This window comes from Dietzia sp. IN118 (assembly GCF_032905965.1).
GTDB lineage: Bacteria > Actinomycetota > Actinomycetes > Mycobacteriales > Mycobacteriaceae > Dietzia > Dietzia kunjamensis.
The window spans coordinates 309,303-366,679 of the sequence record NZ_JAUMSR010000001.1 but is presented as its reverse complement, the minus strand read 5'-3'; the positions used below and the strand labels follow the sequence as shown (position 1 = coordinate 366,679).

Here is a 57,377-nt window from a genome sequence, read left to right as displayed (position 1 = left end):
GTAGTCGCTCATGGGTGTCGATTATGCTCCCCCGACGGCAGATCGACTGGGTCGAGGTACCCCGCTCGCCTTTCTGTGCGACGATCGCGGACATGACGCCTGTCACAGATTCCCCGTTCCGGGTGGCCGTAGTGGGGTCCGGCCCGGCGGGGGTGTACGCCAGCGAGGCCCTGCTGGACTGGAGTGACAACCGGGATCCCTCCGGACGCGGGATCGTGGTGGACCTCATCGACCGGCTCCCGGTCCCCTACGGTCTGCTGCGGCACGGCGTGGCCCCCGATCACCCCCGGATCAAGGGCATCGCCCGCACGCTGGAGGGGATCGCCGCCGATCCGCGCATCCGGTTCCTCGGCAACGTCGAGTTCGGCAACGACCTCACCGCAGACGACGTGCACCGCTTCTACCACGCGGTCGTCTTCTCCACCGGCGCGCTCGCGGACCGTCGGCTCGGCATCCCGGGCGAGGACCTCGAGGGCTCGTACGGGGCCGCCGAGTTCGTGACCTGGTACGACGGCCACCCGGATGCGCACCCCGAGTGGGCGCTGACCGCGGAGCGCGCGGCCGTGGTGGGCGTGGGCAACGTCGCCCTGGACGTGGCGCGCATGTTGGTGCGCAGCCCCGAGCAGCTCGAGCCCACCGACATCCCCGAGCACGTCCGCACCGGGTTCGGCACCAACACGACCCGGGTGGTGTCGGTGATCGGCCGCCGCGGCCCCGTGCACGCCAAGTTCACTCCCCTGGAGCTGCGGGAGATGGCCAAGGTGGAGGGCGTCACGATCGTGGTGGACCCGGCCGACCTGGAGTACGACGACGACGAGGCTCGCACCCTCCGCGACAGCGATCGCCGGGTCGGGCAGGTGTGCACGCAACTCGAGAAATGGGCCGGGGCACAGCGTGAGGCCGGTCTGGGGACGGCGGATGAGGCCGAGGCCGCCGCCCTCGCGGCCGGCGAACGGGTGGTGCGGTTCCGCTTCCACCGGTCCCCGGTCGAGATCCTGGGTTCCGACGGCCGGGTGTCCGGGCTGCGCCTGGAGGTGACCGAGCCGGCCGGTGCCGGCGGGCGGGTCCGCAGCAGCGGCCGGACGGAGGACCTGCAGGTCGAGGCGGTCTATCGCGCGGTCGGCTACCGCTCGTCCGCCCTGGAGGGAGTGCCCTTCGACCACGACTCGGCGACCATCCCCAACGACTCCGGCCGGATCCTCGACTCGCCGGGCGGGGAGCACCTGCCGGGTCTGTTCACCGCGGGCTGGGTCAAGCGCGGGCCCTCCGGGGTGATCGGCACCAACCGTTCCTGCGCGGTGGAGACCGTGGGGCAGCTGGCCACCGAGCTCGAGTCCGGCGCCCTGCCCGAGCCCGCCGAGCCGGACCCGCAGGCCGTGCGCGACCTGCTCACCGACCGCGGCGTGGACCTCGTCGACGGCGACGCCTGGCTGGAGATCGACGCCCACGAGCGTGGGCTCGGCGAGGCGGCGGGCCGCGAACGCACCAAGCTGCCGGGCCGCGCGGAGATGCTGGAGGTCGCTCGCGCCTCCCGTTCCACCAGCCGCTGACCCTTCCCTCCCCTGTCGGATCCGCTCCACCGCGAGCCTCTGAGAAATCCGCTACTCGGATTCCCGATCCGCTACCCGAATCCGGGTAGCGGATCCGGAGACGGGGTAGCGGATTGTGCCGGGGTGGTTTTTCCGGCCGGGGCGGTCGATGCGGGGCGCTGTCGGTGTCGGGGATGCGGGGCGCTGCCGGTGTCCTGAATGTGGGGCGCTATCGCTATCGGGGTCAGTCCGTCTCCGCGACGAGCCGGCCGATCTCGTCCAGTGACACCGTGCCCGGGTCGAAGTAGCGGGAGTGCGCGCTGCGCACAGAGTCGGCGCCCGAGCCAGGCTCGGTGACGTCCACCGCGAGCCCGCCGAACTCCCCGGTGCCCGGCCGTCCGCCGAGCACGCCGGTGACCGACCACCACGGCACCGGATCCCAGCGCGAGGCGACTCCCACCACCTCGTCCTGTCCCGCCCCACGCGCGACGCCGGCTTCGTCGACCCGTTGCACGGCGATCGAGTCGACACCCGCGCCGGGACTGCCGACGTGGATCATCCGGTCGGCTGCCAGCCCCAGCGGGTCCGCGGCGGCCACCCCCAGGACCACGGACCCGTAGCTGTACCCCACCGCGGCGTGGGGGGCATCGTCGCCGTCCCTCCGCTCGACCGCGTCCAGGCCCGCCGCGAACGTCCGCAGGTCTGCGGCATGCGCTCGCGCGGGTGCCGTCGAGGAGCCGGCGGCCGTGACGTCGGCGGGCGCGTCGTAGCCCTGCCACGACACCGCGACGCAGGACTCGACAGCCGCACCGGGTGCGGAGTCGGCTGCACCGGGATTCGAGCCGGCCCCGTCGAGGCCCGAGGCGGCCGCCTCGCACACCGCCTCCGCCCGGCCGGCGGTACGAGCGAGCGTCTCCAGCGACGACCCCGTTCCCGGGATGAGCGTGACCACCCGGTCGGCGGTGTCGGGATCGGCGCTCGCGACCACCGCGCGACCGTCCGGGTGCAGGTCGAGCAGATGCCGTCGCGGGTCCGCCTCGAGATGCGCGGCCAACGCCGACAGGGCCGGCGCGACACCGTCGAGCCCGTCTCCGCCGGCGCCGGTATCGGCCGCGTCGAGCAGTCGGCGCAATCGGGTCCGGTTGATCGCATCCCGCGTGGCCGATGACAAGCCGTCCACCGAGCCCAGCTCAGGGTGGTCTCGGGCCAGCCTGGCCCGATCGGCGGGTCCCAGCCCGTGCCACAGTTCGGCGACAGCGCGGGGATCGTCGTCGGTCGATCCTGACAGGTCGATGCATGGCCGCGTCGCCGGGTCCGTGTACCCGGCGAGATGGTCGGCGGCTTCCCACAGGCGCATCGCCAGACCGCGATCCGCCTCCTCCACAGCCACAGCGTCCCCGGTGCCGGGCGCGGTGAGTTCGTCGTCGCTCCAGTTGATCACCGCCCGCGCCAGCCGTGCCCCCTCGGCCCGCAGGACGTCGGCCACGTAGAGGCAGTTGCCGGAGAGCATCCTGGCCTCGGCGGCCGCATCCGCAGCGCGGCTGCGCGCCCGGGCCCCCGCCTGACCGGACCAGCCACCCTCGTCGACGCCAGCACCGACCACCGCGCCGCCGTCCGCCACACCTCCGACCACCGCGCCGCCCAGCCGGCGGGCGACCGTTTCGAGGTCCTCGGCCGACTCGGCGATCCGCCGGCCCACCGCCGCCGCCCGCGATTCGGCGTGGTCGATCGCCACCACCAGCGCCTCAGCCCGCTGCCCCGGCGACACCGCGGGCCACCTCCTCATCCGCCTCCACGAGGAGTCCGGCCGCCCGTGCCATCGCCTGCGCGATCCGCTGGCTGTCCGCCTCGTGGTCTCGGGAGCGCCGGGCGAGCAGGGCCGCGCACTCGGCCAGCGCGGGACCGGTGAGCAGCGCCCCCGCGCCTCCCGCCGCCATGCCGGCAGCCGCCGCCGAGGCCTCCGCCAGCGCCGAGACCAGGCCCGCAGCACTGTCGACCGGGACCGCGCCCGCCTCGCGGACACGGGCCGCTTCGGCAGTCACCGCCACCTGTTCGAACGCCAGCAGCATCTCACCGAAAGCCCCCTGCCCCGCCATGACCCACGCTCCCCTCCGGCCCGGATGTGGCGGGCCGCTCGGGAATCACGCTAGGGGCGGCACGCGTCGGGACGGAGTTCACGACGAGGGCCTGTGGATGGGGTCGACGACCATTCACAGGAAGGTCAGTCGAGGTCGGACTGTTCCTCGTAGCGACTGCCGTACATCCTCGCGAGGACGACTCCGGTGCCGACGAACGCCACGATCAGCGGGCCGGCCAGCCACAGACCCGGCAACCGGCCGTCGTCGGTCTGCGCGGCCCCGGTGATCCCCGCCTGGACGCCGATGAGGGTCACCAGCATCACGGCCGTGATCAGCCACAGGTCCTCACGCATGAGCCGCTCGAACCGGCGCAGCCGTGGGCCCGTCGCGGTCCACCACTGCTTGTTGGGGACGTTGATCGACGACGGCCACCGCAGGACCATCAACGACATCAGCGGGAGTGGCAGCGCGAACAGCAGCGGCCCGAGCACAGAGAACGCGAGCGCGCCGCTCTTGCTCGACCAGCCGTCCGGTTCACCGCCCGAGCCGAAGTGCGTGGGCACCCGCTCCGGCAGGACTGTCGCCTGCCAGGCCAGCACGCCCAGCCAGACGGCCACCAGTCCGGTGATCAGCACCGTGATCCACCGCGCGGTGGGCTCGCGGGGCAGTTCGCGCGCGTCGTCCGCCGGGGACCTCGTCGTCGTCATCTGTCGGACCCCCGCGATCTGTCGGACCCCCGCGCCATACTCGCGGCCATGACGACCCTCCGCACCTACCTCACCACCGTCACACGCGAGGCGGCCTCACGCGCGCGCTCGCGGGCGATCTCGACATCCTCGGCGGTCGCGACGGCCACGCCCATCCGGCGGAACTCACTGGCGGACGGCTTGCCGAACAGGCGGACATCGGCCTCCGGCACGGCGAGCGCGCGGGCGACACCGGCGAAGCCGACGCCCTCGACGGTCCCGTCGCCCTCGGTGCCGTCCGCCGCGATCCCCGTGCCGCCGTAGATCACCGCGGACGCGCCCGGACTGGCCATGGTGGTGACCACCGGCAGACCGAGGACGGCGCGCGCGTGCATCTCGAACTCACTGAGCACCTGGCTGCGCAACGTCACGAGGCCGGTGTCGTGGGGACGGGGGCTGACCTCGGAGAAGTACACGTCGACGCCCTTGACGAACAGCTCCACGCCGAACACTCCGACCCCGCCGAGCGCGCCCGTCACCCGCGCCGCCACCGACCGCGCCGAGTCGTAGGCGTCGCGGGTCATGGCCTGCGGCTGCCACGACTCGACGTAGTCGCCGCGCTCCTGGCGGTGGCCGATCGGCTCGCAGAAGTCGGTGCGGATCTGCCCCGTCTCCGGGTCGACGCTGCGGACGGTGAGCAGGGTGATCTCGTACTCGAAGTCGACGAACGACTCCACGATCACGCGCGCCCCAGCGACGCGGGCACCGGACTGCGCGTAGTCCCACGCCGTTTCCACGTCCTCGGGACCGTGGAGGGACGACTGTCCCTTGCCTGACGACGACATGGTGGGCTTGACCAGGCACGGGAACCCGATCCGGGAGCACGCCTCCCGCAGCTCCTCCAGCGAGGAGGCGAACGCGAAGCGGCTCGTGGGCAGGCCCAGCTCCTCGGCGGCGAGGCGGCGGATGCCCTCGCGGTCCATCGTCAGCTGCACGGCGCGGGCGGTGGGCGCGACGCGGGCGAGGCCGTCCTGTTCGATCCGCGCGAGCGCGGCGGTGGCGATGGCCTCGATCTCCGGCAGGATCACCTCGGGCCTCTCCAGCTCGACGACCCGGCACACCTCGTCGGCGTCGGTCATGTCGATGGTGTGACTGCGGTGCGCGACCTGGTGGGCGGGAGCGCCAGCGTACCGGTCCACCGCGATGACCTCGACGCCCAGACGCTGCAGCGCGATCGTCACCTCCTTGCCCAGCTCGCCCGAGCCGAGCAACATCACGCGGGTCGCGGTCGGCGCACCCGGCGTGCCGAAGCGGTCCACGACGGGCGGGGCGAGGGGATCGTGAGCGGCGGTCATATCGTCCACGCTAGTAGACCTGCGACGACGGCCGAAGTGCGGCTGAACAGACTATCGGGCCCGGCACCGTGAGGTGCCGGGCCCGACCGGTCGAACATTGTGGTGCGTTGCGATCACTCCGCCGGTTCAAGCGGGGGGAGGTCGTCGGTGTCGTCTCCACCGCTGCCGGCCTCGCTGAACCCGGAACTCATGAACGAGCTGCCCTCGCCCTCTCCGTCCTCCGAGCTGGCCGCAGCGAGCGAACCGAGGACGTTAGCGCCCATCTCGACGCTGCCGCCGCTGATGCTGCCGGCCCCGATTGAACCGCCGGGAAGCGTGTCGTTGAGCTGGTCAGCAACGACCTGCGGATCGACGCCGAAGTACGTGTCGAGACCGGGATCCTCTTCACCCTCCTCGACTACTGTTTCGCAGAGGATCACAGCAGCGGCAGGCGAGTCCGGAGCGGTTGCCTCCCACTGGACGGTTGCTCCCGGCGCCACCGGAAGTCCGTTGTACACACCGAAGAACATGACCCCGAATTGCCACTCACCCAGCATCTGGAGAATGCCGCCGTTACTGTTCACCGGTTCGAGGTAGCCGGGCAGTTCACTGTCACGGGTAGCCGGCACCTCGACGGCATCCTCGCCTTCGCCCTCGGTAGCCACAGTCAGCAGAGAGACCCCACCAACCGCGTCGATGTCGTTGAGCACCTCACCTGCCGCACCCAGATCACTGGTATCGATGCTGTTGGGATCGATCCCCGCCTCCGCGATGGTGCTGTACGGCAAAGTGAAACCGAGGCAATCCTGCAATTCCCCGGTCTCGTTCGTGTACGTGACCGTAGGACCACCCTCCGCGTTCCCGGACACTGTCACCGGTCCATTCAGGGCGGCGGCAGCGAGTTCAAGGCTGGCGGCTGTGTCGCCGAGATCGATCGAACTGCTGGATAGCGAGCCCGTCGACTCGTCATCCTGGGCGGAGGCGATGCCGGCACCCGCGAAGGTGGTTCCGGCAGCGAGGGCGACGGCCGATGCTCCGGCCAGGAATCGGTTACGAACGAACATGAATGCTCCTTGCAGTGAGGGAAAGTCACCGCATCGAGGACCGCGGTGACACTCGCAGACGCTCCGATGAACGCCTTGCCTGAGCGTGTCATAAATCACACCGACAACGGTCGTAAGCAGCGCAAACTTTAGGGTTCTATAACTAGATGTCAACTTTCTTATCATCACTGGCCACAGGCGCAACAGCATTGCCGGCCACCTGATTCAAGCCCACTCGGCCGTAGGCGATAATGTGTGTCCAAAGCCACACGAAAGGGCACTTCTGTGACCAGTTCCTCCACCGGCCCCCTGGCCGGCATCCGCGTCGTCGAACTCAACGGCATCGGCCCCGGGCCTCACGCCTGCATGATGCTGGCGGACCTCGGCGCCGACGTCGTGACCGTCATGCGCCCCGGGGAGCTCGATACCCAGGTCGGCGGTTGGGCGCACATCACCCGCCGCGGCCGGACCGTTGTCGAGGCCAACCTCAAGAGCGACGAGGGCCTGTCGCAGGTGCGAGGCCTCGTCGCCAAGGCGGACGTGCTGGTCGAGGGCTACCGGCCCGGGGTCACTGAGCGCATGGGCCTGGGCCCCGAGGAGTGCCTCGAGCTCAACCCGCGCCTGGTCTACGCCCGGATGACCGGCTGGGGTCAGCACGGCCCGCTCGCACACACCGCCGGCCACGACCTCAACTACATCTCCCTGACCGGCCATCTCAACGCCACCGCCCGCAAGGGCGAGCGCCCCGTGCCGCCGCTCAACCTCGTCGGTGACTTCGGCGGCGGTTCGATGTTCCTCATCCAGGGCATCCTCGCAGCGATCGTCGAGCGCGCCACCTCGGGCAAGGGCCAGGTCATCGACGCCGCCATGACCGACGGCGCCTCGGTGCTGGGCCAGTTCCAGTGGGCGATGCGCGCCCGCGGCCAGTGGTCCGACGTCGCCGGGACCAACATGCTCGACACCGGGTACCCGTTCTACGACGTCTACACCTGCTCCGACGGCAAGTACATGGCCGTCGGGTGCCTCGAGCCGCAGTTCTACGCCGAGTTCGCCCGACTGTTGGGCATCGACGGCGAGGGGATGCCCGGCCAGTTCGACATGGACCGCTGGGAGGAGTTGCGCGAGATCATCGCCGGGAAGTTCGCCGAGAAGACCCGTGACGAGTGGGCCGAGCTGTTCTACGGCACCGACGCCTGCACCACGCCGGTGCTGACCTACACCGAGGCGCTGGACCACCCCCACAACGTCGCGAGGGAGACCTTCGTCGAGGTTGCCGGTGACCCCGGGCCCGCTCCGGCACCCCGCTTCTCCCGCACCCCGGCCCCCGCCGTTCCGGCGGAGCCGCCGCGCGAGGCCACCGCTATCGATCAGGTGTGGGCCTGACCTGTGGTCGATTCGATAACACTGTCGGACCCGGGCGCCGCAGGGGATGCTTCCCGCGGCCCCGGGGGCGCCCGCGTCGCCGGCACGGTCCTGGCAGTCAATCCGGCCTCCGCCGAACCACCTTTCCGCCAGCTCAAGAGCCAGATTGTCGAGGCCGTCAATAACGGTCAACTTACCACGGGCACCCGGTTGCCTCCGGTCCGCACCCTTGCCGCCGAGGTCGGTGTCGCGACCGCCACGGCCGCCAAGGTCTATCGCGAATTGGAGGAGGCCGGGGTCCTCGAGGGCCGGGGCCGCTCGGGGACCTTCGTCGCCGCTGCCGACCTGCCCGCCGCCGTGCTGGCCCGAGCCGCCGAGGAGTTCGCGAAGCGCGCGGTCGGCGCGGGCTTCGACGTCGATGAGGCCGTGGCTGCCGTCCGCAACGTCTTCAACCGACTGCGTTGAAGCCCCTCCGACCAACAGCGGACTAATTGCGCTTGAGGCTGCGGCTGAAGCTCAGCCACTGTGAACGTCGCTGACGCGCTGCAATTACGGGTTGCGATACAACGTGACCTTCAGCCGGACCGTGACGAGCGTTCATCTTGCCTACATAAACGGTGGAGTCGGCCGCTGAGTAGGTCACTCCGTACCAGGTGAGTGGGTGAGACATCAGCCACGATGGTGAAGGCATGATCACCGACCACAGGGGCTGCGGACCGCGGGTCCCTCGCCGAGAAGGTGGGGGCCCGCGGCCGTCAGCTATGTCAGCTGAGTCAGTTGTTCGCGCCGATGGAGCCGAACACGTCGATCGCCTCGAGCAACTCAGCGATCATCTCGGACACATCCATCCCGGTGCCCGGGGTGTCGCTGTCGTCGTCACCGTCGTCGTCACCAGCAGATTCGAACGTGGCGGTCTCGATCTCGAAGTGGTCGCCGGCGATTCCCACCAGGACGTTGCCATCAAGTTCGACGTCCAGACAGAAGCTCACCGCGTGGGGCTCGGTTTCGGTCGTACCGGGGCCCGTCACCGGCAGCGTGCTGACCGGCCCATTGGTGCCGGCCAGAGAGACGAACCACCCCGAGTCCCCTCCTTCCGCTGTCGACGGGAGCCAGGTCACGTCAGTGGCGACCAGCCCCTCCTTATCGATTCTGCTCAGCTGCCCATCCACGTAGTCCTGGGACCCCAGGAATACCGTGCAGTAGAGGTCCACTCCCGAGCGGTTGTCGTAGGAATAATGGAAGCCCCCCTCGGGTAGCGGGGACGGAAGAATCGTCAGTGTGCTCGGGCTGTCGACTATCGGGGCTGGGAGAAGGTCCGTCGGGTCGTCGTCGCCGTCGTCGAGGCCGGTCTGGCTGATTTCCACCTCGGTATAGGTGTTCTCGCCTGCGTACAGCGAGCAGAACGATACGCCCACGGGGTCGAAGGAATCGTCCGTGAGGATGCCCGCGGGTTCAACGTTCTCCGGATTCGCCGAGAGCGCCATCGAGGCACCATTGTCGATCCCTCCACCGTAGGTGCCGACGGTTCCGGCCCGGGTTGCATCCTCGAGCGCCGCCCGGAGATCTCCGTTGAGCACGCTGGACGAAGCCGGATCACTTTCAACGGCAGAGAATATCTCGCCGATCAGCGTGGGCTCCCCGACCAGCGCCACGCAGTGGAGACCACGACCCGACTCATTCTTGTACTGGACCGTCGTCTCGGTGCCGCGCCCGGTCACAGTGAGGACGCTAGGGCTGTCAAGGACGGCGACGCCTCCGGATCCCGGTGGGTAGGGGGCGGACAGCTCCACTTCTTGGTAATCGGCGCTCGAACACTGAGTGACGGCCACAGGCCATTCACCCGAGAAGTCATACTCGCTCGAGAAGTCTGCCACGACCGGGCCGGCCCCCTCGGCCGACACCGCGAATAGAGTGCCGACCACTAGCTTATCGTCCTGCGCTTCATCGAGCATCTCGACGAGATAGTCGGGAAACGGAGCACCCACCTCACCGAATGCAAAGTGATCGAAGAGGCCTGCCGCCACCTCCTCTGTCGTAAAGAAGGCCAGGCAGTTCAAATCCTGTCCCGACTGGTTGTCGTACGACAAGAGCAGCTCACCGGCACCGTCGATCTCGACCTCGAGCACACTCGGACCGTCAACGACCCGCTCGACCGGAGCTGCCGATGCCGAACCGGCAACACCGACCAGGGTCGTACCCCCGAGTACCGCTGAGGCCGCTAGAACTCCGAGCCGTGTGGATAATCGCATGGTCCCTCCGAGTTTCTTGGCCCACAGGGCCTGCCAGTGGAAGTCCTCCGACCCCCGGACCAACCATGTCAACGGAGAAGCGAACGGCGCTGTCCCCCGAACGCACGATGTACATAACGAACTGGCATCTTTTCGCATCAGCTGCCACTTCAGTCTGCTTCGCCCCACCTGCGGCGGTGGTTCGATGTTCCCCATCCAGAACATTCTCGCCGCGATCATCGAGCGCTCCGCGTCCGGCAAGGAACAGGTCATCGACGCCGCCACGACCGACGACGCCTCGATGCTGGGACGGCTCCGGTGGACCATGCGCGCCCGCGGCGCTGCGTTGACCCGGGCCGCAGAGGAGTTCGCCGAGTGGTCGTCGGGCGCCGGCTTCGGGCTCGAGGAGGCCGTGGACGCGGTGCGCAACGCGTTCAAGATCCTGGGCTGATGGCCCGGCCACCAGCGAACGCACGCGCAACGCCCCGCCATCGTTCGCGGTGGCGGGGCGTTGTGCTCAGGTGCTCCGGTTATCAGCTACCGAGCGAACCCATGTCGAGCGATCCGAAGAGGCCGCCGGACTCGTAGGCGAAGGCGATCTCGTCACCACAGTCTGCGGCCGCTCCCGCTCGGAAGTCCTCTGCGGGGCCATAGCTGCCGATACCGGACCACGTCACGGTTTCACCAGCGGGAACAGTGGCAAAAGCAAGGGCATTCTGCCCCAACACGTTAGCGGCCTCCCGCTCTGTCGCGACTGCAGCGTTCGCTTCGTCGAAGGAGGTCTCATCATCGATCCCGTTCTCGATGGCGGAGATCACCTCGGCATTCGAAACACCGATGGTGCAGGTCAGCGCACCGTCCGTGTTGTTGGTGATCTCACCGGCGACGCCCTCCATGTCACCCGCGACAGTCAGCGTGACCGCGTCGGGCTCGGACGACCCCAGCGAACCCAGCGACTGGGCCTGGGCGACCCCCGCGCCGCCAAGAACTGCAGCGGCACCGAGCGCTGCGGTGGAAATGGATGCACCAAGCTTGGTGGAAAGACGCATGGTTGAATCCCCCTTGCGTTGTGAAACCGCGGCCGAATCTCGGCCGCGCCCCCCGCTTGTAACCGCATTAACACCTGCTGTGAACCAGCTTGACACCTTAGACTTATGATTCCTATTTTATGTCGGGCGGCGGCGCCGGAGGAGTTTCGTGTCCCGCCAACGCTCCCACCGTCGCCCATTCACTCTCGGGCGCGTAACCGAGCCCCGGCGGGTCGCGCGCCGGGGCTCGGTTCGTCGAGGGTCGAGACTCGCTCCCAGCTCGCCCGGCTCAGCTCGCCGACCCGAGGGCCCGTTCGATCGACCCGAAAAGCCCCTCAGACGGTAGTTCGCCCGCGTCAGCGTCCTCTACCGCATGTTCGATCTCGACGTAGGTGGTCTCGGCAACCATCCCGGAGCCATCGACGCCGTCGAAACACACCACCACCCCCCCGGCGCGCCCGCCCTCCGGAAGTGACTCGCCCAACGTTGCGCTCCAGTTCACGGCCTCCCCGTCATCGACGAAGTTGAGGATCGGCGAGTCAACCGGGAGGGCGAGTTCACCCTCGACGCTGCCCTCCATACCGCTCAGCATCGAATCGATGTACTCGTCGAGCATCTCGTCGGATGGCACCTCATCACCCTCCGCGACCTGGTCGAGGACGTACGATCTCACCAACTCCCTGATGGTCAGCCCGTCGTCTCCGGAGACGAACGCCACGTGCCCGTTCTCCACGGCGAGGTCCAGGTCGTCCTGGAGGTCGGGATCCAGCGCTGTCGGATCACCCCACTCCTCGCCGTCCGGATCGGAACTGAAGTCGGCGCTCCGATACGACTCGTAGACCGCCAGCGAGAGTTCTTCGGGCAGCACCAGCCCGAAGCACACGAGATCGGTGCCCGAACGATTGGTGTAGTCCACCCGGTAGTCTCCGTCACCGAGCGGGACGAGCGACCCCTCGCTCTCCGAGTCGAAGACTGGCTCGGCGCTGCTGGCGATACTGCCGGTTTGGGCAGAAGCCACTCCGGCCGCACCGAGTACCAGAGCCGAGGCGGAGGCTACTGCGGCGAACATTCTGACGTGATGAGGAATTGTCATCGAGGGGCTCCTGTAGGTGGATAGTCGGCCCTGTGGCCGACTTCTCGGAGTCCATCTCGATTCGCCGCGCGGCGCCATCCGATGTTCATACGACATGTGTCGTACGTTCACACCAAACCGATTCGCGCCTGCCTCACACGCCTCAGCCGCCCCATGGGATCACCCCAGAATGTCGCGCCGCACCACGTTCTGGTCGCGGCCGGGGCCCACGCCGATGTACGACATGTGGCAGCCGGCGAGTTCCTCGAGGCGCAGCACGTAGTCACGGGCCTCGACGGGCAGGTCGCTGAACTCGCGCGCCCCGGTGATGTCCTCGTCCCAGCCGGGCATGGTCTCGTAGATCGGCGTGGCGTGGTGAAAGTCGGTCTGCGTCATGGGCATCTCGTCGTGCCGGACGCCGTCCACGTCGTAGGCCACGCAGATGGGGATCTCGCCGATGCCGGTGAGCACGTCGAGCTTGGTGAGGAAGTAGTCGGTGAACCCGTTGACGCGCGCGGCGTAGCGGGCGATCACGGCGTCGTACCAGCCGCAGCGGCGGGTGCGGCCGGTGTTGACGCCCACCTCACCACCGGTGACCTGCAGGTACTCGCCCCACTTGTCGAACAGTTCGGTGGGGAACGGCCCGGCGCCCACGCGGGTGGTGTACGCCTTGACGATGCCCAGCGAGTGCGTGATCCGGGTGGGGCCGACACCTGCGCCCACGCAGGCACCGCCGGCGGTGGGGTTGGACGAGGTGACGAACGGGTAGGTGCCGTGGTCCACGTCGAGCATGGTGGCCTGCCCGCCCTCCATGAGGACGGACTCGCCGCGGTCCAGCGCCTGGTTGAGCATCAGGGTGGCGTCGCAGACCATGGGCCGCAGCCGGTCGGCGTAGCCGAGGAAGTACTCGACCATCTCGTCGACCTCGACCGCTCGACGGTTGTAGATCTTCACCAGGATCTGGTTCTTGAGGTGCAGTGAACCCTCGATCTTCTGGCGCAGGATCGACTCGTCGAAGATGTCCTGCACTCGGATGCCCACCCGCGAGACCTTGTCCGCGTAGGTCGGACCGATTCCGCGGCCGGTGGTGCCGATGGCCTTCTTGCCCAGGAACCGCTCGGTGACCTTGTCCAGCGCCTGATGGTACGGCGCGACGAGGTGGGCGTCGGCCGAGATGCGCAGCCGGGAGGTGTCGGCGCCGCGGGCCTCGAGGCCGTCGATCTCCTCGAACAGCGCCTCGAGGTTGACCACCACGCCGTTGCCGATCACCGGAGTGGCCGTGGGCGACAGGATGCCGGCGGGAAGGAGCTTGAGCTCGTACTTCTCGCCGCCCACCACTACGGTGTGGCCCGCGTTGTTCCCGCCGTTGGGCTTGACCACGTACTCGACGCGGCCGCCCAGGATGTCGGTGGCCTTACCCTTGCCCTCGTCGCCCCACTGGGCGCCGATCAGAACGATCGCTGGCATGGTTCGCTTTCACCTCGAAATGAGTCGTCTACACGGTGAGGGACGGGCACATTGTCGTGATTCCGCGCACACCAGCGCTCCAGAGTAGTCGCATCCGCGCTCTCACCCTAGTCGCCGACCCCCCGCAGCCTGCGCAGTCGCACGGGTGTTCCGGGCAGGAGCTGCGAGATCCTGTCCGCCGAGCGGGCGGTGAGCACCCCGATCACCGGGTAGCCGCCGGTGATGGGGTGGTCGGGCCCGAACACGACGGGTGAGCCGTCGGCGGGGATCTGCACCGCGCCGCGCACCATGCCCTCGCTGGGGATCTCGCGCGTGTCGAGGCGCGGGACGGGCCGGGCGGGGTCGATACGGACGCCCACCCTGTCCGCGTGCCCGCTGACGTGCCCGGTCGCGGCGAGGACGTCCCACGCAGCGGGCGGGAACAGGTCGTCGCGCGGCCCGGGGATGACGTCCAGCTCCACGGATTCCCTGGAGCCGGTGACCGCGCCCCCGCCGACCACACCCCGGCCGGCGGAGACCTGCCAGCCGTCGGCCCACGGACCCACCACGGCGTCGCCGACGTCCAGCACGTCGCCGGCCACGACGGGCGGTGGGCCCAGCCCCGCCAGGGTGTCGCGCGATCGACTGCCCAGCACCGCCGGGACGTCGATCCCCCCGCGGACGCCCACGTAGCTGCGCACCCCGGCGACGGGCCGGCCGATCTCCAGCGACGACCCGGCGTCCAGTCGGAGGACCTCCCCGGTGGCGGCGGTGCGTCGGGAACCGTCGGGGGTGACGACGACGACGAGGGCCTCCGCTCCCGTGACCGCCACGATCGCGGGCTCATCCGTCATGACCGTCAGCCCGCCGAGCAACACCTCGAGCACGGCGGCCGCCGGGTCGGTGCCGACGGCCCGCAGGGCGGTGGCCGCGGCGGCGCGGTCGGCGGCCCCGGAGGCGGTCACCCCGATCGAGGCGTGGCCGGGGCGGCCGAGGTCCTGCACGAGCGCGGACGGTCCGGCCCGCAGCACGAGCAGGCTCATCGGGTTGCGTCCGGGCTCATCGGGCGCTATCCGGGGTCGGGGCGCCGTCGCCCGCGCGCCCGCCCACCTCGCGGAACCGGACGGTCATCCCGGGGGCGAGCAGGGCCGGGTCGGGCCGGTCGAGGTCCCACAGTCGGGCGTCGGTGGTGCCGAGCAGCTGCCACCCGCCGGGCGAGGCCCCGGGGTAGACGGCGCAGAAGCGGTCCGCCAGGCCGACCGCTCCGGCCGGGACCCGCGCGCGCGGCGAGCCCAGCCGCGGCACCGCAGGCAAAGCGGGTTTCGCCGACGGCCCTCCGGCCGCCTCGCTCGCACCCGCCCCGCCCGCATCCGGTTCCCGCGCGTTCGGCCCGCCCGCACCCAACTCCCGCGCGTCGACGAGGTAGAAGAACCCCGGCGCGAACCCACCGAACGCGGCCCGCCACGTGATCGAGGAGTGCGTGCGGACCAGCGCTTCGGTGGACATCCCGGCGAGGTCGGCGACCGCGGCCAGGTCGGGCCCGTCGTAGCGGACGTCGATCGTCACCCCTGCCACCCCGCGTTCCGCACCTGCTCCCGAGCCCGCTTCCGGGCCCGCATCAGCGCCTGCATCCGATCCCGCATCCGAGCCCCCATCCCCGCCTGCACTCGCGCCCGCATCCCCGAAATCCGCTACTCCCTCTTCGGATCCGCCTTTCGGATCAGAAGCGCCGATCCGGAATCCGGATAGCCGATTTGAGGCGGGCAGATTGCCGGAGGATGGCGGAGCGACGGGCTGATCAGCGTGTTCCGCGAGCAGGGCCTCCAGTCGCCGCCGCAGCTCGGGCAACGCAGCGGCCTCGCGCACGGTCACCAGCACCGTGCGGGCCGCCGTCACCACGTCGAGAGGCTCCGGCCGCATCTGCCCGATCCTCCCGGCCAGCCGGACCGCCTCGGCCAGATCGGCACAGTCGAGCAACAGTGCGGTCTCCCCGCAGCGGCGGATCCTCGTCGTCGTCATCCCGGGCCGGACTCCCCCGCCGGCCCGTCCCCCACCGCATCACGCCCGGACCCGCCCGCCACGGGGCCGCGCGGCGGGACGTGAGACGCGGCGAACGGCGCCACCTCCACGTCGGCCTCCTCGAGCGAGGCGCGCACGCGTCGCGCCAGGTCGACGGCACCGGGAGTGTCCCCGTGCACACACACCGAGGCGGCGGCCACCACGACCTGCGACCCGCCGGTGGCGGTGATCGACCGCCCGGTCGCCATGGCCACGACGCGCTCGGCGACCTCGTCGACATCGGTGATCACCGCGCCCGGCTCGCCGCGGGGCACGAGCGTGCCGTCGGGGAGGTACCCGCGGTCGGCGAACGCCTCCGTCACCGTGGGAACGCCGACGGCCTCGGCGTGGGACAGCACCACCGCACCCGGCAGGCCGAGGATCGGCACCGGCTCCTCATTGGCGAGGTCGGCGTACCGCACCACGGCGTCCACGACACCCGCGGCCTGCTCCGGATCGCGGACGATACGGTTGTAAAGCGCGCCGTGTGGCTTGAGGTACCGCACCCGCGTCCCGTGCCGTCGCGCGGCCATGTCGAGCTCGACGAGCTGGAACTCCACGAGCCGGGCGACCTCCTCGCGGTCGAGGTCGTGTTCGACGCGCCCGAAGTTGGCGCCGTCCCGGTACGAGGGGTGGGCCCCCAGGGCGACCCCTCGCTCGGCGGCGGCGACGGCCGTGGCGATCATGGTGGGCCGGTTGCCGGCGTGGAAGCCGCACGCGACGTTGGCGGATGTCACCACGTCCAACAGTGCGGCGTCGTCGGGATCCGGCCCGGCGCCGGGTGCGAGCGACGCGGGCCACCGCGGCGTCCCCCGGCGGGCCTCGCCGAGGTCGCAGTTCAGATCGATCCTGCGCGCCTGTCCAACCACGCTTCCATCCTGCCCCAGGTTCGCTCCCGCCATCAGCTGCGGTCATGATGGAGGTCATGATCGTCATCCGCTGCGGCTCGGCCCCGGTCCCGACGGTTCTCGGTGAGCGCCCCCGCATCCAGGTCAGCGAGGTGCCGACCAAGGACGAGGTCAACCGCGCGTTGGCCGAGGTGGGCCCGGGGCGTCGGCTCGTCCTCTGCGGCACCGACGCCGCGTTGGCCGCGGTGCTCACCCGCCTGCTGCGGACCGAGAACCTCGACGCGGAGATCGCCTACGTCGCCGACGAGCCCACCCCCGCCACCCGCGCGTACGGGCTACCGACAGGATCGGAGGCGGCCAAGCTCGGCATCCGCGGCACGTCGCGTGAGGTGCCGCTCGTCCGCGACGAGACCGGGACCGCCCTCGTCGGCGAGGCCCTCGTACGCGGCCCCGAGGGCGACCGACTCGTGGGTGAGGCCTACGCCGACGACACCGTGGTCTTCTCCGGCGAGACGGACACCCTCACCGTCCGGCCCACACCCGAGCTGCCCGGTGTCCGGGCCACCGCCGCGCGGCCCCGCAGGTTGCGTCGCCGTCAGTGGGTGGCGGCCCGGGCGGTGCAACTGGGCACCGAGGCCGGCCTGCTCACCCGGGACGGACTCACCGGTCGGCGGGCCATCAAGAGGACGACTTTCTATCGTCATACCGAGCCATGGAGGCTCGTGTCGCCCTGAGCGGCGGCATCACCGACGCCGGTCGGTCCGGCGCGTCCGGCCACTCCTCCGTCAGTTCCGGTTCGACGGCGGGATTGCGGACGGTCGGCGGCAGCGTGGCGAGGGCCGAGATCTTGCTCAGCCCCGCGACCTGCATCATGTCCACCAGGATCGAGCGCAGCTGGGCCAGCATGACGGTCTCGGTCAGGCCCGACCCCGTGATCAGCTCCCGCTTGGCGCGCGACGCGACCGCCCGCAGCTCGCGGTGGACCTCGGCGTCCGTGGGCGCGTCGGAGTCCGCGGCCACCCGCCGGGTGAGCACCTCCAGAGCCCCGGCCAGCGCCGCGATCAACGAACTCAGCGCGGGCGGTACGTCCACCTGATCGTCCGCCGCCACGATCGCCCGGCGCGCGAGGACACGGATGTTGCGGATGCCGTTGTCCAACGGGTTGAGCATCGCCGTGAGGACGATCTCCTCCGGACGCCGGCGCCGGTAGAACGGGGAGATCCGCACCAGTTCCCGCGCCCCCGCGAGCTGCTCGGAAATCGCATCGACGGCCGGCTGCGTGTCACGGGCCTCCTGCAGGGCGGAGCGGATGAGCTCCGAGTCGCGCCGTTCCAACCCGTCCGCGACCTCGGCGAGCACCGACGACGCCACGCCCAGCAGCGATGCCGCCTCCCGGCGGGCACGGCGCAGGGGATGGACGGGCATGAGCGCCATCGCGGCCAGCGCCACCACCCCGCCCACCGCCGCGTCGAGCATCCGCTCGTAGCCGCCCGCGCTGCCCGGCGGCAGGATCGTCGCCACGAGGATCGCCGAGGAGGCCGCCTGGGTGCCGGTGATCGCCCCGCGGTCGACGAACACCGCCGCAGACATCGCCAGGATCACCACCAGCGCGATCTGCCACGCCCCGGAGCCGATCTCCCGGATCAGCAGGTCACCGAACCCGACGCCGACGATGACGCCGAGCACCAACTCGACACCCCTCCGGACGCGACGCCCCATACCGGTGCCCAGGGCGATGGCGGCCGCGATGGGCGCGAAGAAGGGCGCCGAGTGGTGCAGCACGTCGTGCGCGAGGAACCAGGCCAGTCCCGCGGCGAGACCACACTGCAGGATCGGCAGGAACGCGTAACCGAGTCGCCGGGCGCGCGCCCTCAGCGGGCCCGGCAGCGCGGCGTAGACGCCCAGCGCGCGGGCGTCCAGTCGGTCACGCCAGGCCGAGAGACGCGGCGGCGTGCGGGTCTGACTCATTGACCAGGTCCAGACAACGGATGTACTCGTCCTCCTCACCGATCGACTGCGCGGCGCGGGCCAGCGCGGCGACGCAACGGAGGAAGCCGCGGTTGGGTTCGTGGTCGTACGGCACCGGCCCGAAGCCCTTCCAGCCGTGGCGCCGCAGCTGGTCCAGTCCGCGGTGATACCCGGTGCGGGCGAAGGCGTAGGCGCTGATCACCTCGCCGGAGTCGAGTGCGCGCTCGGCGAGTTCGGCCCACGCGATCGAGGCGGTGGGGTGGGAGGCCGCCACGGTGCGGGGATCCTCCCCCGCGGCGACGGCGGCCTCCGCCTCCGGGTCACCGGTGAGACGGGTGGGCGGGGGGCCGAGGAGATCTCCGAACTGGGTCATGCCCCCATTGTCCACTAATCCGCCGCATCGCCTCTCCCGCCCCCATTTGCTAAGGTCGGGGGCATGCGGCGCCCCGGACGGGGCGCCGTGCGCTCGTCGCGGGCAGTGGTTTCACGCTCCTTCGGAGCGATCGTGGTCCCGGTGTCGAGGCCCCGTTACGCGGACTCATCCGGTCCCCGCGTCGGACGAGCTTCCACCGGCACCAGTCGGAGCGAACGAACAGGCCGAACGTGGGCCGGAAGGAAAAGCGTGTCTAGACAGCGTATTGCGATCATCGGAGCCGGGCCGAGCGGAATGGCCGCCCTGAGGGCGTTCGAATCGGCCCAGCGATCCGGGGCCAAGATCCCCGAGATCGTGGCCTACGAGAAGCAGGACGACTGGGGCGGCCAGTGGAACTACAACTGGCGGTCGGGCACCGACAAGTACGGCGAGCCGGTCCACTCCTCCATGTACCGCAACCTGTGGTCGAACGGCCCCAAGGAGGCGCTCGAGTTCGCCGAGTACACGTTTGACGAGCACTTCGGCAGGCCCATCTCGTCGTATCCGCCGCGTGAGGTCCTGTGGGACTACATCGACGGCCGGGTCCAGGGGTCCGACGTCAAGGACAAGGTGCAGTTCTCCACGGCCGTCCGTTGGGTGGACTACGACCGCGATCTGGACACCTTCACCGTCACCGTGGAGAACCTCAGGTCCGGCAAGACGACCTCGTCGGAGTTCGACCGCATCATCGTGTCCACCGGCCACTTCTCCTACCCGAACCTGCCGGACTTCAAGGGCATCGGGACGTTCCCCGGGTCGATCCGCCACGCCCACGACTTCCGCGGAGCGGAGAAGCTTGCGGACAAGCGCGTGCTGCTGATCGGCGCCTCCTACTCCGCCGAGGACATCGGCGTGCAGGCCTTCAAGATGGGCGCCCGGTCGGTGACGATCTCCTATCGCACCGCCCCCATGGGCTACGACTGGCCGGACGGGATGGAGGAACTGCCGCTGGTCCAGCGGTTCGACGGCGAGACCGTCCACTTCACCGGCGGCCAGACCCGCGAGTTCGACGCCGTGATCCTGTGCACCGGCTACCTCCACAAGTACCCGTTCCTGCCGGCGGACCTGGCCCTGCAGTCGCCCAACAACATCTACCCCGCGGGGCTGTACCGCGGCGTCGTGTGGCAGAAGAACCCCAAGGTCTACTACCTGGGCGCCCAGGACCAGTGGTTCACCTTCAACATGTTCGACGCCCAGGCCTGGTACGTCCGCGACCTCATCCTGGGCCGGGCCAAGTTGCCGTCCGCCGAGGATCGGGTCGCCCACATGCGGGCCTGGCGGAACCGCTTCCAGGAGTTGGACGGGGACGCCGACGACGTGCGCTTCCAGGCCGATTACGTCCGCGACCTCATCGAGGCCACGGACTACCCGATGTTCGACCTCGACGAGGTGGTCGAGATCTTCCTCGCCTGGAAGAAGGACAAGAAAAAGAACATCCTGACCTACCGGGACAAGCCGTACCGCTCCGTCCTCACCGGCACCATGGCGACCGTCCATCACACCCCGTGGCTCCAGGAGCTGGACGACTCGCGCGAGCGGTACCTCTCGACGCCGGAGAAGACCGAGATCGAGGAGCTCGTGGTGGGCGCCGACACCACCCCGGGACAGGACGCGCAGGTCGCCGGCGAGTGAACCGTCGGTGACGTCTGGGGCGAATCCGCTCCCGGACGTCACCCGAGGGGACAGACTTGAACGCGTGACCGCGTCTCCCGCCCCCTCGCCCGAAGCTCCCGGGTCAGCCCGCATCGCCGGAACCGCCCGCATCGCCGATTCCCACCCCACCGGTGGCATCGGCAGGCGCTCCCTCCTCCGGGCCGGAGCGCTGGCCGGTGCCGCCGTCGGGACCGGTGCCCTGGCCGGACGCACCGCGGCCGCCGGGGCCGCGGCTGCCGGAGGCACGGGAGGTGGCGGGGCCCCGGCCGGAGCCGTCTTCCGGCACGGCGTCGCCTCGGGCGACCCCATGGCGGACCGCGTCATCCTGTGGACGCGCGTGACGCCCACCCCGCAGGCGAGCCCCGGTTCCGGGATCGGTGACCCCGTCGTCGTCGCCTGGGAGGTCGCCACCGACCCGGGGTTCACCTCCCTCGTCCGCACGGGGTCCGTCGTCACCGACTCCGGCCGCGACCACACGGTCAAGCTCGACTGCACCGGACTGGCGCCGGACCGCTGGTACCACTACCGCTTCCGCGCGCTCGGTCAGGTCTCACGGACCGGGCGCACCCGCACCTCGCCCGCCGACGGCGCCATGCCCGCCACCGGCCGCTGGCGCGTCGGCGTGGTGTCGTGTTCCAACTGGGAGGCCGGCTTCTTCTCCGGTTACCGCCACCTCGAGGCGCGCGGGGACCTGGACGCGATCATCGAACTCGGTGACTACATCTACGAGTACGGCCGCGGCGAGTACACCGCCGCCATCGGGGCGATACGCCCGCACGAACCACCGCACGAGATCGTCACCCTGGCCGACTATCGGATCCGGCTTGCGCAGTACCACACCGACCCCGACCTGCAGTCCCTGCACGCGCACGTCCCCTGGATCTGCACGTGGGACGACCACGAGCTGGCCAACGACTCGTGGGAGCACGGTGCCGAGAACCACCAGCCGCACGAGGGCCCGTTCTCCGACCGCAAGGCCGCGTCCTCGCAGGCGTACTTCGAGTGGATGCCGGTCCGGCCGGAGTCGCTGCGCGACGGCGGGCACCTCTACCGGCGCCTGCGCTGGGGGTCGTTGGTCGAGATCAGCATGCTGGACCTGCGCTCGTACCGTTCCGAGAGCCCCGATCGGTTCAACGGCCTGGCGATCGACCAGACCAACACGATGACCGGCGCCGAGCAGTTCGACTGGCTGGCCCGCGGGCTGCGGTCGTCGACCGCCCGCTGGAACGTCATCGGCAACTCGGTCATGGTCTCGCCCGTGCTCATCCCGCCGTTGGACGCACGCACGACCGGCGCGCTCACCGAACTCCTGGGGGTACCGCGGGAGGGCATCACCTACAACTCGGACCAGTGGGACGGGTACGCCGGTGAGCGCCGCCGCCTGTTCGAGGCCATCCGCGCCACCGGCAACCGCAACCACGTCTTCCTCACCGGCGACATCCACACGTCCTGGGCCAACGAGGTGCCGTTCGACCCGGCGGACTACCCCGGGGCCGGCACCGGGGCGGTCGAGTTCGTCACCCCGTCCATCACGAGCAACAACATCAACGACATGGTGGGCGGACTACCCGAGGGCAACCCGCTCTCGCAGGCCGCCCAGGGCGCGCTGACCGCCGCGAACCGGCACGTCCGCTGGGCCGATCTCGATCGCCACGGCTTCACGGTGGTCGAGTTCACCAGCGACTACGCCCACGCCGACTACTGGGCGCTCGTGGCCCGCGAGGACCCGAACAGTGGCGCCTACCCGATGGCGAGCTGGCGGACCCGGCACGGCACCGACCGCCTGGAGCCCGCGGGCCCGCTCCCCTGACCCGGCAGGTCGGGTGGGCCCGGGGGCCAGTGGGGCGAGCCGGGGGCCGGTGGGGCGAGACAGGGGCCGGCCCCGGCGCCCGTCAGTACGCGGGGTCGAGCGATCCCGCGTCCGTGCCGAGCGATCCCGCGTCCGTGCCGAGCGATCCCGCCGCGGACGCCGCGGACCCCGCGGCGCTCCCCCACGGTGACGCCGGGTCGCCGAGGCTCGCGGTCGCGCCGCCCGTGGCGCGGGAGTCGGGGAACTCCTCGAGCGGGACGAAGTAGACGTTCCGGCTCTGACTGGGGACCACCAGGGTGCCGTCGACGATGATCGGCCCGGCCGGGGCCAACGGCCCCTCCAGCTCGAGTACGCCGGTGATCGCGCCGGTGCGGACGTCGAGGCGGTACACGTTCCCGGCGGTGGTCGAGAAGTAGGCACCACCCGCGTGGATCACCGGGGCCCCCTTGATCGCGCCGACAGGGTTACGCCACAGTCGCTCGCCGGAGTGCAGGTCATACGCGTAGGCGGCGCCCGTGGTGGGACTGCCCACGAAGACGGTGCCGTCGTGGATGGTCGGCGCACCGGACCGGTTGTTGGTCGGGGCGGGCCCGTCACCGATCACGTCCCGCCACACCACCTCGCCGGACTGCTGGTCCATCGCGATGATCGTGTGCTCCTCGCGCGCGCCGGCGATCCCGGGCAGCAGGGCGCGGTTGGCCGTGGTGACGACGATCCCCTCGTCGACGGCCGGCGGGACGTCGTCGAGGCCGTGGGTGAACTCGGGGAACTCCCGCTGCCAGGCGAACTCGCCGGCCGCGGTGTCGTAGGCGAAGAACGTGTACGGCCGGGGCGCGCCGCCGCCGAAGTACAGCACTCCGCCCTGTTCCGACGGCGAGGACATGCTCACCACGTGGCCGGTCTCCACCACCTCGAGCGCCTCACCGGTCGCCGGGTCGAGTTTGTACAGGCGACGGTCCCCGGTGACCGCCCAGACCGCTCCGCCCGTCACGGCGGGTGTCGGCATGACCTCGCCGGCGGTGTCGTGGCGCCACAGGATCTCACCGGTGTCCGGGTCCAGACCCAGGACGCCGGACTCCCCGGTGCCGCGGTAGCCACCCGGCCCGTCCTGGAAGAAGCGGTTGCCGAATCCCACGAACAGCCGCCCGTCGGAATGGATCATCTCCGAATGCACCCAGTTCGGCGCCTGCGCCTGCCACAACAATTCGCCCGTCGCCAGGTCGAACGCCTGCAGCTCCCCGGAGCCGTGACTGCCGACGAACACCTTGCCGTCGGCCACCACCGGGGTCGCCCGCACCTCGTTCGCGGTGGGGATGGTGCCGGAGAAGATCTGGGCCCCGCCGGTGACGACGTGGGTGTTGTTGGTGGGGGTCGCGCGGTACTGGCTCCAGTCGCCGGGGTCAGCGTGGGCCGGGCCGATGCCGGACAGCAGGAGCGCCGAGACGGCCATGCCGCCGGTGAGGACACGGACAGAGCTGAGACGGAGCCTGGGCATACCTGAAGGCTAACTGGCTATCTCATGTGTAATGCCCGTGGCCTGGCGGGAGCGGAGTCCGCGCCGGTGCGGTCGGCGCCCCTGCACCCCCGGAATCACAGGTCGGTCCGCTACGGTGGCGGGTCGACGCGGCCCGTCCGGGGCCGGCGACGCGCACCGGGAGTAGTAGATGACGACGACGAGCCAGCAGCCGGCCGCCGGGGAGCCGAACCCCGCGGGACAGCCGGGCGGGGGCCCGGAGGGTGGGGCACGTCCGGGCAGCGGCCGGCAAGGCGGTCGCGGCGGGCGGGGCGGCGTGGCCGTCACGGCGGCCGTCGTCGTGGCGCTCCTCGTGATCGCCGCGCTCGTCTGGCTCTTCCTCGCGGGCCCGCTGTCGTCGTCCGCGCGGGCCGAGCGGGACGTCGAGCAGACGCTGGAGAGCATGAGTTCGGCGGAGTCGTTCGCCGAGTTCAACGGGCACATGTGCGCGGAGAACCGCGTCCCGCAGGAGCTCGTCGACACCATCACCGCGTCGAGCAAGGCGACGGGCTCGGACCTCGACTCGATGTTCCGCGAATCGATCGCGGGTTCGTTCCCCCAGGATCTCGAGGTGCTCGGGGTCGAGATCAGTGACAACGGCGCCGAGGCGACCGCGACCGTGGAGTCGGCGTCCGACGGGACGGGCCCGGAGCAGATTCACATGCGCGACGAGGATGGCGCCTGGAAGATGTGCCAGCCCGGAGTCGGAATGGGCGCGGTCCCGCAGGACCAGCAGCCGGGCTGACCCGACCCGTCGAGGGCGACCCGACCCGCCAACGGTCAGGCGGGCCGGGTCTGCCGCTGGCAGTCAGGCTGGCCGGGAACCGTCTCGGCCGGTGCGGTAGTCCCGCTCGATGCCGGGCGGATTGGTGAGGTGGCCGTCGTCGGCGATGAGACGGTCGACGTGTTGTCGCCATCGGTGGTCGAGAATCCGGTCGCGCGCCTGGGCCAGCGGCCCGTGTGGTGTGGTGCGGTGTTCGTGACCGGTCTCGGTGATGATGGTCAGCTCACCGAGCGGTCCGGGTCGGTAGGCGCAGTGCCCGAAGGTCTTCTCCCGATGGTGCTTGCGACACAGGCACACGAGGTTCCACTCGGCGGTGGGTCCGCCCAGTTCAGGTCGCTGATGATCGAAGGCGATGACATGGTCGATCTCACAGTCGTGGGCGTCGACCGTGCACCCCGGGTGGCGGCACGTGCCGTCGCGGAGCCGGATTCGCTCGGCCAGCGCCGGGGTGATGAAGTACTTGAGCACCGCGTCCGGTGTGTCCTGGACACCCGGCTGCGGGTCGAGCATCTCGAACCTGACCCTGGAGTCGCCGCCGGACAGGAGCTCCTCACACAGCCAGTCGAAGCTCGAATAGGCGCCGTTCACGAACTGCACGCGGTTGGGCGACCCCTGGGCGACGCTGTCGATGATCGAGATCCGGATGGGCTGCTCGGTGCCCCACGACGCTCCCAGCGGGGGCCTGTCGGCGGCGTCGGCGCGGGTGCCGGTAGTGGCATTGCACGCGCCCGCCGACTCTTCCGCGTCGTACAGGCTCGTGCCGATGTCGTTGGTCGTGGGGTCCCCGAGTGCGCACAGGGCGTCGGCGCGCAGTTGGTCGCGCGTGCGGGGGTGGCCCGACTCCGAGGCGGCGCGGGCGGCGGAGTCGATCCGGCGGCGGAGCTTCTCTGCATCCCCACTGGGCAGTGAGGCCCACATGCTGGTCATGCCGTCGCGGGCCGGGCGGAAGCGCACCGTTCGCTGCTCGACGGCGGCGTCCACGGCGTCGCCGGCGGCCTGCGGGTCATGACGCTCCCGGGACGCGTCGACCGCGGTGTCCAGTGCGGAGCGACTGGGCCGGTGGCCCCCGTCGAGGTCTCGGCTCAGGGCGCCGACGACGTCCGATTCCACCGCACCGATGATCGTGTCGGGCACCTCTGCCAGACGGCAGGCGGCGTCGATCGCCAACTGTTCGGGGAACAGTCCGCGTTCGATGGCCTTGCGGAGACGCGGCAGACGCGTGTGGACCTGCACGCCGGCCGTGACCAGGCGTGAGGCATGCCACCCGGTCAGCGACATGGCCGCGGCCAGGTGGTCGCGCGCACGGTCAGTGGGTTCGAGTCGGGAGTAGGCGGGACGCGAGTCCCCGAAGGGCGGCGCATCCGCCGGCCCCGGGGAGCCCCTGTCGACACTCCCCATCGCCTGGACCAACAGGTGGGCCGCCTGCAGCCGGGTCGCCGCCGCCAGGTTCTGCGCCAGCGTCGCCGAGCGCGCCACCTCGCTCAGGGCCTCGGTGCCCAGGGTGTCGAGGGACTCCGGCACCGCGCGGAGCGCCCCGGCGAAAGCCGACCTCGTCGTCGTCCCCGTTTCCTCGCTCACCACCGCACCCCCTTCAGCGTCGCACCCGACTCGAACATACAAGCGATCTTACCGGCACCCTCCGCGTAGCACAAGGGTTCGATTCGGCGGCGAGAGGTCCACACACGACAGCGGCGCCCCTCCGGGTGGAGGAGCGCCGCTGATGGGGCGGTGTCAGGCCGCGATGAGATACGACCGGTCAGGCAGGCCGATCAGGCCGTGATCGATCAAGCAGCGTTCACTCAAGCCGCGTTCACTCAAGCAGCGGCACCCTTGGACTTGCCGGCCGACTTCAGGTCGTTGCACGCCTCGACGACGCGCTCGGACATGGCCTGCTCGGCCTTCTTCAGGTAGGAACGCGGGTCGTAGACCTTCTTGTTGCCGACCTCGCCGTCGACCTTGAGGACGCCGTCGTAGTTGCCGAACATGTGCGCGGCGATCGGCCGGGTGAACGCGTACTGGGTGTCGGTGTCGACGTTCATCTTGATGACGCCGTAGGACAGCGCCTCCTCGATCTCGCTCTTGGCCGAACCCGAGCCGCCGTGGAAGACGAAGTCGAACGGCAGGTCACCGGCGTTGAGGCCCAGCTTCTCGACCGCGACGTCCTGGCCCATCTTCAGCACCTCGGGCTTGAGCTTGACGTTGCCCGGCTTGTACACGCCGTGGACGTTGCCGAAGGTCGCGGCCAGCAGGTAGCGCTGCCCGGTGTTGCCGGCGCCGAGGGCGTCGATGGTGGCCTCGAAGTCCTCACGGGAGGTGTAGAGCTTCTCGTTGATCTCGTTCTCGACGCCGTCCTCCTCGCCGCCGACGACGCCGATCTCGATCTCGAGGATCTGCTTGGCGTTTGCCGTCTTCTCGAGCAGCTCCTTGGCGATCTCCAGGTTACGGTCGAGCGGGGTGGCCGAACCGTCCCACATGTGGGACTGGAAGAGCGGGTTCTCGCCGCGGTCGACGCGCTCCTGCGAGATCTCGATGAGCGGCCGCACGAAGCCGTCGAGCTTGTCCTCGGGGCAGTGGTCGGTGTGCAGCGCGACGAGGACGTCGTACTTCGCCGCCACCACGTGCGCGAACTCGGCGAGCGCGACCGCGCCGGTGACCATGTCCTTGACGTTAAGGCCGGAGCCGAACTCGGAACCGCCGGTGGAGAACTGGATGATGCCATCGGACCCGGCATCGGCGAAGCCCTTGATGGCCGCGTTGATGGTCTCCGAGGACGTGCAGTTGATCGCCGGGTAGGCGAAGCCCTCGTTACGGGCCCGGTCGAGCATGTCCTTGTACTGTTCGGGAGTTGCGATGGGCATGTGGTCTCCTCCAGGGTTCTCGGCTGTGCGACGCGCGCATCTCGGGGCGCCGCACCCCTGTGGAGGTGGGCGCACACCCTCCAGCCTAGGCGAGCGTGACGACGCGCACCCGCGAGCCGTGCGGTACCGGTCAGCCGGGGAGCAGTTCGGCGAGCGCAGCGTCGGCCCGGGCGAGGTCGTCGCGGTCAAAAATGGAGGTGGACGCCATGATCTCGTCGGCCCCGGTCCGCTCGACGAGCACGGCGAGTTCGCGTGCGACCTTCTCCGCGTCCCCCTGGACGGCCCCCGCCATCCAGTCCTCGACCCGTCGCAGCTGCTGCGGACGGAACCTGCGGTCCAGGATCTCCGTCGGCGACCGCAGCGGGCCGAACACCCCGGTCTCCCGGGATTCCGCCATCGCCCACGCCTCCGGGAGGAGTAGCTGTCGCGCGGTCCCGACCGAGTCGGCGACCATCACCTCCAGGCTCACCACCACATAGGGCTCCGGCGTGGCCTCGCTCGGCCGGAACATCTCGCGGTAGCGATCCAGGGGCGACGGGTCGGCGAGCAGCCTCGGTCCCCCGACCACGACGGGCAGTCCGGCCCGTGCAGCGACCTCCAGGCCCCGACCGGTCGCGAGCACGAACAACGGGGGCGGGGCCTCGACGACCGGCAGCGCGGTGACGGGCCCCCGACCGTGGAGGAAGTCCTGCACCGCGGTGATATCGCGGGCGAACGCGTCGGTGTCGTACTCGGCGACGCCGAGCGCCGCACGGACCGGTGCGGTGAACCCGAGCGAACGTCCCACCCCGAGGTCGATACGGCCCGGGTGCATCGCCTCGAGCATGGCGAACTGCTCGGCGACGATCAGCGGTCGATGGTTGGGCAGCATCACGCCCCCGGATCCGAGGCGGATACGGTCGGTGCGCGCGGCGGTGGCCGCGATCAACAGCGGCGGGCTCCCGCTCGCGATCCCGGGCACCGCGTGGTGCTCGGCCGTCCAGTAGCGGTGGAAGCCCAGGGCGTCGGCCCGCTCCGCGCGGGCCAGGGTGCCCTCGATCGCGGCGGCGTGAGACTCGCCGACGCGGGTCCGGGACCTGTCCAGGAGACTGAGGCGGAGGGTGTCCGGCAGGTCGGTGGGGGCCACGACCACACCGTAGCGCCCGGAGTGACGTCGATCGCGGACACGGCCGGGCCCGGGGTCCGCGGGAGTATGATCCTCCGGTGAACACGCACCTCGTGGCCGAACAGGCACAGCAGGTCCTCGCCCTGGGCCCGGGCTTCATGGATCCCGAATTCTGGCTGTCCGGCGACGGACCGTTCGGCAACGCCATCCTCCCCGCGCTGCTCGCCGTGGTCTTCATCGAGTCCGGGCTATTGTTCCCGTTCCTCCCCGGCGACTCACTGTTGTTCACGGCCGGCCTGCTCACGCAGCAGGACAGCCCGTTCGCGCCACTGTGGGTGGTGCTGGTGACCGCGCCGATCGCGGCGTTCCTCGGGGACCAGGTGGGGTACTTCATCGGCAACCGCTGGGGACATCACCTGCGGGAGCGGCCGGACGGGCGGTTCTTCAAGCAGGCCTACATCCACGAGGCCCACGAGTTCTTCGACAAGTGGGGCCCGGCGACGATCATCCTCTGCCGCTTCGTCCCGATCGTCCGGACGTACGCGCCGCTGGTCGCCGGCATGGCGGGGATGCGCTACCGGGTCTTCGTCTCGTTCAACGTGATCGGGGCCCTGCTGTGGGCTGCGGGCGTGACCGCGCTGGGCGCGTGGCTCGGCCAGTTCACCTTCATCAAGGAGCACATCGACCTGATCCTCATCGGCATCGTGCTGGTCTCGGTGCTGCCGATGGCGATCACCGCGGGCCCCAAGGTCGTCGACCGGATCCGCAACGGGCCCGCGGCACCGGCCATGTAGCGCGCCCTCCTGCCGCCGACGCCTAGTCCGGTCCGCGCTCCCCCGGCCCGCGCCAGCGCAGCGCGACGACCGCGGCACCGATCACCACGAGCACCCCGATCCCCTGCAGACCCGGGGAGTCGTCGGCCTCACCGAGGACGACCGCCGTCGCCCCCAGCGCGATTATGGCCAGCACTGCGGCCAGGACCAGCAGGAAGTGCACCCGGCGCTTCATTCCTCGACCCATTCGAGCAGGTCGCCGGGCTGGCATTCGAGCACCCGGCACATCGCCTCGAGCGTGCTGAACCGCACGGCCTTGGCCCGACCGTTCTTCAGCACCGAGACATTGGCGGGCGTCAATCCCACCCGCTCCGCGAACTCTCCGACGCTCATCTTGCGCTTGGCGAGTTCGACGTCGATCCGCACGATGATCGGCATCAGACCACCGTGTCCATCTCAGAGCGCAGGGAGGTCGCCTGCCGGAGGAGCGCGCGCATGACGACCATGAGCAGCGCGGCGACCGTGATGATGACGACGACGAGGAAGAGCAGTAGCGGCAGGCCGGGATCAGTCGCGTTGATGCCGACCAGCACGAGCACCACCACGAGCATCGCCCAGGCGGCGACGATCGCCCCCAGGATCACATCGACCCAGACCAGGGACCCGTCCGTGAAGATGCGGTCGGCCCTGACCATCGAGAGCAGCTTCCAGGTGGCCACCACCACGACCTGGATGCACACCACCCAGTAGATCGATACGGCCGTCAGCAGCCACCGCAGGTGCGCGTCGCCCGGTGACGTCTCGGCCATGTGCGCGAACTGCCCGGGCAGGGACATGGTCTGCAGCAGGACCAGTATCGCGAACAGCACCACCAGGCACACCCGCAACGGCAGGACCGCTCGTTTCTCGATATTCATACACCGACTATGGACCTATACCTATCGAAAATCAATAGGTGCGGGAAACGGCGGGCGGGCGTCGCGGTGGGCGGGCGAGATGGCGATCAGGCCGGGGCGGCGTGTTCGCGGATCCAGGCGTGCATGGCGATCCCGGCGGCCACGCCGGCGTTGATCGAGCGGGTCGAGCCGAACTGTGCGATCGAGACGGTCTTCGCGGCCCGCAGGCGCGCGTCCTCGCTCACCCCGGGCCCCTCCTGTCCGAAGAGCAGGACGCAGTCGCGCGGCAGGCTCGCGGTCTCGAGAGGCTCGGCACCGGGGAGGTTGTCGACGGCGACGACCGGCAGCCCCTCGGAGCGGGCCCACTCCATGAGGGCGCCGACGTCGGCGTGGTGGCGCAGGTGCTGGTAGCGGTCGGTGACCATGGCCCCGCGTCGGTTCCAGCGGCGGCGGCCCACGATGTGCACCTCGGCGGCCAGGAAGGCGTTGGCGGTGCGCACGACGGTGCCGATGTTGGCGTCGTGGCCGAAGTTCTCGATGGCCACGTGGAAGGGGTGCCGACGGGTGTCGAGGTCGGCGACGATCGCCTCGCGGCGCCAGTAGCGGTAGCGGTCGACAACGTTGCGACGGTCGCCTGCGTCCAGGAGGTCGGAATCCCACCGGTCGCCGGCCGGACGCGGCTCCCCGGGATGCTCGGTCTCCCACGGGCCGACGCCGACCGCGCCCTCGCCCCACTCGGTCGGGCCCGCCGCCGTCACGAGGTCAGGCGCTGATTGGACAGCTTGACGAGTCGGCTGGGGGCGACCTGCGAGGCCAGGTACATGGCGGTGGCCTGCTTCCCGACCGGCCGGTGGACCTCGCGGCCCAGCGCCCGGCGGATCCTGCCGAACACCCCGGAGGGCTCACGCGCCGTCTGCTCGGCCAGGTCGAGGATCTCGCCGGCGACGTCGCCCTCCGTGAGGCGCACGCCCATCGTGCGCATCCCGGTCGTGTTCACGCCCTCGAGCATTCCGGTGCCCACGTACAGCGGCCACACCGAGCACACCCGGATGCCGTGGCGGGCCCACTCCAGGTCCAGTGCCTCGGTGATCCCGCGGACCGCGAACTTGGTCGCCGAGTACGTCGCCATCTCGGCCTGGCCGTAGATCGCCGACGCCGAGCAGAGGTTCACCACGGTCGGGGTGGCGGACTTCTCCAGGAACGGGAACGCGGCGCGACAGCCGTAGAGCACCCCCTTGACGTTGACGTCCACCAGCGCGGCGTCCTGCTCGAAACTCGCGTCCATGAACGGAGTGCCGTAGAGCAGGCCGGCGTTGTTGACCAGCACGTCCAGCGCGCCACCGCTACGGGCGGCGAGCTCGGTGAGAGCGGCCTCCCACGCGGCGGGATCAGTGACGTCGAGCGAACCGGTGACGATCCGCTCGTCTCCCTCGGCCCACGCACAGGGCTGGAGGTCGTACGCGCCCACGAGGTAGCCGGCGTCGGCGAACCGGCGCGCGGTGGCCTCGCCGATCCCGCGGCCAGCGCCGGTGACCAGGACCGTACGGACCGTGCCGGTGGACGGCGTGCCGGGACCCTGTGCGCCCGCGGCGGTCACGACGCGCTCCCGGCGGTACGCGCCGCGGCGGCGGTACCGGTGAGCAGCAGGAGCGCCGCGGTGGCATAGGTGTCGATCACTCCGACGTCCAGCGCCCGGGCGAGTGCGGTCCCGCCCGCGGTCGTACGCCGGGCCAGGATTAACGCGTCGCTGAGCAGGAAGACCGGCCCGGCGACCGCCAGGACCGAGGCCGCCGGTCCGTGCGACCGGTCGACGGACGTGGCCAACGCGGACAGCGTGGCGAGCAGCCCGCCGTACGCGGCGAGCGGGGCGTTGGCGCGATCCTCTGTGAGCAGCACGGCGCCCGCGACGCCGGCGACGACACCGTGCACGGCGGACTGCACCGGCTTGAACCGCAGCCCCGACCGGAGCATGAGTCCGCCCAGGGCCAGGTGCCCCGCCCCGAACGCCGCCGCACCCGCGACGAGCCTCGACTTGGACCGGCTCGCGTGGCCGCCACCGAGCATGAGGATCACGTCGCCGGCGGTGTACGCCGCTCCGGTGGCCGACAGCAGCGCGGTGTCGACCGCGGAGAGCCGACCGTCGCGCAGCGCGATCGCCAGCGCCGCCGGCACGATCACCGGCTTGCACAGCTTCTCCAGCGCGCCGACCCCGGTGGCCTTGGCGATCTCCGTCCCCACCGCGGCCGCGAGGAACGCGGGCCCCTCCGGGCGGGACGTGTCGCCGAGTGCGCCCACCCGCTCCGTCAGCGCCTGCACCAGGCGATCGCGGAATGCCCTCGTCGTCGTCGTTGTCGTCGTCGTATCCATGCCGGTCACTCCAGTCCCAGGTCGGTCAGACCCAGCAACGCGCGGTACTCCACGCCCTCGGCCCGGATCACGTCGTCGGCACCGGTCGCGCGGTCCACCACGGTGGCCACGCCCACGACCTCGGCGCCCGCCTCGCGCAGGGCGGCCACGGCCGTGAGCGGCGAGTTCCCGGTGGTGGTGGTGTCCTCGACGACCAGGACACGGCGACCGACGATGTCGGGGCCCTCGATGCGGCGCTGCATCCCGTGCTTCTTGGCCTCCTTGCGCACCACGAACGCGTCGATCGGCCGGCCCGGCGCGTGCATGATCGCCGTGGCCACCGGATCGGCGCCCAGCGTCAACCCGCCGACGGCGTCGAAGTCCCAGTCCGCGGTGAGTTCGCGCAGCAGCCGTCCGATCAAGGGCGAGGCCTCGTGGTGCAGCGTGGCGCGGCGCAGGTCGACGTAGTAGTCGGCCTCGCGCCCCGAGGAGAGGGTGACGCGACCGTGGACGACGGCCAGCTCGGCGACCAGCTCGGACAGTCGCGTGCGGGCCTGGGCGTCGACGGTGACGGGATCGGTCATGGGACTCCTCGCGGGGACACGGTGTTCATCGACACGGTTGTGTGGGGACACGGTGGGCGGAACGGCTGCCCCCGACTCTAGTCCGCCCCCGGAACGCCCCGACCCGCTGCGGCGTCGGGTCAGTCCCTGATGTCGGGCGGGAGCCGAAGCTTCGCGGTCTGCTCCACGTCCGGGTCGATGCCGGGACGCTCGCGGCCTGAGGCATCGTCCGCCTGCTCGCCGGCCTCGTGGCTGGGTCGCCCGTCCGCCTGCTCGCCGGCCTCGTGGCTGGGTCGCCCGTCGGCCTGCTCATCAGACTCCGCGTTCGGCTCCGCGTCCGGCTCCGCGTCCGGCTCCGCGTCCGGCTCCGCGTCCGGCTCCGCGCGCCGATGATGACGTCGCCCGCTCGACGGCGTCGCCCCCACCTTGGCCGCGAGGTCCGCGACCGTCAGCCGGCCCGACTCGCCCTCCTGGCTCTCCTCGGCGGCGTCGGCCCCGTGCCGGCCACCCGACGTGCGGTCGAGGTCGGAGCCACCGTCGATGCGGGCGGCGTCGAACCGCTCGACCTCGTCGCGGATCTCGTCCTCGTCGTCCTCCGAGCCGAGCGGCTTGATGCCGGCGGCGCCGGTCGCCGCGCCCGCGGCGAGCGGAGGGACCGACGCGTCCTCGGGGTAGGCCTGCCCGACACCGCGAGTCGGACGCGACAGCGGGGGCCTCGGCGCCAGGTGGTCGGCCGCCACGTCGCCGCGGGCCGGGACCGGCCCCGACGGCTCCATGATCTCGGCGAACGGGTCGGGTTCTTCGGCGGCGGGTTCCGCAGTCTGTGCTGGCCCGGCGGCGACAGCGGTGACGGGTTCATCTGCGGCCTGGTCGCCCGCAGCGCCGTGCTCGGTGTCGTCCGCGGTGTCGTCGGCGGGGTCCCCACGGTCGGCCACGACGGGCACGTCGGTCAGGTCGCGCGCCCCCCTGCGGTCGGGAACCAGGCGGAGGTGACCGGCCCGCCGGGGCTCGGGCGCCGGAGGCGACGTGCCCTCCTCAGGGGCGACGGCGGTGGCCACGCCGGCGACCCGGCCGGTGTCCGCGTCGGTGTCCGTGTCGGTGTCCTCGTCGTCGACGACGGCGAAGTCTTCCGGATCGGGCAGCGACCCCGTCGCCGGGGAACCGTTCGTGCCGGTGCCGACCTCGCCGTCCATCCCGACGGTGGGGTCGGCCTCGGGGCCGGCCGCCGCGCCGGGCGCCCCGGGATCGATCTCGGAGGGCAGCGCGCGAGCCCGCCCACCGATCGGCGGGAACGGAGCGAGCACATCGGCCACCCCGTGCAGCGCCACCACCACGTCATCCCAGGTGGAGGGGTCGTCGACCCCGTCTATCGTCGCCGCCACCCACTCGCCCTCGGCCCAGATGCGACGCACCCCGGCGGGGACCTCCCGAACGGCGTCGACCAGCCGGTCGCGGTCGATGAGATCGAGACGGCCGTAGTCCGAGGTCCGGGCCTCCAGGGCGCCGACCTCGCCGGCGTCGTGGAAACCGGGCTCGGCATCGACGTCCGGGCGGCTCAGGTCGAGCACCACGTCGGAGGCGGTGTCGCGGCGAAGCGCGAGGACGGTGCGTCCGCCGGTGACGCCCATGATCGCCCGGCGACCGCGGAAAATCCCGTGGGACACGGTGCCCAGTGCGCTGAGCCCGCCCGAGAAGTCCCCGTGCATGAACTCCGGGGCCGGAGTGGGGGTCGGCGCGAACTCCCGGTCCTCCAACCAGCGCACAACAGGTGAATCCGCCAGCGGATCGGCGGGCGACTCCTCGACCGGCTCGAGCGCGGACGAAGGCTGCCGACGCGCCGGCAGCAGTGCCCGGACCCGGTCCAGCAGCCGCGGCGACGACTCCGCCGTGGGCTCGGCCGGATCGAGCGGGGCGGGATCGGCGGGGCCATCGTCGGCGACGGGGCCCGTCGTGGCGACGGCGTCCGCGCTCGCGTCCGTGTCCGCGTCGGAGCGGTCACCGAAATCGGCCACCGCGTCCGGCCCTGCCTCGGCGTCGGCGTCCGAACCGTCGGCGCCATACGCCGCCGCGGTTGTCTCCACGACATCGCGCGGCGCGTCCCCCGTCGCCGGCTGCGCGCCCACCTCCGGCTCCGGGCCGCCCTCGGCCACCATGCGCTCGATGTCGGACGCCTCGGACCGCTGGAACGGCGCGAGACGGGGCTCGCCCGCACGCTCGGTCGCGCCGGGATCCTGTCCGACCTCATCCGCCGGCACGTCGAGGGGCGGGGCCTCGTCGTCGTCTCGGTCGTCGCGGTCTCCGTGGTCGTCGTCCGGGGACTCCTCCTCCGGCGGCGAGTCGACAGCCGTCCGCCTCTCGCGACGGGCGCCGCCACCCGCGCCGCCTCCCCGCTGCTTGGCGTCCAGGCGCAGCAGGACGAGCGCCGCGGCGAGCAGCACGAGGGCTACGAGGAACCAGATCCAGACCATGCCCCCAAGGGTAGTCAGGGGCGGCGGTGTGCCCGGCCAGGCGCAGCGGCGCGTGGGGGCGCGGCCGGATGAGAGACGGGCGTGGGCGAGGCGCCGAGGGCGGTCAGCGGGGCTGCTCGCCGATCGAGACCGGCCGCTTCCGGTCCGCCGACCACGCGGACCATGAGCCCGGGAACAACCGGCCCGCCTCGATACCGGCGACCTCCATCGCCGCCAACGCGTGGCAGGCGTGGATGCCCGAACCGCAGTACACGACCGCGTCGGACCCACTGGTCACGCCCACCTCGGCGAACATGCGGCGGATCTGGTCGGCCGGCAGGAAGCGGCCGCGCTCGTCGAGGAAGTCCCCGGTGGGCATGTTCACCGCGCCCGGGATGTGTCCGGCGCGCGAGTCCATCGGCTCGGTGCGGCCCTCGTAGCGCTCCGGGGTGCGGGCGTCGATGAGCACGCCCCGCTCGGGCCACGTCCCGGTGTCGTCGATACCGACGGTGAGCATGTGGTCCAGATCGAAGGTGAAGTCGCCGCGCGAGACCGGGTTCCCGGGCCCCACGGCGAGGTCCTCACCCTCCGCGATCCACGCCTTGAGCCCACCGTCGAGCAGGTAGACGTCCTTCTTGCCGGCCCAGCGCATGAGCCACCAGGCGCGGGCGGCCGACGTGTTGCCGCAGTCGTCGTAGATCACCACGCGACTGTCGTCGTCGATCCCGACCCGGCGCATCGCGTCCTCGAAGTCCTCGGGCGACGGGAGCGGATGACGCCCCTCGCGGACGTTGCGCTGCCCCGCGAGGTCGCCGGGCAGGTCCAGGTACTGCGCGCCGGGGATGTGGCCCGACCAGTAGTGCTCCCGGCCGTTCGCGTCCCCGAGCTGCCAGCGCACATCGAGGATCACCGGGGGAGGCAGCGTGACGACGTCCTCGATCAGCTCACGCGCCGTGACGAGGAGGGGGCTGGCCTGGGTATCGGTGGCGGGGTCTGGGGTCACGTGTTAAGAGTAGTCCTTTCGCCGACGAGGTGACCCCCACCTACCGCGCCGCCGTGACGAGCTTCACGCGACCGTGGGGGTGCCGACAGAGCGAGACGGGCCCGACCACCATCCCCGGTGGTCGGGCCCGTCCGCGCCGAGCGCGTCAGCCGTGTCTCAGTTGAGGCTGAGCGACTCGCCGTCCTCGGCGAGCGACACGCTGACCGTGTCGCCGTCGCGGATGTCGCCCCCGAGCAGCGCCCGGGCGAGCTTGTCGCCGATCGCCTGCTGCACCAGCCTGCGCAGCGGGCGGGCGCCGTAGGCCGGGTCGTAGCCCCGGCGGGCGAGCCAACCCTTGGCGGCGTCGTCGACCTCCAGGACCAGTCGCCGGCCCTTGAGGCGCCGCGCGAGCTCGTCGATCTGGATGTCGACGATCGACTCGAGCTGCTCCTCGCTGAGTGCGTCGAAGGTCACGACGTCGTCGAGGCGGTTGATGAACTCCGGCTTGAACGCACGCTTGACCGCGTCCATCATCTGCTCCCGCGATCCGCCCGCGCCCAGGTTGGAGGTGAGCACGAGGATCGTGTTGCGGAAGTCGACCGTGCGGCCCTGACCGTCGGTGAGGCGACCGTCGTCGAGCACCTGCAGGAGGATGTCGAAGACGTCCGGGTGCGCCTTCTCGACCTCGTCGAGAAGGACGATCGTGTACGGCCTGCGCCGCACCGCCTCGGTGAGCTGCCCACCGGACTCGTAGCCGACGTAGCCCGGAGGGGCACCGACGAGCCGCGAGACACTGTGCTTCTCGGAGTACTCGCTCATGTCGATGCGGACCATGGCCCGCTCGTCGTCGAACAGGAACTCCGCGAGCGCCTTGGCCAGCTCGGTCTTGCCCACGCCCGTCGGGCCGAGGAACAGGAACGACCCGGTCGGCCGGTTGGGATCGGCGACCCCGGCGCGCGCCCGGCGGACGGCGTCGGACACGGCGCGGACGGCCTCGCCCTGGCCGACGACCCGGCGGCCGATCTCGTCCTCCATGCGCAGCAGCTTCTCGGTCTCGCCCTCGAGCATCTTGCCCACGGGGATACCGGTCCAGGCGGAGACGACCTCGGCGACGTCCTCCGGACCGACCTCCTCCTTGAGCATCGCGCCGGCCGCAGCCTCGCTCTCCTCTGCGTCGGCAAGTTGCTTCTCCAACTCCGGCAGCCGGCCGTAGCGGATCTCGGCCACCCGGGCGTAGTCGCCGTCACGCTCGGCCTTCTCGGACTCGGTGCGCAGAGCGTCGAGCTCCTCCTTGATGAGCTGCACACTCTGGATGGCGGTCTTCTCGTTCTGCCAGCGGGCGGTGAGCTCGGCGAGCTTCTCCTTGGCGTCGGCCAGCTCGGCCTGCAGGGCCACCAGTCGATCCTTGGACGCCGCGTCGGTCTCCTTCTGCAGCGCCACCTCCTCGATCTCGAGCCGGCGGACGATCCGCTCGGCGGCGTCGATCTCCTCGGGCCGCGAGTCGATCTCCATCTTGAGGCGGCTGGCGGCCTCGTCGACGAGGTCGATCGCCTTGTCCGGCAGGAACCGCTGCGTGATGTAGCGATCCGAGAGCGCGGCGGCGGAGACCAGGGCGGAGTCGGTGATGCGCACACCGTGGTGCACCTCGTACCGCTCCTTGAGGCCGCGGAGGATCCCCACGGTGTCCTCGACGCTCGGCTCGCCCACGTACACCTGCTGGAAGCGGCGCTCCAGGGCCGCGTCCTTCTCGATGTACTTGCGGTACTCGTCGAGGGTCGTGGCGCCGACCAGCCGCAGCTCACCGCGGGCGAGCATCGGCTTGATCATGTTGCCGGCGTCCATCGAGCCCTCGCCGGTCGCTCCCGCGCCGACGATCGTGTGGATCTCGTCGATGAACGTGATGATCTGCCCCTCGGCCGCCGTGATCTCGTCGAGCACCGCCTTGAGGCGCTCCTCGAACTCGCCGCGGTACTTCGCGCCGGCGACCATCGACCCCAAGTCGAGCGAGAGCAGGGTCTTGCCCTTGAGGGACTCGGGGACGTCGCCCGCGATGATGCGACGGGCCAGCCCCTCGACGATGGCGGTCTTGCCGACCCCGGGCTCGCCGATGAGCACCGGGTTGTTCTTCGTGCGGCGGGAGAGGACCTGGACGACGCGCCGGATCTCGGAGTCGCGCCCGATCACCGGGTCGATCTTGCCCTCGCGGGCACGGGCGGTGAGGTCCGTGGCGTACTTCTCGAGAGCCTGGTACTGGTCCTCGGGGTTCTCCGTGGTCACGCGCGTGTTCCCGCGGACCGCCGTGAACGCCGCCTTCAGGGCGTCCTCGGTGGCACCGAGCTCGGTGAGGAGCTTGGCCGCATCGCCACCGGTGTGACCGGCCGCGATCCCGACGAGGACGTGTTCGGTGGAGACGTAGTCGTCGCCCATCTCCGCCGCGAGGGTCTGGGAGTAGTTGATGACGGCGAGGGCGTCCCGGTTGAAGTTGGGGGCGGCGAGCCCCGAGCCGGACGCCTTGGGGTAGCCGCCGACGAGGCCCTTCGCCTGGGTCAGGGCGAGCTGCGGGTCCACCCCGCAGGCCTGGAGGAGGGGACCCGCGATCCCGTCCTGTTGTTCGAGCAGGGCCACGAGCAGGTGGCCCGGACGCACATCCGGGTTGCCCGCCGCGGAGGCGGCTTGGACTGCGGCCGACAGAGCCGCCTGGGTCTTGGTCGTGGGGTTGAACTGGCTCATCGACCGGTCCTTTCTTCGACGTATTGTTGAGCGTACTGGAATCAATGCCGGTTCCGTTCCGGCCGGACGCCTCGTACAACCTCCGCCTCCTTGAGTCTATTCCGCTCAAGTTAAGAGTTAAGTCACATACGAATGTGAACACCGTCCCGTCCTGAGTACACTCTGAGAGTCCTCCGCGGCCCCTCCCCCTCGGCCGCCCTCCCTCCTCCTCAGGCAGATCCCGTGACCGACACATCCTCCCCCTCCCCTGCCCCGACGACCAGTGAGACCGGCCTATTCCGCCCTCCGAGGGGGTCGCGGGCCGCGGCCGCGCTAGCGACCCTCGTCGTCGTCACAGCCGCGTGCACGCCCGCGGACGACCAGGCGATCGCCACCGAAGCGCCCGGCACGGTCACGGTCACCATCACCGGCCCCTCGACCACAACCACGACTGCGACGACGACCGTGACGCGGGAGACGACCATCGCCGCCGCACCTGACGGCTCCCGCGAGCCGGCGGCCGGACCGACAGCTCCAGCAGGCCGGACGATCCCGGATGCCGTGGCGTCAGCGCCCCGAGTCGCAACAGACGTCAGCGCCGGCCAGCGCAACGCGGCCAAATCGGCCGAGCAGTACCTCGCCATCTCTGGATTCTCGCGCTCCGGGCTCATCGAACAACTCCAGTACGAGGGCTACTCCGCCGCCGACGCGACAGGCGCCGTGGACTCCCTGACCGTGAACTGGAACGAGCAGGCCTCGCGATCGGCCCGCCAGTATCTGGACATCTCCGGGTTCTCCCGTTCCGGACTCATCGAACAACTCCAGTACGACGGCTACTCGGCGGACCAGGCCGCCCACGGGGCGACCGCGGCCGGATTGTAGAACGGTGGACTACTACAGTCCCTTGGCTCGCGCGACCAGGATCGTCATCTACATCCTGGCGGTCGTCATTCCGGTGGCGATCGCCTTGGCAGTGGTCGGCACGACCCCGTACCTGTTGGCCAAGGTCCCGGAACAGCACCGCAGCACGGTCGCGGCGATCGGCGAGGGCGCGGTCCGGCTCTCCGGCGGCAACGGGGGAATCTTCGGGTCACCACGCACCCCAGCCACCGCAGCCCAGTACCCGCTACCGGCCGGGACAATGCCATATAAGGGCGAATGGTCACCGCGACGTGCCCAGGACTTCAGCGCGCCGGCCGGACTCCGGACCGGTCTTGACTACTCGGTGATGACCACCGACGGCGGACACATCACCCATTGGCCGTGCGGTCACGAGATACAGGTGTCGACTTTCGGAGCGCCGTCGGGGAACGTCGGGGACGTGGTCTGGGCCGTCGACACTCTCGCCTGGACGAGCGGACTGCCACTTCGGTACGCGGGCCCTGGTGCCGAACACGCTCGCGAGGCGGAAGGCACGATCTCCGTCACCTTCGGTCATCATCCGGATTTCGATCTCGACCCGACCATCGCGGGCGTCGGTGGGCCGACCGCACTGTGGGCGGATGGCCGAATCTCACGGGGCGCGGTGACGCTGCGGCCCGAGAAGATGAACCCCTATGGCGGCGATCCCGGAACTCGCACGGTAATCCTTCACGAACTGATGCATGCGGTCGGGGTGAACCACGCTGCCGATCACCGCGCTGAGGTAATGGCCCCGCAGACTGCCCCTATACCGCAGACGATCCTCGGCTACGGCGACCGGTTCGCGCTGCACATGGTCGGGTGCCATTGAGCCCGGGCATCGCCCGAATGAGGAATGCCGCCGACCCGGCGGGCCTACGCTCGCCTCATCTGACGACACCATCCCCGGAGGTTCCCATGTCCACTCGTACCCGCCCCGCGGCACTGGCCGCCGCCACTGCTTTCGCCCTCGCCGCGCTGACCGGCTGCGGTGCGATGGACCCGAACAAGGGAGGAGACACCACCTGTGGCGACTACATGGAGATGGCGCCCGAGGACCAGCGCGAGGTGATCACCACCTTCCTCGACGAGAAGGGGCAGTCCGATCCCGCCGGCATGGAGGTCACGCTCAACCAGGAGGCGGCCAAGCTGTACTGCAGCACCGTGGGTCAGACCAGCGATCCGATCCGCAACGCCGAGACTGGGTGACCCCTGAGCATCAGACCCCGTACCCCCACCCGACCGGAGTCGACACCCAGCCCGCTGCTCGACCGCTACGAATGAGTGGTGAGAATAGAGGCGGGCGAACCGGAGGTGCAGCGATGAGGAACGGCGTCGTCGTCGACATCGGCGGCAGTGGTACGCGGATCGGCGCCGTGGTCGACGGCCACGTGGTGGGCGTCCACGGGGCCGAGGTCGCCACGGCCGAGGACCTCGCCGCAGCGGTCCTCGCCGTCGACGACTCCCCCGCCGGTGTGGGCGTGTCCCTCCACGGCCACGTCGACGCGGACCGGGGACGAGTGGTGTCCTCGCGGGCCGCCGCCTGGGCGGAGGGCGACCTGCGTACCGAACTCGTGTCGCTGATCGACGCGCCCGTCTCCGTCATCGGCGACGGTGACGCCCACGCCCTCGCACTGACGCGACTGCCCGACGTGGAGTTCGGCGGGATCGCCATCTCGCTCGGCTCCTCCCTGGCGTTCGGTGCGCTCAATCACCACGGCGCGCTCATCCACCCGTGCGGCCACACCGGATGGGACCTCGGGCACTGGCGCATCGTCGGCGACGGCACCAACACCGAAGCCTGGTGGGGGCTCGGCGGTCACGGGCTGTACGACCTCGAGCGCGAGCACGGCGACGGCGCCGCCGAGATCTACGCCTACCGGCTCGGCTCGTTCCTCGTGGACGCCGTCCAGCTCTTCCGCCCTCAGACCGTCCTGCTCACGGGGGGCATCGTGGTCGGTCTGGGCAAGGCCCTGCACGGCCCGGTCGCCGAACAGCTCCAGTCCCTGCCGATCTCGGTGTCCACCCCTCGGGTGGTCTTCTCGCCGTCGCGGGACACCGCGCTGTTCGGGGCAGCCGTCGCCGCGGGGCTGGCCTTCCCCGAGCGACGCTGAGGCGACGCTCGTGGCGGGGCCCCGACACCCGGCCCGCCCGTTCTAGTCGAGCAGCCCCCGCAGGTCGTCGGCGGTGAGCGCGGCCGAGAAGTGCTCGCCGCTGTCCAGGACGGACGCGAACAGTTCGGCCTTGCGCCGCTGCAGCTCCACGACGCGCTCCTCGATCGTGTCCCGGGCGACCATCCGGTACACCAGCACGGGTCGAGTCTGGCCGATGCGGTGCGCGCGGTCGACGGCCTGGGCCTCGGTCGCCGGGTTCCACCACGGGTCCAGCAGGAATACGTAGTCGGCGCCCACGAGGTTCAGCCCGACGCCGCCGGCCTTGAGGCTGAGGCAGAACACCTGCGCGCCGCCCTCGGTGAACTCACCCACGGCCCCCGCCCGGTCGGTGGTCCGGCCGTCGAGGTGCGCCACCGTGATCCCCTCTGCGCGCAGGCGGTCCACGACCGTGTCGAGGTAGGTGGTGAACTGGCTGAACACCAGCGCGCGGTGCCCCTCGGCCACCACCTCCCGCAGCGCGGCGATGAGCTCGTCGGTCTTGGCCGAGGCGACCCCGGCGTGGGCCGGGTCGATCAGCGAGGCGTCCAGGCAGAGACGCCTGAGCACGGTCAGCCCGGCGAGGATGCTGATGCGGTTGGCCTCGAAGTCGTCGAGCAGCGCCAGCAGGGACGCGCGTTGCCGCGCCAGTTCCCGCTCATAGAGCCGGCGGTGCGTGGCCGAGAGTTCGATCTCCATCACCGCGTCCGTGCGCGGGGGCAGCTCGCCGGCCACGAGCTCCTTGCGCCGCCGGAGCAGGAAGGGCCGCAGACGCCGCCGCAGCCGTTCCAGCGCGGCCGTGTCACCGTTCTTCTCGATGGGCGTGCGGTACTGGGCACGGAAGTCCTTGGCGTCGGGCAGGACACCGCGGCACGACAGCGCCGCGACCGCCCACAGCTCGGTGAGGTTGTTCTCCATCGGTGTGCCGGTGACCGCCAGTAGGAAGTCGGCCCGCAGCCCGGCCAGCGCGGCGAAGAGCTTGGAGGTGGGGTTCTTGGCCTGCTGGGCCTCGTCGAGGATCACGCCGGCCCACTCGATGCCGGCGTAGGACTCGGCGTCCAGCCGCAGGACCGTCGCCGAGGTCACCACGATGTCGTGCGCACCGGCGTCCTCGGCGACCGTGGTGCCGGACTTGGCCTCGGTCGCCGACCGCCGCGCCACGCGCAGCGAGGGCACGAACCGGCGGGCCTCGGCCTCCCAGTTGGGGACGACCGACGACGGTGCCACCACCAGGAACGGGCCGGGCGCCCCGGGGCCCGCCGCGTCGCCCCCCGGCCCGACCTCCCCGGTGTCGGCCGTCTCGTGGGCGTGGGCGATCAGGGCGAGCGCCTGCACGGTCTTGCCGAGGCCCATGTCGTCGGCGAGGATGCCGCCGATCCGGTGGCGCCAGAGCATGGCGAGCCAGTCCAACCCGTGCTGCTGATAGGGCCGCAGGTCGGCGTCGAGCATGGCGGGGACGGGCACGGGTGCGGGCGTGTCGGAGGCCAGCTCGAGCAGCGCTCTGGCGCGGCCGGAGGGCGGGGCCAGGTCGTCGGCCAACTCGGCGAGGTCGGCGAGGAGACCCGCCTGCCCGAGGCCGATCCGCACGCCCGTGGAGTCCGGCTCCCTGCCCACGCGGTCGGCGGAGGCCGCCATCGCCTCGTCGAGCAGTACGCGCAGCTCCCCGAATCGCTCGAGGTCCACCGGGACCAACAGGCCGTCGGCGGTGATGAACTCCTCCTGGCCGGTGACCACCGCCCGGAACACCTCCGCGAACGGGACGGGGCGGCCCTCCACGGTCACCGAGACCGTCAGGCCCAGCCAGTCGATGCCGGACCTGTCGTCCTCGGTGGCGACGTGGATCCGCGGCCCCTCGCTCGCACGGCGGATCTGCGGCACGCCGTCGAGGACCGTCACGCGGATGCCGTCGAGGGCGCCGAGTTGCTCGATCCCGTCGGTGAGCACCAGGCCGGCGTCACGGCCGGAGATCCGGACCGGGCCGTCCGCGATCGTCCAGGCCCAGCCCGCTTCCGCGACGGCCGCCGCCAGCACAACCGCATCGAGGTCCGACGGGTCACCGCCGCGTGAGGCGACCACATCCGCCGTCAGCGGGCGGCGGCGCTCGGCCTCGGTGCCGTCGGACATGCGCATCACGTCGACGCGCCGCCACTGCAGGACCAACTCCAGGCCCTGCCCGGCAGCAGACCCGGCAGCGGGCCCCACAGCAGACCCGGCACCCGAGCCGCCGCGTGCGCCGGTTCCCGCCCCCATCCCCGCGAGGGGGCGGATCGTCAGTTCGAGCTCGACGCGGTCCCACTCGGGCAGTTCGAGCCGCCCGACGCGGTCGACCACCGGGAACCGGTCGGCGAGGTCGGGCAGGAAGTCGGCGCAGAACTCCGCGACGGCCTCGTCCGGGACGCTGAGCGCCCGCCAGTCGCGCAGTCGCCGGGCCACGCCGGGGTCGAGCCGCCCGACCGGGGAGAGCTCCAGCACCCGGCCCCGGACCAGCGCGACCATGTCCCCGTGCTCCCCCACGAGGGCGCCGGGCAGGGGGCGGTCGACCTCCTCGTCGTCGTCGGATAGAGGCCGGGTACCGTCCGGTCCCGGTTCCACCTCGGCCGCGGCGACCAGCACCAGCTCCGAACCGTCGGGGCTCCACGCGGTCAATCCCACACGGCGGGGTGGCCCGGGCACGACCTCGCGCAGGCCGTCGCCGGGGACGATCTCGATCTCCGCCTCGGCCGCGGTCGCGATGAGCGGCCACAGCGCGGGGACCTCGGCGTCGCACAGGTCCAGCCACACGCGTGCCTGCCGGTGGCTGCGGGCGAGGGCGTCCACGGCGCGGAACCACCCGGCCTGGGCCATCGACAGCGCGCCGTCCCAGCCGTAGCGGAGGCGGTCCCATTCCACCCCGGCCGACTTCCACCGTCCGCCGCTGCCGGGGACGACGATCCGGGCCTTGAGGCGGTTGCCCAATCCGGGACGCAGGCCGCCCGAGCCGTCGTCCGCCGCCAGTTCGTCCGGGACCACCGAGAGCTGCAGTCCCACCACCGGGGCCTCGGGTTGCCACCGCGGGGTGTCGAGCGCGCGCAGGGAGTCCTCGGCCTGCCGCCGCCAGGCGGGGATCGACTCGTCCTGGCTCGCCTGCGCGCTGACGAACAGCATGAGGGCGGCGGCGTGCTTGCAGTTCAGCCCGACGGGGCACGAGCACATGCTGCGCAGCGGGCGGGTCGACCCGTCCGCGGCCGGCGCCGTGAGGTGGACGGCGGTGGAGTACCAGCGCCCGCTCCCCGCGGCGCCGCTGCCCTTGACGTTCGCGGTGAGTCGGTGGGTGGCGGCGTCGTACGCCACGTCGCGGATCCGCGTCGCGTTGGCGTAGCCGCGGGCGCGCCCCAGCGCCGCCGAGCCCACGAAGGACTCGACGTCGGACTCGGGGACGCGGACGGTCGATGTCAGCACGCCGCCAGGCTAGAGGACGACGACGACGAGGTGCCCGGACACCGGAGTCGGTGAGCCCACCGCTGTGGAGTCGGACCGGGCTGTGGAGAACCGGATGCCGGTGGACCGGATCTTCCGGGCCCTGGCCGACGCGACCAGGCGGGACATCCTCCGGCGCACCCTGGCCGGGGAATCCACCGTCTCCGAACTCGCGGACCGCTACGACATGTCGTTCGCGGCCGTCCGCAAGCACGTCAACGTACTGGAGGAGGCAGGACTGATCACCGACCACCGGATCGGCCGCGAGCGCAGGATCCGGGGAGACCTCCGGGCGATCCGGGGAGCCCAGCGCCTCCTCGACGCCTTCGAGGACATCTGGCGGGCACGCGTCGGCAGACTCGACGCCCTCCTCGCCGAGGACTGACCCGTCACCGCAGGACACACACGAGGAAAGAGGCAGGCCATGCCTGTGACATCAGTGGACAGAGACCTCGACCGGCTGACCCTGACCATCACCGCGGAGTTCCCGGTGCCGGTCCGTCGACTGTGGGACGAGTACGTCGACCCGCGCCAGCTCGAGAAGTTCTGGGGACCGCCCACGTGGCCGGCCACCTTCACCCGGCACGACGTGTTCCCCGGCGGCCGCTCGGACTACTACATGACCGGGCCGGACGGCAGCCGCGCTTGCGGGTACTGGGAGTACCTGTCGGTGGACGAGTGCCGGTCGTTCGAGGTGCTCGACGGCTTCAGCCACGACGACGGCCGGCCCAACACCGACCTGCCCACCCGCGAGGCGATGGGCCAGATCGAGGCCGTGGTCACCGACGACGCCACCTTCGCCGCCGACACCGGCACGCAGTCGCAGCTCCTCGACGAGCGGACCGTGCGCGTCACCCGGATCCTGCACGGCACGCCCCGGCAGGTCTGGGACGCCCACCACGAGCCGGAGCTGCTGAACAGGTGGTTCCACGGACCCGACGGCTGGGCGCTGGTCGGCTGCCGGGTCGCCTCGGCGCCCGGCGAGACCACCCGCTTCGAGTGGGCCCCCGACGACGGGGTCGAGGGCGAGGCGTTCGCCCTCACCGGGCAGCTCCTGGAGACCGACCCACCCCACCGGGAGGTCTTCACCGAGACGATGGAGGGAGTCGACGCACCGCCGACGCGCAACGAGCAGACCCTCACGGCCGTCGAGGGCGGGACCCTGCTGACCCTCGTCATCACCTACGACAGCGCCGACCTGCGCGAGACGATCCTCGGCACCGGCATGGTCGACGGGATGGAGGCCGGCTACCGGAGGCTGGAGGCGGAGGTGCTGACCAGCCCCTGACCGCCGCCCGACCGGCTCCGGCCTACCCGCGGTCCTCGAGTGCGGAGGTCCGCGGGTCGGGGTCGGTGGTGGCGGTCTTGTCCGCGAACACCCGCTCGACGGCCAGCACGATCAGCACCACGACGATGCCGGCGGCCACGGCGGCCAGGACCGTCGGCCAGTTTGCGCCGGGGGCCAGGACCTCGGCCTCCTCGGTCTGCCACGGCCACAGCGCGCGCAGCGACCCCAGCATGAGTCCGGCCATGGCCACCAGTGTGGGCTTGCGGAAGTCCTCGAGCAGGCGGTCGAGGACCTTGACGAACAGGGAGATGCCGCCCAGCGCGCCCAGCGCGAAGACGCCCAGGTACGCGAAGTTCCGGTCGTCCACGGCCCCGAGGGTCGGCGCGTAGAGCCCCATCGCCAACAGCAGGTACGACCCCGAGACGCCGGGCAGGACCAGGGCGCAGATCGCCACCGCCGCCGCGACGAACACCAGCAGGTAGGAGGGGTCACTGATCGAGCCGCTCGGCAGCCCGGACAGGACGAACGCGAACGCGGCACTGAGGACGAAGATCAGGCCCAGCACCCAGTTGCGCCCACCCGGGGTGGCGCGCGCCATCCCCAGCGGCACGGCGATGCTGGCGGCGACCATGCCGAGGAACAGCCCGCGGGCGATCTCGGGACTGCCCTCGACGAAGCCCTTGAGCACACCGGCCATGGTGAAGACCATGACGAGCATGCCCAGCGCCAGCGGCAGCAGCAGCCACCAGTCGACGTGCCGGAACGCCGCGCGGGTGCGGGCCCGACGCTCCGGCCCGAGGGCGGCAGAGCGCAGGCCGTCCACGACGTGCGCCCCGGAGTCCAACAGGCGCGGATAGACGCCGGTCACCAGCGCCACCGTTCCGCCGGAGACGCCGGGCACGAGCTCGGCCATCCCGATGAGCGCGCCGCGGACGACGTTGCCGGCCATCCCCAGCGGTCCGGGCCGGACCGGCACCGGCGTGCCGGGGTCGAGATCGGCGTCGTCGACCGGGTCGTGGACGGACCGGACCGGATCGTGGACGGACCCGGCCGGGCCGTGGGGGTCGCGGGAGGGCCTCGACGAATCGGCAGTCATCGTTACAGCTTCCCCGAACCACGCCCCTCGATCCAAGCGACGCACCCGGGGCGCGGGGGGATGACTAGGCTCGACAGTCCAGCGGCACGTCATCCGGCGACGTGCCCCCGGGCCGGCGTGGGAGGTCGGGACATGCCGATGCACTACCCCCCGCTGCCCGACGGCACCTACCGGTACGGCGACCCGCCGCAGCCGTTGCCCTCCCCCGTCCCCGGGCCGGATCCGAGCTCTCCTGCCCCTGATCCGGGCTCCGCGTACCCGCCCCCGGCCCCCGATGGCCGCCCCGGCGACGGCCCACCGCCCGCCTGGGCCCCCGCGGAGGGCCGCCCTCCCGGCACCGCGGCGGCCGCGGCGATCATCGGGGTGGCGGCCCTCGTCGTCGTCGTGGTCCTGGGCGTGGTCTTCCTCGGCCCCGGATCCGACCCCGGCCGCGGTACCGACCCGTCGCGCGGCCCCTTCCCGCAGGTCCTCCCCCCGGCCGAGCGGGCACCGGGGTCCGGATCGTTCACGGTCGACGGCACGTTCACCGTCGTCTCGACCCCCGCGGAACCGGTCTCCGGCGACCGCACCGGCTGCGACCTGCCCATCACCCTGTCCGACATCGGCGAGGGCACCACCATCACGCTCATCGACAGCGGCGCCGCGCAGATCGGCACCGCCATGCTCGTCTACTCCGGCGGCGACCTGTCCTCGTGCACCTTCACCTTCGAGTTCCCCGACGTCCCCGCCGGCGGCTCGTTCTACATGGTCGAGCTGCCCGGCCGCGGCCAGCTGACCTACACCGAGGGCGAACTGCGCGCGGGCGTCGACATCACCCTCGGTCGGTGAGCAGCCCCGGTCGGTGAGCAGCGTCGGGCGGGGAGGGCGCCAAGCGCGAAGGCGGGCCGGGGTCGAAGGCGGGCCGGGGTCGCGCGCACTCCCGGCGGGGGTGCCGGGCGCGCGGATAGGGTGGGGACAGCGACGACGACGAGACGGGGAGGCGTGCAACGGTGAGCAACGGCCCCGGACCGGACCACGGTGACGAGGCGTTCCGTGCCTCCGAGGTGGAGCGCCTCGTGGGGGACATCGACCTCGGCCCGTTCCTCGGTACGCCCGTCGACCCGTTGGCTGAGCCGCTCGAGCAGCCTGTGCCCGTCGAGGCGCAGACCCCGCCGCTGCTGGTCCTGAGGGACCTCCTGGTCGACGAGCGGTTCCCGGAGCTGTTCGCCCGGGCGCTGCGCGCGGCCGACCCCGACTTCCGTGAACTGTTCCCCCGCGACGCCACGCCGGTACTCCGGGACTTCGCGCGGGCGATGCGGTGGGCGTTCGAGACCACCGAGTACGCGCGCGGCGACCGCGCCAAGGTCGATGAGGTCGTCGAGTTCGCCCGCCACCTGGGCGCCGATCACCGCAAACTCGAACTGACGCCCGGGCACCACCGGCGCTTCGGGGAGGCGCTGGCCCACACCCTGCGCCACCTCGCCGGACGCGCCTGGAACGACCGGCTGGAGACCACCCTGGGCACCGCCTACCGGGTGCTCTCGACCGCCCTGCAACAGGGCGCCGCCGCCGACGAGGGCCCCGCGCGCGTCGGAGCGACCGTGGTGGAGATCCTGCGACCCACCCGGGACGTGGTGGTGGTGCGGCTCATCAGCGACGTGATGGTCGACTACCACCCGGGGCAGTACCTCAGCGTGCTCACGCCCTACGCGCCCGGCGTGTGGCGGCGGCTCAGCCCGTCGATCCCGTCGAACCCGGCCGGGCAGATCGAGTTCCACGTCCGCGACGTGCCCGGCGGCGCGCTCAGCGGCTCACTGGTCCGCAGCGTCGGCGTCGGTGACCGTTGGGTGCTCGCCCGTCCCCTGGGGATGCTCGAGGTCGACCGGTCCGAGCCGACCCGGGACGTGCTCATGATCGCCGGCGGCACCGGGATCGCGCCCCTGCGGTGCCTGCTGCTGGACATGATGCGCCACGCCGACAACCCGCGGGTCCACCTGTTCTACGGGGCCCGCTTCCCCGGCGACCTCTACGACCTGCCGACATTGGTCGACCTCGCCGCCACCGCCCCGTGGTTGACGATCCAGCCCGTCGCCGAGGAGGACGAGGACCCCTGGTGGGCCGGCCCCCGGCAGGACCTTCCCCGCACCCTGCACCGTCGGCAGACCGGCACCCTGGTCCGGGCGGTCACGCAGTGGGGATCGTGGGCCGACCGGCAGGTCATCGTCTCGGGCTCACCCGAGATGCTGCGCGCGACGGTCCGCGGTCTCGTCGCGGCCGGCACCCCGCGGGAGAACATCAGCTTCGACCGCCCCTGACAATCCCGCCGCGCGGCGCGGCCACCCACGTCGCCATCGTCGCCAGCGTCGCCATCCAGAAGACAGTTCCGCACACGACGGCCCAGAGCGGCTGTGCGGAACTGTCTTCTCGATGCGGGAACGCGCCGCGGCGGCCGGATCAGCGCGCCGCCGCGACGGTGTCGGCGTCCTCGCCGGCGCCGGGCGCGCCCTCGTCGGAGTCGTCGGTCGTGTCACCGCCGTCGCCGGCTGCGGTACCGCCGCCCGCATCGTCGTCCCCGCCGTCCCCGTCCCCGTCGTCCCCGCCGTCCCCGTCGCCGTCGCCGCCGTCGCCGGCCTGGGGCTCACCCGCCGGCGGGTCGGGGGTCTCGGTGCTGGTCTGCGGAGTGGAGGTGGTCGCGCCCGTCGTCGTGGTGGTGGGACTGGTCTGCGAGGTGGTGGTGCTGGTGGGCGCCTCGCACGGCTGGAACACGCGGCGGAACCGGTCGGGGACGCCCAGCTGCTCGAGTTGCTCGCGGCACACGTCCGAGTCGGGCTCGGCCAGGAACTCCCAGTCGTCGTCGCGCCACGAGAGCAGCTCGATCTCCCCGTCGTCGCGGGTGACCAGAAGGAACTGCTCGTCGCATTCCCGCACGGTCGTGCCGCTGCCCAGCTCATCGGCCACGAAACCCGGGCTACAGCGTTCGGCCGGACTCGGCGGGCCGGTCGTCGTGGGCTGCGTCGTCGGCGGCGTGGTCCGGGTGGTCTGCGAGGTGGTGGTCTGCGTCGTCGTGGTGGGGGTGGCGACCGGGTCCTCGTCGCCGCCGGTCGCGGAGACCAGCCACACCACCAGCGCCGCCACCAATGCGACCGCAAGCAGGATGGCGGCGATCATCCACGGCGTGGACCCGCCGTCACCGCCACCGTCGTCCCAGGCGTCGCCGTCGTCCGGGGTCGGGACGTCCCCAGGAGGCGGCACGTCCCCGGCGGCGTGGCCGGGGTCGGGGACGCCCGCGGCGGTCGGATAGCCGGACGTGCCGGGACCAACCCCGGACGCCCCGGCACCTTCTGCCGCGCCGAACGCCCCGGCCCCGGCGGCCGCGCCGGCAGCCAGGCCCGCGGCCGCGGCTCCACCGTCCGCCGGGTACTGCGACCACGCCGTGCTGCCCTCCCCCGAGCCGACCGGCGGGAGGTGCTCGGTCGGAGGGTCGGTGGGCGAGAGTTGCTGCGTCGGCGGGTCGGCACCCGGCTCGACCGCCGGATTCGGCTCGGTGACGGCGTCGTCGCCCGGGTGATCCGGATCAGCGGGTCGGCCGCCCCGGTCCGGGCCGTCCGGCCCGGTCACCGCGGGACCTGCCCGCCGGAGGGCTCCGTGACCCGTCCGTTGGCGAGCACCGGGATCACCTTCCGGATACCGGTGACCTCGTCGTCGTCGAGATCCACCACCAGTAGCTCCGATCCGGCGCCGGCCTCGGCGCGCACGGTCCCGTCCGGGCCGACGAGCAGCGAGTGACCGACGCCGGTGGGGGCGCCGGGCTTGACCTCCACGCCCTCCACCTCGGGATCGGCCTGCCCGACGGCGAACAGGAACGCGGTCGAGTCGAGCGCGCGGGCGCGGGCGAGCAGTCGCCACTGGTCGACCTTCCCCTCGCCCGCACCCCACGAGGCGCTGCACAGGGTGATCCGGGCGCCGGCGGTGGCGAGCGCCGTGTACTGGCCCGGGAAGCGGATGTCGTAGCAGACGCTCAGACCCACGCCCACGCCGTCGACCGTCACCACGTGCGTGGCGTCGCCCGGCTCGACGGTGTCGGACTCCGCGAACCCGAACGCGTCGAACAGATGGATCTTGTCGTAGCCCAGGTGGAGGTCGCGGTCCGGCCCGCCGTCGGCGTCGCCGGCCGGGCCGGTGACCAGGAGGGTGTTGCGGACGCGGCCGCCCTGCCCGGGCGTGAACATGCCGACGACGACGACGACACCGTGCTCCCGAGCCGATTCGGCCACCGCGGTCGCCCACGGGCCGTCGAGGGGTTCGGCGATCTCGTCCAGCCGGCCCGCACCGAACGCCCGCATGGTGGCCTCGGGGAACACCACGACCCGGGCCCCCTGCGCTGCGGCCTCGGCGACCGACTCGCGGACCAGCCGAAGGTTGTCCTGCGGGTCGCGTCCGGTCAGGATCTGGGCGGCGGCGATACGCACGGGTGGTCCTCCTCGTCGGCGGCGGGCTGTCGTCTCAGCCGGCTGGGGCGTCTCCCCGACGCTACCCGCGTGCGAGGTCGGCGTCCCCGCCCCGGGCGGCGACCCGCCGCGCGATCCCGACACCGCGCTCCCACAGCCACCACACGCACACCCCCACCGCGAGCGAGGCGCCCCACGAGAGCCACGGGTGGCCCGCGTCCCGGATCGGCGGGTACACGAGGAAGTGGGTGAGATAGATGAACAGCGAAGCCGCTGCTAGGGGGGTCACCACCCGGACCACCGGGCGGGGCAGCCGGACGGCGGGGATCCAGATCAGGGCGAGGATCCCTCCCACGATCACCACCTCCCGCCCGGGATCGCCGAACCAGCCCGGCACGCACACGAGCGCGACCGCGGAGCAGGCGAGCCGCGCCCACATCGCGGTGAGCGCTGCCCGGTGCCCTCCCGGTCCGCCCGGCCCGCCCGGTCCGGCCCCCCCGGGTTCGGCCCGCGCCACGGCCCAGCCGAGCGCGAACAGCCACAGCACCGCCGGCGCCGAGTACCACACGAGGGGCCCGCCGCCGAGGTCGATGACGGCGTAGCGCACGAGCAATCCGAGCCCGACCAGCGTGGCCGGCAGCGCGTACGGCCACCGCCGGTCGAGCCTGCTGACCGCGGGGACGGCCATGAGCGCGGCCACGCCGAGCAACAGGTAGACCGTCGCCTCGACAAACCACATCTGCCACGGATTCCACCAGCGGTCGTCGGACCAGGAGCGGGGACCCAGGAAGTGGGTGGCCAGCAGCGGCGAGTACCAGTGGTAGCGACTGGTCAGGGGGGTAACGAGCAGCAGCCACACCACGGCGGGGACCGCGATCCTCCCGACCGTCGTGAGCACGCCCCGGGCCCGCTCGCGGGCGCTGGCGGAGTGCAGCCGGAAGCGGGCCAGGGAGTAGCCGGTCAGAGCAACCAGGACGTGGGCGCCGCCGTAGACCGCGAACGCCCGGGTGTGCCCGCCCACGATCGTGAGGATGAACAGGGCGCGCAGCACCACCGAGGTGTCGACGCGGGCCCACGCCCGCCAGGGGGTCCAGCGGGAGGCCGCCGGGGGACGCGGTCCGGCAGCGCGGGTGTCGAGCTCCCCCAGTGGGCGCAGGTGCCAGTCGCGGGGTAGGCCGGGCACCCGCTCCTCGAGCCGGGTCGAGAGCACCACGTAGGTCAGGGAGTCCCCGCCGAGGTCGACGAACGTGGCGTCCGGCGGGCAGGAGTCCAGGCCGAGCGCATGGGCCACGAGCGTACTGGGCGCGTCGGCGTCCGCCCCGGCGCCCGTCCGCGCGCGGTCGGCGACGAGTGCACGGAGTGCGGCCTGGTCGACCTTGCCGGCGGGAGTGCGGGGAGGGTCGACGACGACGACCTGCTCGACCGCCGAGGTGGGCAGTCCCGAGGCCGTCGCGGCGGCGGTGGCGAGGGCCTGCGAGCGCTCGCGGGTGACCACGACCAACCGGTCGGGCTCCCCGACGCACCAGGCGTCGAACCCGCCGTCCGCCAGGGTCGATTCCACCCGACCCAGGTCGATCCGGTGCCCGAAGATCTTGGTCTCGCGCCCCATCCGCCCGACGATCTCCACGATGCCGTCGTCGGCGATGCGGGCGAGGTCCCCGGTCCGCAGCTCGTCGAGCTCGGACCCGCGGGCGAGGTCGGCCGAGGTGCGGGCGTACCCCATCATCACGTTGGGGCCGCGGTACACCAGCTCACCGGGGGCGTGCGGATCGGTTCCCCGCGGACGGTCGACGCGGAAGGAGCCGCCGGGGATCGCGATCCCGATGGCCCCCGCACGGGTCCGCGCGAGGCGAGGGGGGAGGTACGCCATACGCGCGGTCGCCTCGGTCTGGCCGTACATCACGACCAGTTCTGCCCCGCGTGCTTCCAGGTGCGCGGCCAGGCGACGCACCGCCTCCGGCGCGAGGCGCCCGCCCGCCTGGGTGAGGTAGCGCAGGCGGGTGAGGCGGTCCAGCCGGTCGAGACCGACGCGCTCGAGGAGTTCGACCGTGTGCGGGACGGCGGCGAACGTCGTCACCTGCCCGGCCTCCGCCCGGTCCCAGAACGCCGGTGCGGAGACGGAGTCGGAGTTGAGCACCACGGACGCGCCGGCCAGCAGGTGACTGTGCAGGACGGACAGGCCGTAGCAGTAGTGCGGCGGCAGGGTGGTGATCGCCCGGTCCCCCGGCACGATGCCCAGGTAGTCCACGATCGACCGCGCGTTGGCCAGCACCGCCCGCCGGGACTGCCGGACGAGCTTGGGTGCGCCCGTGGACCCGGAGGTGCTCAGGAGCAGTGCGAGGTCGGGATGCAGGTCGTGCCGCGGCGGCGCCGTGAGCACCCCGGCCGGGAGGGGTCGGCCGTCCCCCGCGACAACGTCGGGGTGCCATGCCGCGAGGAGGTTGTCGGTGGCCGCGCCGTCCGGCGGCAGGAGGACCACGACGTGGCCGGCGGAGTGGGCGGCGAGATAGTCCACGAGGAACTCGATGGTGTTCGTCGCCACCAGGCCGATCAGGCGACGACCGGTCGTCACGGGCGGGTACTCGGCAGCGCGCTCGGCGCTCATCCGGGAGAGCGCGGAGTAGGTGTACTCCGCCTCGTCGGTCACCACGGCGACCGCGGTGCCGCGCCCGGCGGACTCGTCGAACAGGCCGGGCGGAGCCTGCCCCTGATGCGTACGTGCGACGGTCACGCGCCGAACTATATTAGGTGAGGCTTCGCTATGAAAGTCGGGCGGATCCGGTCATCAGCCGTCGCGGCGGCCCGTCTCCCGGTGGTGACGGGGCCGCCACACGACCACCGACGTCGAGCGGGGCACGTGGACGAGTTCACCGCCCGCCCGGGCGGAGGACCCGGAACGGCGACGGAGTTCGGCGACCTCCTCGATCAGTTCTGACACGCGGCTGCGCAAGGCGTCGACCTGATTGGTCAGCTCGATGATCCGCTTGATGCCGGCGAGGTTGACGCCCTCCTCCTGGCTGAGGCGCTGGACCTCGCGGAGCAGTGCCACGTCCCGCAGCGAGTAGCGTCGCCCACCGCCGCTGGTGCGCTCGGGGGTGACGATCCCGAGACGGTCGTAGGTTCGCAGGGTCTGGGCGTGCAGCCCGGACAATTCGGCGGCCACTGAGATCACCAGGACGCTGTCGTCGGGCCCCAGCTCCCCGACGTCCCGCCGGGGGCTCATGCCGACCCGGCCCAGCCCGACCGCGGATCGAAGCCGGCGGCGCGCAACGCGTCGTCATAGGCGGCGAGCTCGGCTTCGGCCATCCCGGCGGGGGGCGTGGCCACCCGGAGGGTGACCTTGAGGTCACCGGTTCCGGACTTGCGTGCGATACCCCGGCCGCGCACCCGCAGGATCTGTCCGTCGCGGGAGCCGGCGGGGATCTTGACGGTCACCCGCCCGGTGAGCGTGGGTACCGACACCTGGGCGCCGCGGACCAACTCCGGGTAGGACACCGGCAGGTCGACGAGCAGGTCGGCCCCGTCGCGGTCGAACACCTGGTCCTTCTGGACGGTGACCGTCACGTACAGGTCGCCCGACGGTGCCCCGCGGAAGCCCGCCTCACCCTGCCCCGAGAGCCGGATGCGCTGGCCGTCGGAGACGCCGGCCGGGACCTTGACGTTGATGGTGCGGGTGCGGTCCGTGACGCCGCTGCCCGCGCACTCGGTGCACGGGTCGTCGATCTTGGACCCGGTGCCGCCGCAGTCGGTGCAGGGCTCGGCGAAGCCGAAGGCCCCCTGGGTGCGCTGGGTGACGCCCGCACCGTGGCAGGTGCCGCACACCTTGGGGCTGGTCCCCGGCTTCGCGCCACTGCCGTGGCAGATCAGACACGGCGAGGCGGAGGAGAGTTTGATCTGGACCGTCTCGCCGAGGGCGGCCTCACGGAAGGACAGGGTCAGGGCGGTCTCGACGTCCTGGCCGCCCCGCGGGCGCTGTGCCCGGCCGCGGCCGGCCCCGCCGCCACCCGGGCGGGCCTGGTTGAACAGGCCGCCGAAGAGGTCCGAGAATCCCCCGGTGCCGCCGGCGGGCCCGCCGCCACCGAAGAGGTCGTTGATGTCGAAGTCACCGCCGGAGGCGGTGTACCGGCCCCCGCCGCCCGGGGCGAAGCCGCTGAACCCGCCGGAGGTGACCTGGTCGCGGAAGGCGTCGTACTCCTTGCGCCGGGCGGGATCGCCGATGACGTCGTTGGCCTCGCTGATCCGCTTGAACTTGTCCTCCGCGGCCGCGTTGCCCGGGTTGGAGTCCGGGTGGTTCTCCCGCGCGAGCTTGCGGTAGGCCTTGCGGATCTCGTCCTGGGTGGCGGACTTGGAGACGCCCAGTTCGGCGTAGTAGTCCTTCTCGACCCATTCGCGCTGACTCACCAGACGCCTCCCTTCTTCTTGTTGCAGTTCTTCTTCTTATTGCAGTGTTCGGGTCTACGAATTCTCTCAGTTCCCCGGCACATCCGGGGTGGGTCGGCGTGCGGGTGCGTCCCGAGATCATCGGGACG

53 protein-coding genes (1 of these 53 only partly in view) are annotated in these 57,377 nt (G+C 71.5%); 17 read left to right on the top strand and 36 right to left on the bottom strand.

Translation table 11 applies throughout. The features are described from left to right. Positions 1–12 carry the start of a rhodanese-like domain-containing protein gene (locus Q2K20_RS01775; RefSeq protein WP_067719351.1) on the bottom strand. Its footprint begins 405 nt before the window's first position, so only the first 12 of its 417 coding nucleotides appear in the window; the start codon lies at positions 10–12; its stop codon lies beyond the left edge, outside the window. Between the two features lie 80 nt (positions 13–92). Here Q2K20_RS01775 and Q2K20_RS01770 point away from each other — a divergent pair, with 80 nt between their 5' ends. Beyond that, positions 93–1,550, top strand: coding sequence for an FAD-dependent oxidoreductase (locus tag Q2K20_RS01770; protein WP_317176573.1), 1,458 nt, complete (start codon positions 93–95; stop codon positions 1,548–1,550). Between the two features lie 223 nt (positions 1,551–1,773). Here Q2K20_RS01770 and Q2K20_RS01765 read toward each other — a convergent pair whose 3' ends face one another. The 5 genes from Q2K20_RS01765 to Q2K20_RS01745 form a co-directional block, all read right to left on the bottom strand. Next, entirely contained in the window at positions 1,774–3,297 is a 1,524-nt protein-coding gene (locus Q2K20_RS01765; RefSeq protein ID WP_269503630.1) for an alpha/beta hydrolase, read from the bottom strand. Beyond that, complete coding sequence (locus Q2K20_RS01760; protein ID WP_317176572.1) at positions 3,275–3,625, bottom strand: hypothetical protein; 351 nt, start codon at positions 3,623–3,625, stop codon at positions 3,275–3,277. The genes Q2K20_RS01765 and Q2K20_RS01760 overlap by 23 nt, the downstream gene beginning before the upstream one ends. A gap of 125 nt (positions 3,626–3,750) precedes the next feature. Continuing rightward, positions 3,751–4,314 (bottom strand): DUF1648 domain-containing protein, encoded by a 564-nt coding sequence (locus Q2K20_RS01755; protein ID WP_067719360.1) that lies wholly within the window; start codon positions 4,312–4,314, stop codon positions 3,751–3,753. 65 nt (positions 4,315–4,379) lie between these two features. Further along, positions 4,380–5,648 (bottom strand): formate-dependent phosphoribosylglycinamide formyltransferase, encoded by a 1,269-nt coding sequence (gene purT / locus Q2K20_RS01750; RefSeq protein WP_317176571.1) that lies wholly within the window; start codon positions 5,646–5,648, stop codon positions 4,380–4,382. Positions 5,649–5,761: 113 nt separating this feature from the next. Continuing rightward, entirely contained in the window at positions 5,762–6,691 is a 930-nt protein-coding gene (locus Q2K20_RS01745; RefSeq protein WP_317176570.1) for a hypothetical protein, read from the bottom strand. Between the two features lie 264 nt (positions 6,692–6,955). Here Q2K20_RS01745 and Q2K20_RS01740 point away from each other — a divergent pair, with 264 nt between their 5' ends. Together Q2K20_RS01740 and Q2K20_RS01735 are read left to right on the top strand one after the other, a co-directional pair. Then, positions 6,956–8,053 (top strand): CaiB/BaiF CoA-transferase family protein, encoded by a 1,098-nt coding sequence (locus tag Q2K20_RS01740; RefSeq protein WP_317176569.1) that lies wholly within the window; start codon positions 6,956–6,958, stop codon positions 8,051–8,053. 3 nt (positions 8,054–8,056) lie between these two features. Continuing rightward, on the top strand, positions 8,057–8,497 hold the full coding sequence (locus tag Q2K20_RS01735) for a GntR family transcriptional regulator (RefSeq protein ID WP_317176568.1): 441 nt from the start codon (positions 8,057–8,059) through the stop codon (positions 8,495–8,497). 308 nt (positions 8,498–8,805) lie between these two features. Here the strand turns inward: Q2K20_RS01735 and Q2K20_RS01730 are convergent, their stop codons facing one another. Then, the gene (locus Q2K20_RS01730) at positions 8,806–10,158 is read right to left on the bottom strand and encodes a hypothetical protein (RefSeq protein WP_317176567.1); all 1,353 of its coding nucleotides are present in this window, start codon (positions 10,156–10,158) and stop codon (positions 8,806–8,808) included. A gap of 307 nt (positions 10,159–10,465) precedes the next feature. Here Q2K20_RS01730 and Q2K20_RS01725 point away from each other — a divergent pair, with 307 nt between their 5' ends. Next, positions 10,466–10,711, top strand: coding sequence for a hypothetical protein (locus Q2K20_RS01725; RefSeq protein WP_240341380.1), 246 nt, complete (start codon positions 10,466–10,468; stop codon positions 10,709–10,711). 82 nt (positions 10,712–10,793) lie between these two features. Here the strand turns inward: Q2K20_RS01725 and Q2K20_RS01720 are convergent, their stop codons facing one another. From Q2K20_RS01720 to Q2K20_RS01695, 6 genes are all read right to left on the bottom strand, one after another. Further along, entirely contained in the window at positions 10,794–11,309 is a 516-nt protein-coding gene (locus Q2K20_RS01720; protein ID WP_317176566.1) for a hypothetical protein, read from the bottom strand. Positions 11,310–11,577: 268 nt separating this feature from the next. After that, positions 11,578–12,156, bottom strand: a complete 579-nt coding sequence (locus Q2K20_RS01715) for a hypothetical protein (RefSeq protein ID WP_317176565.1) — start codon at positions 12,154–12,156, stop codon at positions 11,578–11,580. A gap of 384 nt (positions 12,157–12,540) precedes the next feature. Beyond that, positions 12,541–13,827, bottom strand: coding sequence for an adenylosuccinate synthase (locus tag Q2K20_RS01710; RefSeq protein WP_182635506.1), 1,287 nt, complete (start codon positions 13,825–13,827; stop codon positions 12,541–12,543). A 107-nt stretch (positions 13,828–13,934) separates the two neighbouring features. Further along, on the bottom strand, positions 13,935–14,849 hold the full coding sequence (locus tag Q2K20_RS01705; protein WP_269503649.1) for a biotin-dependent carboxyltransferase family protein: 915 nt from the start codon (positions 14,847–14,849) through the stop codon (positions 13,935–13,937). A gap of 16 nt (positions 14,850–14,865) precedes the next feature. Beyond that, entirely contained in the window at positions 14,866–15,825 is a 960-nt protein-coding gene (locus Q2K20_RS01700; protein WP_317176564.1) for a 5-oxoprolinase subunit B family protein, read from the bottom strand. Beyond that, entirely contained in the window at positions 15,822–16,733 is a 912-nt protein-coding gene (locus tag Q2K20_RS01695; protein ID WP_317176563.1) for a 5-oxoprolinase subunit PxpA, read from the bottom strand. Before Q2K20_RS01695 ends, Q2K20_RS01700 begins: the two co-directional genes overlap by 4 nt. 56 nt (positions 16,734–16,789) lie before the next feature. Between Q2K20_RS01695 and Q2K20_RS01690 the strand changes: the two genes are divergently transcribed. Next, positions 16,790–17,446: a hypothetical protein gene (locus Q2K20_RS01690; protein WP_083249617.1), complete on the top strand. Its 657-nt coding sequence runs from the start codon at positions 16,790–16,792 to the stop codon at positions 17,444–17,446. Here Q2K20_RS01690 and Q2K20_RS01685 read toward each other — a convergent pair. Together Q2K20_RS01685 and Q2K20_RS01680 are read right to left on the bottom strand one after the other, a co-directional pair. Further along, complete coding sequence (locus tag Q2K20_RS01685; RefSeq protein WP_253002496.1) at positions 17,391–18,680, bottom strand: FUSC family protein; 1,290 nt, start codon at positions 18,678–18,680, stop codon at positions 17,391–17,393. The two genes, Q2K20_RS01690 and Q2K20_RS01685, sit on opposite strands and share 56 nt — an antisense overlap. Further along, positions 18,637–19,053 (bottom strand): DUF3151 domain-containing protein, encoded by a 417-nt coding sequence (locus Q2K20_RS01680; RefSeq protein WP_067719394.1) that lies wholly within the window; start codon positions 19,051–19,053, stop codon positions 18,637–18,639. The genes Q2K20_RS01685 and Q2K20_RS01680 overlap by 44 nt, the downstream gene beginning before the upstream one ends. Before the next feature lie 249 nt (positions 19,054–19,302). Here Q2K20_RS01680 and Q2K20_RS01675 point away from each other — a divergent pair, with 249 nt between their 5' ends. Continuing rightward, positions 19,303–20,724 (top strand): NAD(P)-binding domain-containing protein, encoded by a 1,422-nt coding sequence (locus tag Q2K20_RS01675; RefSeq protein ID WP_159148389.1) that lies wholly within the window; start codon positions 19,303–19,305, stop codon positions 20,722–20,724. 130 nt (positions 20,725–20,854) lie between these two features. Continuing rightward, positions 20,855–22,555, top strand: a complete 1,701-nt coding sequence (locus tag Q2K20_RS01670; RefSeq protein WP_376780862.1) for an alkaline phosphatase D family protein — start codon at positions 20,855–20,857, stop codon at positions 22,553–22,555. An 82-nt stretch (positions 22,556–22,637) separates the two neighbouring features. Here the strand turns inward: Q2K20_RS01670 and Q2K20_RS01665 are convergent, their stop codons facing one another. Next, a complete protein-coding gene (locus tag Q2K20_RS01665; RefSeq protein WP_317176562.1) occupies positions 22,638–24,050 on the bottom strand; it encodes a PQQ-binding-like beta-propeller repeat protein in 1,413 nt (470 codons plus the stop codon). Between the two features lie 169 nt (positions 24,051–24,219). Here Q2K20_RS01665 and Q2K20_RS01660 point away from each other — a divergent pair, with 169 nt between their 5' ends. After that, positions 24,220–24,813 (top strand): hypothetical protein, encoded by a 594-nt coding sequence (locus Q2K20_RS01660; protein ID WP_317176561.1) that lies wholly within the window; start codon positions 24,220–24,222, stop codon positions 24,811–24,813. Positions 24,814–24,876: 63 nt separating this feature from the next. Here Q2K20_RS01660 and Q2K20_RS01655 read toward each other — a convergent pair whose 3' ends face one another. The 3 genes from Q2K20_RS01655 to Q2K20_RS01645 form a co-directional block, all read right to left on the bottom strand. After that, positions 24,877–26,430, bottom strand: a complete 1,554-nt coding sequence (locus Q2K20_RS01655) for an HNH endonuclease signature motif containing protein (RefSeq protein WP_317176560.1) — start codon at positions 26,428–26,430, stop codon at positions 24,877–24,879. Between the two features lie 236 nt (positions 26,431–26,666). Beyond that, positions 26,667–27,710 carry a class II fructose-bisphosphate aldolase gene (gene fbaA, locus Q2K20_RS01650; RefSeq protein WP_067719407.1) on the bottom strand — a complete coding sequence of 348 codons (1,044 nt, stop codon included), beginning with the start codon at positions 27,708–27,710 and terminating at the stop codon, positions 26,667–26,669. 130 nt (positions 27,711–27,840) lie between these two features. Beyond that, entirely contained in the window at positions 27,841–28,836 is a 996-nt protein-coding gene (locus Q2K20_RS01645; RefSeq protein WP_096907463.1) for an MsnO8 family LLM class oxidoreductase, read from the bottom strand. A 137-nt stretch (positions 28,837–28,973) separates the two neighbouring features. On the opposite strand from Q2K20_RS01645, the gene Q2K20_RS01640 reads away from it, so the two are divergent. Further along, entirely contained in the window at positions 28,974–29,609 is a 636-nt protein-coding gene (locus Q2K20_RS01640; RefSeq protein WP_082924096.1) for a DedA family protein, read from the top strand. A 22-nt stretch (positions 29,610–29,631) separates the two neighbouring features. Here Q2K20_RS01640 and Q2K20_RS01635 read toward each other — a convergent pair whose 3' ends face one another. The 10 genes from Q2K20_RS01635 to clpB form a co-directional block, all read right to left on the bottom strand. Next, positions 29,632–29,823, bottom strand: coding sequence for a hypothetical protein (locus tag Q2K20_RS01635; RefSeq protein WP_194307473.1), 192 nt, complete (start codon positions 29,821–29,823; stop codon positions 29,632–29,634). Further along, positions 29,820–30,026 carry a helix-turn-helix domain-containing protein gene (locus tag Q2K20_RS01630; RefSeq protein ID WP_067719412.1) on the bottom strand — a complete coding sequence of 69 codons (207 nt, stop codon included), beginning with the start codon at positions 30,024–30,026 and terminating at the stop codon, positions 29,820–29,822. Before Q2K20_RS01630 ends, Q2K20_RS01635 begins: the two co-directional genes overlap by 4 nt. Continuing rightward, complete coding sequence (locus Q2K20_RS01625) at positions 30,026–30,505, bottom strand: DUF2975 domain-containing protein (RefSeq protein ID WP_159148994.1); 480 nt, start codon at positions 30,503–30,505, stop codon at positions 30,026–30,028. The genes Q2K20_RS01630 and Q2K20_RS01625 overlap by 1 nt, the downstream gene beginning before the upstream one ends. Before the next feature lie 86 nt (positions 30,506–30,591). Next, complete coding sequence (locus Q2K20_RS01620; RefSeq protein ID WP_067719417.1) at positions 30,592–31,242, bottom strand: TrmH family RNA methyltransferase; 651 nt, start codon at positions 31,240–31,242, stop codon at positions 30,592–30,594. After that, positions 31,239–32,081, bottom strand: a complete 843-nt coding sequence (locus tag Q2K20_RS01615) for an SDR family oxidoreductase (protein ID WP_067719420.1) — start codon at positions 32,079–32,081, stop codon at positions 31,239–31,241. Before Q2K20_RS01615 ends, Q2K20_RS01620 begins: the two co-directional genes overlap by 4 nt. Beyond that, positions 32,078–32,851, bottom strand: coding sequence for a lysoplasmalogenase family protein (locus Q2K20_RS01610; RefSeq protein ID WP_227022145.1), 774 nt, complete (start codon positions 32,849–32,851; stop codon positions 32,078–32,080). Before Q2K20_RS01610 ends, Q2K20_RS01615 begins: the two co-directional genes overlap by 4 nt. A 5-nt stretch (positions 32,852–32,856) precedes the next feature. Further along, positions 32,857–33,414 (bottom strand): orotate phosphoribosyltransferase, encoded by a 558-nt coding sequence (gene pyrE, locus Q2K20_RS01605; RefSeq protein WP_132062441.1) that lies wholly within the window; start codon positions 33,412–33,414, stop codon positions 32,857–32,859. Between the two features lie 119 nt (positions 33,415–33,533). After that, positions 33,534–35,861: a hypothetical protein gene (locus Q2K20_RS01600; protein WP_317176559.1), complete on the bottom strand. Its 2,328-nt coding sequence runs from the start codon at positions 35,859–35,861 to the stop codon at positions 33,534–33,536. Between the two features lie 103 nt (positions 35,862–35,964). Beyond that, complete coding sequence (locus tag Q2K20_RS01595; RefSeq protein ID WP_317176558.1) at positions 35,965–36,843, bottom strand: sulfurtransferase; 879 nt, start codon at positions 36,841–36,843, stop codon at positions 35,965–35,967. 156 nt (positions 36,844–36,999) lie between these two features. After that, the gene (gene clpB, locus Q2K20_RS01590; protein WP_269503682.1) at positions 37,000–39,552 is read right to left on the bottom strand and encodes an ATP-dependent chaperone ClpB; all 2,553 of its coding nucleotides are present in this window, start codon (positions 39,550–39,552) and stop codon (positions 37,000–37,002) included. A gap of 222 nt (positions 39,553–39,774) precedes the next feature. Here clpB and Q2K20_RS01585 point away from each other — a divergent pair, with 222 nt between their 5' ends. The 4 genes from Q2K20_RS01585 (at position 39,775) to Q2K20_RS01570 (ending at position 42,545) form a co-directional block, all read left to right on the top strand. Further along, positions 39,775–40,413, top strand: a complete 639-nt coding sequence (locus tag Q2K20_RS01585; protein ID WP_227022143.1) for an Ltp family lipoprotein — start codon at positions 39,775–39,777, stop codon at positions 40,411–40,413. Positions 40,414–40,417: 4 nt separating this feature from the next. After that, entirely contained in the window at positions 40,418–41,263 is an 846-nt protein-coding gene (locus Q2K20_RS01580) for a hypothetical protein (RefSeq protein ID WP_227022142.1), read from the top strand. A gap of 86 nt (positions 41,264–41,349) precedes the next feature. After that, entirely contained in the window at positions 41,350–41,640 is a 291-nt protein-coding gene (locus Q2K20_RS01575; protein ID WP_096906710.1) for a hypothetical protein, read from the top strand. Between the two features lie 113 nt (positions 41,641–41,753). Next, on the top strand, positions 41,754–42,545 hold the full coding sequence (locus Q2K20_RS01570) for an ROK family protein (protein WP_067719438.1): 792 nt from the start codon (positions 41,754–41,756) through the stop codon (positions 42,543–42,545). Between the two features lie 42 nt (positions 42,546–42,587). On the opposite strand, the gene Q2K20_RS01565 is transcribed toward Q2K20_RS01570, so the two are convergent. After that, on the bottom strand, positions 42,588–46,019 hold the full coding sequence (locus Q2K20_RS01565) for a DEAD/DEAH box helicase (RefSeq protein WP_096906709.1): 3,432 nt from the start codon (positions 46,017–46,019) through the stop codon (positions 42,588–42,590). A gap of 94 nt (positions 46,020–46,113) precedes the next feature. Between Q2K20_RS01565 and Q2K20_RS01560 the strand changes: the two genes are divergently transcribed. Both Q2K20_RS01560 and Q2K20_RS01555 read left to right on the top strand, forming a co-directional pair. Then, positions 46,114–46,422, top strand: coding sequence for an ArsR/SmtB family transcription factor (locus tag Q2K20_RS01560; protein ID WP_120286485.1), 309 nt, complete (start codon positions 46,114–46,116; stop codon positions 46,420–46,422). A 39-nt stretch (positions 46,423–46,461) separates the two neighbouring features. Next, entirely contained in the window at positions 46,462–47,325 is an 864-nt protein-coding gene (locus Q2K20_RS01555; RefSeq protein WP_317176557.1) for an SRPBCC family protein, read from the top strand. A gap of 22 nt (positions 47,326–47,347) precedes the next feature. On the opposite strand, the gene Q2K20_RS01550 is transcribed toward Q2K20_RS01555, so the two are convergent. After that, the gene (locus Q2K20_RS01550; RefSeq protein WP_317176556.1) at positions 47,348–48,421 is read right to left on the bottom strand and encodes a DUF368 domain-containing protein; all 1,074 of its coding nucleotides are present in this window, start codon (positions 48,419–48,421) and stop codon (positions 47,348–47,350) included. 132 nt (positions 48,422–48,553) lie between these two features. On the opposite strand from Q2K20_RS01550, the gene Q2K20_RS01545 reads away from it, so the two are divergent. Continuing rightward, positions 48,554–49,249 carry a hypothetical protein gene (locus Q2K20_RS01545; protein WP_096906707.1) on the top strand — a complete coding sequence of 232 codons (696 nt, stop codon included), beginning with the start codon at positions 48,554–48,556 and terminating at the stop codon, positions 49,247–49,249. Between the two features lie 161 nt (positions 49,250–49,410). Further along, positions 49,411–50,715, top strand: coding sequence for an FAD-binding oxidoreductase (locus tag Q2K20_RS01540; protein WP_301162394.1), 1,305 nt, complete (start codon positions 49,411–49,413; stop codon positions 50,713–50,715). 139 nt (positions 50,716–50,854) lie between these two features. On the opposite strand, the gene Q2K20_RS01535 is transcribed toward Q2K20_RS01540, so the two are convergent. The 5 genes from Q2K20_RS01535 to dnaJ all read right to left on the bottom strand — a co-directional run bounded on the left by Q2K20_RS01535 (position 50,855) and on the right by dnaJ (position 57,249). Next, the gene (locus tag Q2K20_RS01535; protein ID WP_317176555.1) at positions 50,855–52,018 is read right to left on the bottom strand and encodes a hypothetical protein; all 1,164 of its coding nucleotides are present in this window, start codon (positions 52,016–52,018) and stop codon (positions 50,855–50,857) included. After that, positions 52,015–52,869, bottom strand: a complete 855-nt coding sequence (locus Q2K20_RS01530) for a carbon-nitrogen hydrolase family protein (protein WP_317176554.1) — start codon at positions 52,867–52,869, stop codon at positions 52,015–52,017. Before Q2K20_RS01530 ends, Q2K20_RS01535 begins: the two co-directional genes overlap by 4 nt. 61 nt (positions 52,870–52,930) lie before the next feature. Further along, on the bottom strand, positions 52,931–55,579 hold the full coding sequence (locus Q2K20_RS01525; protein WP_317176553.1) for an AMP-binding protein: 2,649 nt from the start codon (positions 55,577–55,579) through the stop codon (positions 52,931–52,933). A 54-nt stretch (positions 55,580–55,633) separates the two neighbouring features. Then, positions 55,634–56,071: a heat shock protein transcriptional repressor HspR gene (locus Q2K20_RS01520; RefSeq protein WP_096906703.1), complete on the bottom strand. Its 438-nt coding sequence runs from the start codon at positions 56,069–56,071 to the stop codon at positions 55,634–55,636. Further along, a complete protein-coding gene (gene dnaJ, locus Q2K20_RS01515; RefSeq protein ID WP_096906702.1) occupies positions 56,068–57,249 on the bottom strand; it encodes a molecular chaperone DnaJ in 1,182 nt (393 codons plus the stop codon). Before dnaJ ends, Q2K20_RS01520 begins: the two co-directional genes overlap by 4 nt. Between the last annotated feature and the right edge of the window lie 128 nt (positions 57,250–57,377).

Coding starts and splice junctions, on each gene's coding strand:
- Q2K20_RS01770 (WP_317176573.1), top strand. CDS start 93: ATGACGCCTGTCACAGATTCCCCGTTCCGGGTGGCCGTAGTGGGGTCC.
- Q2K20_RS01760 (WP_317176572.1), bottom strand. CDS start 3,625: ATGGCGGGGCAGGGGGCTTTCGGTGAGATGCTGCTGGCGTTCGAACAG.
- Q2K20_RS01755 (WP_067719360.1), bottom strand. CDS start 4,314: ATGACGACGACGAGGTCCCCGGCGGACGACGCGCGCGAACTGCCCCGC.
- purT (WP_317176571.1), bottom strand. CDS start 5,648: ATGACCGCCGCTCACGATCCCCTCGCCCCGCCCGTCGTGGACCGCTTC.
- Q2K20_RS01745 (WP_317176570.1), bottom strand. CDS start 6,691: ATGTTCGTTCGTAACCGATTCCTGGCCGGAGCATCGGCCGTCGCCCTC.
- Q2K20_RS01725 (WP_240341380.1), top strand. CDS start 10,466: ATGTTCCCCATCCAGAACATTCTCGCCGCGATCATCGAGCGCTCCGCG.
- Q2K20_RS01720 (WP_317176566.1), bottom strand. CDS start 11,309: ATGCGTCTTTCCACCAAGCTTGGTGCATCCATTTCCACCGCAGCGCTC.
- Q2K20_RS01710 (WP_182635506.1), bottom strand. CDS start 13,827: ATGCCAGCGATCGTTCTGATCGGCGCCCAGTGGGGCGACGAGGGCAAG.
- Q2K20_RS01705 (WP_269503649.1), bottom strand. CDS start 14,849: ATGAGCCTGCTCGTGCTGCGGGCCGGACCGTCCGCGCTCGTGCAGGAC.
- Q2K20_RS01700 (WP_317176564.1), bottom strand. CDS start 15,825: ATGACGACGACGAGGATCCGCCGCTGCGGGGAGACCGCACTGTTGCTC.
- Q2K20_RS01690 (WP_083249617.1), top strand. CDS start 16,790: ATGATCGTCATCCGCTGCGGCTCGGCCCCGGTCCCGACGGTTCTCGGT.
- Q2K20_RS01685 (WP_253002496.1), bottom strand. CDS start 18,680: ATGAGTCAGACCCGCACGCCGCCGCGTCTCTCGGCCTGGCGTGACCGA.
- Q2K20_RS01680 (WP_067719394.1), bottom strand. CDS start 19,053: ATGACCCAGTTCGGAGATCTCCTCGGCCCCCCGCCCACCCGTCTCACC.
- Q2K20_RS01665 (WP_317176562.1), bottom strand. CDS start 24,050: ATGCCCAGGCTCCGTCTCAGCTCTGTCCGTGTCCTCACCGGCGGCATG.
- Q2K20_RS01660 (WP_317176561.1), top strand. CDS start 24,220: ATGACGACGACGAGCCAGCAGCCGGCCGCCGGGGAGCCGAACCCCGCG.
- fbaA (WP_067719407.1), bottom strand. CDS start 27,710: ATGCCCATCGCAACTCCCGAACAGTACAAGGACATGCTCGACCGGGCC.
- Q2K20_RS01640 (WP_082924096.1), top strand. CDS start 28,974: ATGGATCCCGAATTCTGGCTGTCCGGCGACGGACCGTTCGGCAACGCC.
- Q2K20_RS01635 (WP_194307473.1), bottom strand. CDS start 29,823: ATGAAGCGCCGGGTGCACTTCCTGCTGGTCCTGGCCGCAGTGCTGGCC.
- Q2K20_RS01630 (WP_067719412.1), bottom strand. CDS start 30,026: ATGCCGATCATCGTGCGGATCGACGTCGAACTCGCCAAGCGCAAGATG.
- Q2K20_RS01625 (WP_159148994.1), bottom strand. CDS start 30,505: ATGAATATCGAGAAACGAGCGGTCCTGCCGTTGCGGGTGTGCCTGGTG.
- Q2K20_RS01610 (WP_227022145.1), bottom strand. CDS start 32,851: ATGGATACGACGACGACAACGACGACGACGAGGGCATTCCGCGATCGC.
- pyrE (WP_132062441.1), bottom strand. CDS start 33,414: ATGACCGATCCCGTCACCGTCGACGCCCAGGCCCGCACGCGACTGTCC.
- Q2K20_RS01600 (WP_317176559.1), bottom strand. CDS start 35,861: ATGGTCTGGATCTGGTTCCTCGTAGCCCTCGTGCTGCTCGCCGCGGCG.
- clpB (WP_269503682.1), bottom strand. CDS start 39,552: ATGAGCCAGTTCAACCCCACGACCAAGACCCAGGCGGCTCTGTCGGCC.
- Q2K20_RS01575 (WP_096906710.1), top strand. CDS start 41,350: ATGTCCACTCGTACCCGCCCCGCGGCACTGGCCGCCGCCACTGCTTTC.
- Q2K20_RS01570 (WP_067719438.1), top strand. CDS start 41,754: ATGAGGAACGGCGTCGTCGTCGACATCGGCGGCAGTGGTACGCGGATC.
- Q2K20_RS01560 (WP_120286485.1), top strand. CDS start 46,114: ATGCCGGTGGACCGGATCTTCCGGGCCCTGGCCGACGCGACCAGGCGG.
- Q2K20_RS01555 (WP_317176557.1), top strand. CDS start 46,462: ATGCCTGTGACATCAGTGGACAGAGACCTCGACCGGCTGACCCTGACC.
- Q2K20_RS01550 (WP_317176556.1), bottom strand. CDS start 48,421: ATGACTGCCGATTCGTCGAGGCCCTCCCGCGACCCCCACGGCCCGGCC.
- Q2K20_RS01545 (WP_096906707.1), top strand. CDS start 48,554: ATGCCGATGCACTACCCCCCGCTGCCCGACGGCACCTACCGGTACGGC.
- Q2K20_RS01520 (WP_096906703.1), bottom strand. CDS start 56,071: ATGAGCCCCCGGCGGGACGTCGGGGAGCTGGGGCCCGACGACAGCGTC.